The sequence below is a fragment of the Alkalibacterium olivapovliticus genome (genome assembly GCF_003003275.1).
In the GTDB taxonomy this organism is placed as follows: domain Bacteria; phylum Bacillota; class Bacilli; order Lactobacillales; family Carnobacteriaceae_A; genus Alkalibacterium; species Alkalibacterium olivapovliticum.
This window is the reverse complement of sequence record NZ_PVTO01000023.1, coordinates 1-40,594: the sequence shown is the minus strand read 5'-3', so window position 1 is coordinate 40,594 and position 40,594 is coordinate 1. Positions and strand designations below refer to the sequence as shown.

Sequence of the window (40,594 nt, the reverse complement as noted above, 5' to 3'; positions counted from 1 at the left end):
TAGGGAAGTCCTCTTTTCTGTGAATTTAGTGTGGTAACTCTATTCTACAGAAGGGACTTCCTTTTTTCTATTTACACAAAATATTTTACACTCTCCTCGAAATTAAAATTAGAGACCTGTCTAAAATAATAGGTATTTCTCCTTATAAAAATAACATGAGGGATTTCATGAAATACAATGATCCTAGTACTTTGTTGAAGAAAATGATTGAAAATATTTATAGATCATCCAATTCATTTGAAAACATTCCTGATTTACTTTTTGTCTATAATACGATGTATAATAGCAACTCTTTGAACATAAGAAATGAAGCAATTCATGGTAGAGAATATTTATTAAATAGTCAGTTAAGGTTTGCTACAGTAAGTACATTAATATCAATCTTAGCAATCGATTATAGAATTAAGTTAATTAGAAATACGCAAGCACAAAATAATGAATGATTAATTTTGAATAAATAGAAAAGGTAATAGTTTAATAAGAGACTTCTGTTGAAGAATATTTAACTTGGGTAGTAATTCTTATAAGAGGGTGAGTGTAATGACTAAAACTTTAGTAAGCGGTGACGAGGTTAAGAGTGCATTAGGAATAAAAGACTTTAGAAATCTTTCTAAAGATAAGATTATGGAATTTGTTTCATTAATACCTAACATGGATAAAGAAGTTGCAATTGAGATTATTAGACAATTTCCCTCGTTTGTAGATTTTGGAAATACTGTTGTTGGGCAATTAAAGCTTCTTGTTGATGAAACTGTAAAGTCAAATGATGATAGTAACAATGCTTCTTTAGATGCATATCGAAAAGTGTTGAATGAATTAAGCTTTCTACTTCAGAAGGAACACATAAATGAAGAAGAAAGAAAATGGATTGTTAAAGAAATGATTTTAGTAGCAGACAGGATGGCTACTAAAGACACAGAAAACAAAAGATTACTAGATAGCTTGGTTAAATATGGTGGGTCAATTGCGACCGGTGCATTAGTATTAGGAGCTGCAATTCTAGGTGTTAAATCTGGAAATATTAAAATACCAAAAATTAAAGGTTAAAGATCATGATGTCTATATTATTTACAGATATTCATTTAAAATAATTACTGAAGTAACATCACAAAGCATAGGCGTATGCGTGAAAATTTAGTCTAAACCATTACCAAAACAATTACTATATAACTATAAACGTTGATGCGAGGGGGATTAGATGAGCCCCCTCAACTCCATAATTGAAAAAGATGCTGTATTCATTAAGTTGAATACAGCATCTTTTTTATTTCTGAACAACCTTAAAAAAATACCAAACTAATCCTTCATCAGTCGAATTTCACCTATTTTTAGCAAGCGTGAATACTTATATCCGGTCACATACATTTTAATTAGTCACTATTATCTTTTTTCAATATGGTATACTTTAGCAAATATATAGATAAGCCACATGAGGAGTGGATCAGATGGAAAGCATCAAACACATGCTGGTATCAGTCATACGATTTGTAGTGATGACTGGAATCATTTTATTTACATACATATTTGTTGGACCTACAGTGGGCACGATTATTTTTATTGTAGGATTTATCCTTTTGTTGGCAATTTTTATTGATGCGCTAATAGGATTGATTAAAGGGAAAACTCGATGGTTAAAGACATCAGGACGATTCAACCTTATTATGGTACTTACCGATTGTGTAGTCATTAGTTTAATTCTGCTTATTACATGGTCTGGCAATATCGTCATTCAGGAAGAGTTTGGCCCCCTGTCGGCAATGGAAAAGATGAGTTTTGTACATAACGCTTTATCCTCAAATGAAAAAGAAATCAGTTCGTTTACTCAGGATTATCCTGTTTTAGAAACGAATCATATCACATTTCGGTACCACCCTGACACTGAGGTGTCGGTTGAGAGAATGGTGACTGCATTAGCTGCCATAGAAGAATTGGAAAAAGAAATTTACGGACATGAGATTCAAAAAGTTAAGCCACTGGAAGTTCTTGTCTTGAGAAATGCCGATGATTATTATCAGTTAAATCCTACCATTAAAACAGAGGATGCAGGATTATATGACCCTAATCGAAAGCGAACGATCATGTATTATGATGGAGTCAATGCTATGGAAGAAGACTTTTACGTTGTTGAGACGTTCATCCATGAATACAGTCATTATCTTTTAGACCTGTTTATAGAGCAGGAAGATTTGAAATATCATGAGGTTCCTGTCTGGATTAATGAAGGAATAGCCGAGCTAATGAGGAATCGTATCATCAGTAGTATGAGACTTCCGGAAGAAAGAGATTCAAATATCAGTTTTCTCGATTTACAAACATCCTTCGAATGGAATCAAGCTCGGGAGACTAACGATGTTTACTATCAGGCTTATCTAGCAGTTGAGTATATCATTGGAAGGCACGGTAATCCCTCTGTACTGCCGGAGATTTTGCTGCATCAAAAAGAAACGGGGGACTTCGCTCAAAGCTTTGACAAGACGACGGGGCTAAAATTAACTGAGCTGCATCAGACGGTTTCTTCAGTTGACCAAAAACTGAATTTAGCCTGGAATACTTGGTCGATTGACGGAGACTATCAGGAAGCGGAAAGCCTTTATGAAGAAGTGCTCGAGGACATTCCCTACCATAATTTTGCTTGGCAGCAGTCTGCATTAATGCATGAAGTAAATAACAATTGGGACGAAGCGATCACAGCTAGACGAGAGCATATTCAAGTAAATCCGACCACAGATAGCTTACTGAACCTGTCTTATATGCTCGTACTCACTGACTCAAAAGAGGCAGCAACTATGGCATTAGAAGCACTAGAAGCCTCAGAAAATGGACCATATGATCAAATCTTCTTTTACGAGCAATGGGTGGAAGATGTGAGTCACTATCATCAGCTTATGGCAGAAAACAAGACTATAGAAGCCTATGAGTCAATTATGAAAAGCGAGCACTTGTCTTATCAGCCAACAATACTGGAAGAGCTTATCAATATGAGAAATGCTGTGGGTTATTAAGCTACAGTAAATTCTGGAGTTAGTTTTTTTACTGCTAATACAAAGTGAAAATTCTACTAGTAGAACTATGAACGCAGATACATGAGTATCAAGGTGGCTGGACAATGAGCCGAGTCCTCAACTCTATAAGTAAGTAATACGCGGATAGAAAACTACCTGAAAACCAGTATATATAAATAGTTTACAGGTAGTTTTTTCAGTATCTGAATACTGTGGTGTAAAAAAGAGTAACGGCTTGTTATTATTAAAGAAAGAAGAGGAGGGGAATAGATGGTTAAAGTCAAAAATAAGAATGGAAGAGTGATTAAACCCAAAGGTGTCACACTTTCAGAAGTTGATAAAGCTAACAAGCTAGTCGGGCTTAACCTATATGATACCGCGACTCGAAAACGACCTCGTAATCCGGATGAGGAACGTGTTCTAAAGAAATGGGAAGAAGAGCGCGGCGGTAAGAAAATAGGAACAATCTAATCATGCAATAAACGTAACGCTTGGTCACTAAGACTGAGCGTTTTTTGATGAATAAAAGGGATAGTCAGAGAACCCCCAAGGTACACCTGACAGTCAGTCAGACGCTCAATGTTACAGCTGTTTTGGCCACTTCAATACCGTTTACTAAAAGGACGATGTGATGATGACCTGCATAGTGACGGCGCGTCGTGAGGTCATTCCATTTGTACCGCTTGACTCCTGTAAGGGTCGTTTTACCAGTCACGGTTTTATCTGAAATATGAAATGCTTTTCGACTACCCTGTCCATTTGATTTGACGAAATCAATGGCGTATTCGATGCGAAGATTCGTTTCCTCCTTTAACTCCAGTGTAATGGTGTAGGTAAATTCACTTTGCTCGCCGAGAGATACTGATTCAGGTGAAGATGAAATTTTAGCATTACTGATAACTTTTGGGTCGAGTACATAACCGAACAATGTCATGATGTCAGGGTTTGTATTTTTTATTAAAGTCCTGCAGCCCCGTCTGACTATCCAATCTGTATCAGAGCTTATCCCGAGCCAGGTCCGTGCGGTCTTTAGGATAAGGTCCGGATGATCTTTTGAAATATCATTGAGATTATTGGCCACGCTTTTTCGTACATATAATGAACGATCTTCCTTAAGCAGATTTAAAATAGATAAAACAGGTTCCGGATTTGCTTTGAATAGAGGCAGGGCTTCTGCCCAAGGGAGTCGCGGGCGGCATCCTTCACTGGCCAATCTTCTGACATGTTCATTGGAATGGAGTGCCCATTGCGTCATCTGTTTCATTGTGCGCTCGGGATCGTTTAGCAGGAACGGTCTTATGGCAAATTCAGAAGAAGAGCATCGCGTGAACGTTTCAAGTGCCAGCATGGATAAATCCCAATACCTGTTTTCATGTCCAAATACTGTGACAAAATCAGGAAAGAAGAGATAAGGGAACCCGCTGCAGTCTTCTGCGACCTTAAACAAAACCTCTAGAGCGTCTTCGTAATTTGGTGGTAAGAAATATCCCAGCTTTTCAGCGATAGCTTTTGAACGTCCTCTGACAGATAACGCGCTCCAGTTGTCGTCCAAAACCGCCGCCACGAAATCAGTTGTCTGAAATCCGCTGTAGACTGTTTCTACTTTACTAGCCAATTCCAGGAGAAAGTCTCTTGAATAGATATCTTTTAAATTGTCTGCCATGGTTAATCCTCCTAAGTGGTTAGTAGATGTTCAGATCAAATCCCTTGCATTAGCTAGTCGCTGATTTGATTCTCAGGGTGCTCATTTTACACGTTTTAACCTGACACCATTATGGCATATTAAGAAGTAAAGAACGACCTGTAATCTCACCACGAATGCTTATATTTTGGGAGGCACTCTGATAGTGTGTTACATTTTAAGGTAATGATAAATAATAAAGACGACGTATACTCAGCAAATAGTGGAGGAATCAAATGACCAAGTTCTTTAAAAGTTTATGTGTTCTAAACAGCGTATCTCTCGTACTAACGGTCATCTACTGATTATTTCCAGGAGACAGTGTCTGGTGGAATGGGTATGGTGGGTTACTTTTGGTTTCGCTGATTGGGACAAGTGTGGCTAGTGTATATGGTAGCAGGTATAGCAAACTGGATATCTCCTATCTCCTGCTGTCCACTGTTGGGCTGTTTGCCGTTATGCTGATCAATACGATAGTATCCTTGAATCCGACGAATCAGTCATCCAGAAGTGTGCTGTCTGCTGTCATCATGATGGTGATTTTAGCAGTTGGAGTAGGAATCACAGGTACACCTGTACCAAAAAAGAGGCGCTACAGTAGACATAAAAGGACATTCACCTACAGCAGGGAAAGCAAACTAAAGAAGGTAAGCCAAGTGGTTATGCAGGTCCTGTTAAGTGTTGTTCTGTTGACCGGGTGCTATTTAGCTTATGTGCTGGTGACTCGAACCAGTTCAGGATTAGCGGAAGTTGCTGTTTCTCAGTATAGTTTGTTTTACAGCCTTATTTTCCTCAACTCTGCTGGGCTGCTCTTGAAAGTCATGTCATCTAAAGACAAACCTGTTCTGTCTTATAGTGTGTCAGCTGTTGGAGTCGTATTGTTTGTGGTATTTGCTTTGCCCTTCTTGTCGATTCCCTCACAACTGAACGATGCAGAGGACAACTTCACCGAAGCATTTGGTAATGAGTGGGAAACGTTTGAAAATAATCTGTCTACTTTCAGAGAGGGACCCCTTTCGATTCCCGCTTATTTTTTTGGACTTCCTTCAGAAAACTATGCTCTCACAGAGGATATTCTCTATTATGAAGGGACAGAATGAGTGGATGAGGGACTGGAACTGCGCTTTGATGTCTATACCCCTTTAGAAGATGCAGCTGATTTGCCGGGTGAAGGGGCTACTCTGATCCGGATTCACGGCGGTGGATGGGATACCGGTGGCAAAGGCGAAGGGAATTTCCCCCAGATGAATAAATACTTTGCGGCTCAAGGCTATGTGGTTTTCGATGTGCAGTATGGCTTGAATGATCAGGATCAGTTTGTTGAGTTTGCGGAAGTTGCTGACGAAGTGGCAGGTGCTTTTTCAATAGATGATATGGTTCGTCATTTAGGGTTGTTTACGACGTATCTTGCTGATCATCATGAAGAGTATGGAGCTGACATTGACTCGGTATTCATATCAGGTGGGTCTGCCGGTGGACATTTAGGAAATGCTCTTGGCTTATCAGGGAATCAATATGATGACACAATCGATTCAAGACTGACAGTGAGCGGGCTGATCCCTTTTTATCCTGCAAACGGCTTAGCTCAGTACCGTGACTTGACTGGAGAAGAGGGGTTAGTCGACCCGGCTTTAATGGTTGAAGAAGACAGTCCTCCGGCTCTGATTTATCAAGGGGATAAAGATGCCATTGTCGATCCACAGGTAGCCAAACTATTTCGAGAGGCTTATCTAGAACAAGGTAATACAGAAAGTGCCATTATCTGGATGCCTTACGGTGCACATGGCAGTGATTTGTATTTCTCCGGTTTTTATAATCAGACATTTATCTACTATATGGAACGTTTTATGTATCAATACAGGTGAGTAATAGTTAGTTTTGAGGTTCATCTGGCTTGTTTCAGGAAAATAGATACACCGTTAAAGGCAATAATATGATAAACTCCCAATAAAGCAGATGCAGAGTCCTCACCCGTCTGTATTCCTTTATTGGGTTTTTGTTTTTCATTTTTAAGAATTAGGATTGAGTACTTCTAAATAATAGATAATGAGATTTTAAACAGATTATACGATAGAAAAAGTAAAAAGAGTCTGGGAAAGGATGATTGGATGTCTAAGGTAAGTATGTTTCCAGCTGGCGATCAGTCACTCAGGATAGTGTTTGAGAACAAAATCGATCAGACCATACATAAACAGGTGAGTCAGCTTGATGATGCGATTTCACAGAAGGATATCCCAGGCATTAGGGAAACCATTCCTGCTTTTCGGACGCTGACGGTTCTGTATGATGCCTTACAAACTGACTATGAAACGCTATCTGAAACCATATGGTCCTTGCTGTCGGTTAGTCAAAAGATACCTAGAATGAAAAAGAGAATCATTGAGATACCCGTCTGCTACGATGAGCAGTTCGGAATCGATCTGAAAGACGTGGCTAATCATGCAGGATTGTCTGCAGAAGACGTCATCCAGCTGCATAGTGAACGGGACTATCTAATCTATATGCTGGGTTTCCTGCCTGGCTTTGCCTACTTAGGCGGGCTGAATCCAGTCCTAAGCATGCCCAGGTTAAGGACACCGCGGCATAAAATTCAGGCAGGGGCAGTAGGGATCGCTGGGAGCCAGACAGGCATATACCCGGTGGCATCTCCGGGTGGATGGCGACTGATCGGGTCCACACCTGTTCAGCTGTTTGATGCCGATCGGGAGTCGCCTTTTTTATATGAAGCTGGCGATTACATCCGCTTCAGGCCAGTTTCTATAAAAGAGTATGACATGATCCGGCAACAGGTTTATACTAATACCTATCAGTGTAAGGTCAAGATCGAGGAGGATGGCTATGGGGATCCAGGTAACGCGTAGCGGCATGCAGACGACTATTCAAGACCAGGGAAGAAGCGGGTATCAGCGTTACGGTTTTTCCGTTTCAGGCGCAATGGATCAGTTTTCTTACAGATTGGCTAATCTACTGGTTGGCAATACCCATAATGAAGCAGTAATAGAGATGGCAGTCCAAGGAGGGAGCTTCTCTTTTTCAGAGCCAACTACCTTAGCCATTACTGGAGCGGACTGCAGTCCCAGGTTAAACGGTGTGCCGATCACAATGTATCAAGCCGTTCACGTAGAAGCGGGAGATGAGCTCACGACTGACCTCTTGAAAAGCGGCATGTTCTCCTATGTTGGCTTTTTCGGCGGACTGAAAATACCTGAAGTAATGGGCAGTCAGTCTACAAGTACACGCTATGGCATTGGAGGTCTGGAAGGAAGGGCCTTAAAGTCGGGTGATACGATTCAATTTAAAACGATTAGCAATACTTTAATCGAAAGTCAGTCATTAATCATGTCCCTAGAAATACTTAGCGATCTATTTGATTCAGAGATCATCCGGTACGTGCCAACTGAAGACGATACGCACTTTGAAGAAGGAACGCAGGAGCTGTTTTGTCAAAACGACTATTCAGTTTCTGTAAAAGCGGACCGGATGGGGTACAGGCTGGAAGGGCAGGCTGTCGAACCGGATCATCAGCAGGAAAGTCTATCTGAAGCAACGGTATTAGGTGATATTCAAATCCCGCCTGATGGAAAGCCGATCGTTCTCTTAGCTGATCGGCAGACAACAGGCGGCTATCCCGTTATCGGAACCATCTGCAGTGTTGATATACCCAAGATGGTTCAGTGCAGGCCTGGAAAAAAGATCACATTTGTTAGCATTCCTTTAAAAGAGGCGCAAGATTTACTGGCTGAGCAGGAAGAGCTCTTCAGTCAATGGGCAGCACAGCTGACTGATCCAGAGAGAAAAGAAGTGAGTGAGAAAGTGTCTAATGATAAACTAAAACAGGATAATCACATAGAGTGGAATCCTGACCAAATTAAAGATGTTATTCGTAGAGTCGACAAATCAAAGCTGACGTACTTCTCCTACGAAAGTAATCTTGTTAAAGTGAAGCTGGATAAACGGCAACCTCAGTTAGAGATGCCTGAAACCGACCGCTTAGGTGAAAACACACCAGTTGAAAAGCCGGATACTGAACTGATGCAGTCAACACTTGTCGGGGTATATTTCACCCATTCTGAGCGAGGAAATCAATTATATATAAAAGAAGGGGATCATGTCGTCGTGGGACAGGTAGTTGGTAGAATAGAAGCATTGAAGATATCCAATGATGTGATTGCCTTTACAAATGGCATTGTGCGGTCTATTTATGTAGAGAATGATCAGATGGTCGAATATGGCATGCCGCTCATGGAAGTGGAACTGGATAGCGAGAGCTGAGGTAACGAGAAGCTGAATTAATAGGAGTGAGAAAATTAAATGATAAAAGTAGATGTCAACTGTGATTTGGGGGAAAGCTTCGGTCCATACGTTATGGGAATGGATGCAAAAATCATGCCGTACATATCATCCGCCAACATTGCCTGTGGCTTTCATGCATCAGATCCGATGGTAATGGCTGAAACAGTCAAGTCTGCCGAACAGCATGGGGTTGCTTTGGGCGCCCATCCTGGATTGCCTGACTTGATTGGGTTCGGTCGGCGTGATATGGTAATTTCACCTGAAGAAGCTAAAAATGACGTGAAGTACCAGGTTGGAGCATTGGCTGCCTTCAGTAAAACAGGTAAGCTGCATCACGTCAAACCCCATGGTGCACTCTACAATATGGCAGCAAGAGACTATCATTTAGCTTTAGCTATCTGTGAAGCAATCAAAGAGGTGGATCCCGATCTGATACTTTATGGACTGGCAGGCAGTGAACTGATCAGAGCAGCACGCGATATTAATTTGCCTTATGCACAGGAAGTGTTTGCTGACCGTCATTATCAAGATGATGGCACTCTAGTTCCCAGAAGTCAGCCGAATGCGCTCATAGAAGATGAAGCATTAGCTGTGGAACGTATGGTCAAACTGGTCGAAGAAGGAAATATACAAACCCTATCAGGAAAATGGATCGAGCTTCAGCCTGACTCCATTTGTGTTCATGGGGACAATCCTAAAGCGGTCCAGTTTACGAATCGTCTATACACCACCCTGAATAAAAGAGGAATCACAGTCTCTTCAGCAATCTGAGTGAAGAGTTCAAACTATACAATACGAGGAGAAATTGAATGAAACCCACTGCATTAGTGTTTTTTGATTTAGATGGAACGTTGTTAAATGAAGAATCCCAAGTTGATGAGAATGTAAAGGAAGCGCTTGTCGAGTTGAAGAGAAAAGGCGCTGTCCCTTTTATAGCGACTGGTAGAAGCCCGATGGAAATCGAATATGTATTGAAAGATACGATTATCGACTCTTTTATTACCCTTAATGGTCAATATATTCAATTTGAAGGGGAAGAAGTGTACCGGAATGTCATGCCAAAAGAGTTAGTGAATCGTCTGAAACAAATGACAGATAAACACTCTATGCCGCTGTCTATGTATAACTCTGAAAAAATCAGAGCTACTCGCTACAGTGAAACCTTAAAAAAAGCCTACAACTTTATTCATGAGGATCCACCTGAAATAGACAAAACACTGGATGAAAAAGAGGAAATTCTGATGATGCTGATATTGAGCGAAGATCATTCCGTAGACCAGACATTTATTGATGCATTCCCAGAACTATCATTTTACCGTAATACACCTTACAGTATTGATACTATTATCAAAGGCAATTCCAAAGCTACAGGGATAGATGCTCTGCTTGAAGTCATAAAGATGAAAGATGTTCCACTTTACGCTTTTGGAGACGGATCAAATGATAAAGAAATGCTGGAACGTGTCGACCACAGTGTGGCAATGGCTAATGGTCTTGAAGAAGTGAAAGAGGTTGCTGACTATGTGACATCCGCCAATACGAAGGGCGGATTAATTGAAGGGATGAAACACTTCAAACTGATCGACTGATTCTGAAAAAAACTGACTAATTATAAATAGAGCTGCTGTACTCATTTAGTTGAGTACAGCAGTTTTACTATTCACATCATATCAAATCAACCAGGACAATGACTCAGCTATTTATCAAAATAGGCATAACGCCTTCTACAGTTAGTTTTGATATGGTATTATTGATAAATCGTCTATTAAATAATCAAATGAAATAGACAGTTCAGGCACAACCAGTTTAGTCTAGGAGTGCAACGCAAGCGCAATCTACATATAGGCTCGAGGCAGCTCCCGTTAAGCTTCAAATCAGGAAGAAAAGATAAAGCCTGCTTTAACTGATGAGTGTTTAAGAAAACGTTAATAATATTTTAAAGAAGGAGTACCCCCCATGCGTTATCACACACACCTGATGGTCACTTACGCCGCAGCGATGCCTGTACTGGTGTCGACAGGACAACTGACTGTTGGAACGGCTGTAGCCTTAGGAATAGGGGCCGTTTTTCCAGATATCGATCACCCTAAATCGTTTATTGGGAACCGGACGGGCGGCATCAGTCATGGCATCGGAATGGTCTTTGGCCACAGAGGATTAGCCCATTCGCTTGCAGGCGCTGCTGTTGTTCTCTTCCTGACGGGATTACTGGTTTCAGCTCTAAACCTCCCGACTATATGGGGAGACTACTTTATAATCGGCTACATCGCTCACTTAATAGAAGATTCTTTTTCAAAAACAGGCGTAGCCTGGTTTCAGCCGATTTACTCTAAACGTATTCAGTTCGGTTTCAGGAAAGTCTATTATACGACCGGGAAATTCTCAGAAACGATTATTTTTCTGATCGCCTTTTGCGGATTGATGTATCAGATCTCCTTACTATTTTGATTTAGATTACCTTAGACACTATAAAAACGGCCAGATACCTGGATGCAGGTATCTGGCTGTTTTTATGTGTCACCCTACCAACTTACCGTGATGACAGATTATTTAGTTTATCGTTAATTCCCTCTGGATAGTGATGAAAGAGTTGGGCAAGCACTTTTGGATCCGCGCTTGTCGACGTAAGTATATGAACGACCTTCTTAATCAAAAGCTGATCATCAACAGATTGCTTCTTGGCGTTGACTGTTTTATAAGCAACCATGTCATCTAGAACAGAATGGAATTCTTCTACAAACTGTTTGTATTCATGTCCATTTACTAGTAATACGGATTTAACTTTCTGGTTCTTTTTATGAAGACTAAGGGCGTATTCTTCTGGTGTCATGTCTAGTGACTTTGCATATGCTTCTAATTCTTCATATTCCGAATCTATATATTCTTCCAAATATAGTCACCTCTGTTCGTTTAATTCACCTTTAGTATTACGGGATGAATATTTTATAATCATTATAATAGATGTTTTTAGGGGACAAGTAAACAAAAAGTAACAAGCTGTCATTATGTTCTTATCTTTTGTTCACTACTTTGTCACTTATTTTATGTAAGTGAATAATTAGTTTTATATGCTAAAAATATGCACTATATGAATAATACTGGTTATATGTCACAAAAACGACACAAATAATATGAAAACGCTTCTATTATTTAAATAAAAGTAATAAATGAGAAACTCTCTCATTAAATTATAGAAAAATGATAGATATTATCGTAAAAAGAATTGACAATTATAGCGGTAGTGTTTAAACTTTAAAAAACAGTAAGAAAAATGATAATTTTCTCATTTAGACTTATTGAACTCTTAAGGAGTGGTTTAGTTATGACAATTGAAAACCTGGAAGAAGACTTAAATCACTTATTTCCTGAAACGGTTAAGTGGAGAAGGCATCTGCATGAAAATCCGGAACCTTCATTTGAAGAGTGGAACACTAGACAGTTTATAGCAGCGAAACTTAGAGAATTCGGTTATGAAGAAATAGAAGAAGAAGTAGGGGGCGGAGGAATTGTAGCCTACTTAAGAGGTGAACACTATGGTCCTACTATCGCTTTTCGGGCTGATTTCGACGCATTGCGTATTGAAGAGGAAACAGGGCTGGACTTCTCTTCAAAAAATCCGGGCGTTATGCATGCCTGTGGACATGATGGTCACACTGCAACATTACTTAGTGTAGCTAAAGTATTGAAGGCTCACGAGAATGATTTAGCGGGGACAGTGAAATTTATTTTCCAGCATGCGGAAGAAGTATTACCTGGTGGTGGAAAATCGATGGTGGATGCTGGTGTGCTGGACGACGTGGATGCAGTATATGGATTGCATTTGAGGTCGCCGCTTGAATATGGAACAGTTTCTTATTGTTCCGGTTATGCCATGGCAGCAGCTGATTTCTTCAGCATTACGATTCAGGGGAAAGGCGGACATGCAGCTCATCCCAGTTCAACAGTGGATGCAGTTGTGGTCGCATCTTACGTCGTCAATCAGCTTCAAAGTATCATCAGTCGTCAGAAAGATCCAAACCAATCAGGCGTGCTGACCTTCTCTACATTTAAAGCAGGAGATGGTGCACATAACGTCATAGCGGATAAGGCTTCGCTAAAAGGAACGGTACGGACTTTTGATCCTGACTTGAGAGACTTGGTAGAAGAAAAATTAAAAACCATGACGGAAAGCATCTGCCAGGCTCACGGCGCCACATGTGAAGTCAATTACACTAGAGGTTATCCAGCTTTATACAATCATATAGAAGAAACAGAACTAATCAAGACATTATTTACTGAAAACCGTAAAGAGGTTAAAGTCGAATCCATCCCGTTACGTATGGGCGGCGAAGACTTCTCTTACTTCTTACAGAAAAAACCAGGCTCTTTCTTTTTTGTTCATTCAGGTAATGAAGAAAAGGGAATCGTCTACCCTCATCATCATCCGAAGTTTGATTTTGATGAACGCGCCATGCTCGTGGGCGGGAAATGCTTTGTGGATATTGTCGAACATTATCTAATGGCACCCACTAAAACAGTTGAAGAATCACAGCACGTAGCAGGAGAATAAACGGGAAAGAGGGATGTTTCATGGCATATGAAGAATGGACTAAAGAATTAAAAGACAATTACCTGGAAACAGTTGCCTGGAGGAGACACCTGCATGCTCACCCGGAACCTTCTTTTGAAGAAGTTGAAACAGCTCGTTTCGTCAGGGAAAAGCTCGAGTCATTCGGACTGGATGATATACGGACAGATGTAGGAAATGGATACGGAATCGTCGGAAAGATCAACGGGAAGTATCCTGGGCCGACTATCGCACTAAGAGCTGATTTCGATGCTTTAAGAGTGACGGAAGAAGTCAACCTCTCTTTTAAATCAAAAAACGAAGGGATCATGCATGCCTGTGGACATGATGGACATACCGCAGCACTTTTAAGTGTAGCTAAAGTCATGGCCAGGCATAAAGATGAACTACACGGTAATATCGTTCTCCTGCATCAGCACGCAGAAGAAGTGCTGCCAGGTGGAGCAAAATCGATGGTCGAAGATGGGGCACTGGAAGGCGTTGACTATGTCTTTGGCATCCACCTTGGAGCGACACAGCCATTAAATAAAGTGTTTTACAACGTCAAATTCGGTTCAGCCAATTCTGATTCGTTTTTGATGAAGATTCAGGGGAAAGGTGGTCACGGTGCGGCACCGCATGATACACATGATGCGCTGACAGTCGGCACACAGATCGTCACAAACCTACAACAGATCGTGAGTCGCATGACTGACCCGGTCAAACCCGCTGTTCTGACGTTTGCAGGTTTCCAGTCAGGTGGAGAAGCATACAACATTATCGCTGATTCAACCGAAATCAAAGGAACCGTCCGGACCTTGCATGAAGAAGTTCAACACAAAGTTGAACGCAAACTCAGAGAAATGAGTGAGCATATTGCAGCGGCATATGACTCAACAATCGAATTGAACTACACGAAAGGGTATCCGGCAATCGAAAATACTCCGGAGGTTGTTGAAAAAGTCAAACAGTCATTTTTAAGTGTTTTTCCTGAAAATGAAGTTGGAGAAGTCAAAGAATCAATGGGTGGAGAAGATTTTGCTTATTTCTTAAAAGAAAAACCGGGTGCTTTTTTAAGAGTAGGCGCTCAGCCACCAGAAAAGGAAGATGCTTATCCGCATCACCATCCTAAATTTGAAATCGACGAACGCGCACTGCTCAGATCAGGCGAAGTGTTCTTAGCTATTATCAGCACATATCTAAAAGGGTGACCGGTTAGACCGTATGAACAGAAAGAAGGGAAGAAGATGAAAAAATACATTATAAAACGACTGCTCACCGCCATTCCAGTTTTACTGATGATTTCTATTGGCGCTTTTATCATGATGAATCTCGCACCTGGAGATCCGACAGATCTTTACGTCTCACCGGATGCAACACCGATTCAAATCGAAGCAACCAGAAGAGCACTAGGTCTTGACCAGCCGTATCCGGTTCAGTATGTCAGATGGCTGGGGCGCGCATTGCAAGGAGATTTGGGCATCAATTACTCGACCCGATATCCTGTACTGCCGATCCTGATTTCCAGGGTAGGACCAACAATCGTTCTGATGGGGGCAACATTGCTGGTTTCTTATATTGTTGCTATTCCGTTAGGCATATTGAGTGCCAGGAAACACGGAACATGGGTGGATAATCTGCTCACAGGCGGATCATTTGTCGGTGTATCCATACCGAACTTCTTCCTGGGATTAGGACTGATTTATATTTTCTCCGTTCAGCTGGGGTGGTTCCCGACTGGGGGAATGTCTCAGTTAGGAGGAGAGAGTGGCTTCTTCAGTGTTATCCACCACCTTATTTTACCGGTCATCGTCTTATCGGCATTTTATATCGCCAATATGACACGGTATATGAGGGCAACGATGATTCAAGTCTATGGTGAAAATTATATACGAACTGCAACGGCCAAGGGATTGGCATCAGAAGTGATCCTGACCCGACACGGGATACGGAATGCTTTAATACCGGTGATCACAATCATTGGAACAGACTTGCCCCGACTAGTTGGTGGCGCTATCGTTACTGAACAGATCTTCCAGTGGCCAGGTTTGGGCCGACTGACCATTATGGCGATACAGCAAAGGGAATACCCGATGCTAATGGCGATCACGATGTTATCGGCAGTCGTTGTCTTATTTGCAAACTTATTCGTAGACATCATGTATGCAGTAGTCGATCCACGTATTAAATACAATTAGAAAGGGGGAGAAATGAATGGCGCAAAATGTCGGCAACAAAAATGCAGAAGCCATGTTTCATCTTGTCGATGCAGTTGAAAGAGTGAATTATCCGGGCAATGCAGCTGAACAAGTAGCAACTGATGGAGACAGTTATATAAAAACGATTGCTAAACGATTTTTCAAAAATAAAGTGGCAGTCGTCAGTCTGGTTATCTTTCTGATAATGGTATTGATCGCTGTGTTTGCCAATCAGATCGCACCGCACGCGAGGGATGCCTCAGCTGGGCGATTCAGAGCTGCCCCCTATGATAACTTCTATCTGGGAACAGATGACATTGGACGAGATGTGCTGTCACGACTGATTCATGGAACGCAGGTATCTATGATAGTAGGGTTAGGTTCTGTTTCCATTTATGTCATGATCGGAACCACACTCGGACTCGTATCCGGCTACTTCGGCGGATTCATTGATGGCGTGATCATGCGTATTACAGAAGCCTTCATGTCCTTTCCGTTTTTCATGGTCATCCTGACGCTGGTGTCATTACTGGGCTCCGGGATATGGGTGGTAACACTCGTACTGGGGGTACTGAGCTGGCCGCCACTTTGTCGATTAGTCAGGGGACAAGTCATGCAGCTGAAAGAGCAGGATTTCGTTTTAGCAGCTGTTGCGACAGGGTATTCAACACCTGGACTCCTGTTCATCCATATACTGCCAAATGTATTATCTCCAATATTGGTTAATGCCACTTTTGGTATTGCAACAGCCATTTTAACAGAAGCATCATTAAGCTTCCTTGGAGTTGGCGTTCAAAGACCACGTCCAAGCTGGGGGAATATTCTATCAGAAGCACAGTCCCTTCGCGTACTGGCTGGTGAACCATGGAGATGGGTTCCGGCAGGGATCCTGATTTTTATTGCAGTACTGGCTATCAACTTTATTGGTGACGGCTTAAGAGAAGCTATTGAAGGGGAAACGAAAGGCTGAGGCACTTTGGGGAAAGGCAGTCAGCCTGAATCCTGTTTAAGGATTCATTAAAAGTAAACGTCTATCACAACTAACTATTTTTTATTAGGGGATCGCCAAATGGTGATAACTCACAAAGGGGAGAAAAACATGTCTAAGATGAAGAAAATGTTAAAATACGGAACGGTTATGTTTGCATCAACGCTCGTATTATCAGCTTGTGGAAACGGGGATGTTCCTGATTTGGATGATGATACTGGAGCTGCAGATGATCCCGATACGGAAGAAACAGCCGAAGGGGACCTTCCGGAAGTTGAAGAAGGCGATACCTCTACATTAATGATTGGGTTAACAAATGCACCAGACAGTTTCAATCCATTTTACCGTCCTGGTGTCGCAGGAACATGGATCCAGCGCTTCTTCTACGACAGTTTACTCGTTATGCCGACTGCCGAAGACTTTGAGCCCGGATTAGCAACATTTGAAACAGATGACAATCAGGTCTTCACAGTCACGATCGATCCGGATGCCAACTGGACTGACGGTGAACCGGTAACAGCTAATGATGTAGCCTTTACACTGAATACAATTGCTGATCCTGAAGTGGAAACAACTTTAGGAACAAGTACAGCCATGATTCAAGGAACAGATTCTTCAGGTGTTCGTGTTGAAGGCTCAGATGAATTGTCAGGGGTTGAGATAGTAGATGAAAAGACTTTAACAATCACAACTGAAGAGCCTGTCGATTTAGCATTAATTTCTGAATTTTTAGGATTCAATGTTCTGATTGCACCTGAACATATCTTTGGAGATATTGAAGTAGCAGATATTCCTAACTCAGAAGCGGCAACTATGCCAACTGTATTCAGTGGAGCGTATCAGTTCGTCGAGTATGACACAGATAATTATGTTCACTTGGAAGCAAATCCTGATTACCACCGTGGAGCGCCTGCAATTGAAACAGTGTATGCCCGTGTCATGAATGGAACAGCCTTGATTACTGAGTTTCAGGCAGGCAATCTTCATATGGCTGCTGGAGGCGGAATCGGAATGGTTCCCGTACAGGATGTAGCATTGCTAGAAGACATTGATGGATTAGTTGTGGAAGAAAATCCTAGTTTCAACGGTCAGTATATGATCATTAACAACGAGCGTTTTCCTGATCCTCGAGTACGTCAGGCCTTTGCCTACGCATTTAACAGAGAGTTAACAGTAGACAACTTGCTTGAAGGACGCGGAGAAGTGTTATCATCCACTTATTCGACAGCAAGCCCGTATAAAGATGAAGCTCTTGAACCACTACCGTACGATCCGGAAATGGCTACTCAGTTACTTGAAGAAGCCGGATTCGACTTTAACCAGACACTGGACTTTGTTGTACCGACAGGAAATGCTGTCCGTGAACAAAATGGTGACTTGATCGAGCAGTGGTTAACTGAAATCGGAGTAGACGTCAATCTGCAGACATATGATTTCCCTACTTGGTTGGCAATGGCTAATGACCTTGATTATGATATTGGTCTGATGGGTTGGGGACATACAGTAGACCCTAACATTGCGTCTTATGTTCAAACAGGTGGCGCATCCAATAACATGGGTATTGAAGATTCAACAATCGATGGTCTGCTTGAACAGGGAATGGCTGGAACAGATTATGACGAACGTTTCCCAATCTATGCTGAACTGCAGCAGTACCTTCAAGATGAAATGCCAATCGTACCGCTTTACTCAGACTCACAGTTCGCTGTAAGATCTGAAGCATTAAATGGTGGAATCAAAGAGTACTGGGCAGGCTCTCTACACGACCTGCACGAATGGACATTGGATTCACAGGACTAAAGTAACCCTATCAAATACAGGCGAAAGCTGATGGAAAGAGACACTCATATATATAACGTTTAATGGGTGTCTCTTTTTCAATTAGTGAGACTGACATAAGCTTAGAAAGAACGAGGTGAAAGAAATGGAAGATAGAACAATTTTGGAAGTTAATGATTTGGCAATTTCTTTCCAGACCTTTGAAGGAGTTGTACAGGCTGTTCGAGGCGTTAATTTTTCTCTGAAAAAAGGAGAAACGCTGGCAATCGTAGGAGAATCCGGAAGCGGGAAATCTGTTTCCACTAAAGCAATCAATCGACTGCTACCTAAAAAGAACACCATTATCGAAAGTGGTGAGATTCTTTTTGAAGGTCGGGACCTGTTAACTGTTTCAGAAAAGGAAATGCAGAAGGTCCGCGGAAATGATATTGCTATGATTTTCCAGGATCCCATGACCTCACTCAATCCGACTATGCAGGTAGGCAAACAGATTGCTGAACCGGTTATGAAACACAAAGGGGTCAGTAAAGAAAAAGCAAAACAGCGTGCGCTTGAACTGATGGATCTGGTTGGCATTAAAGAACCGACTAAAAAATATAAACATTACCCACACCAGTTTTCAGGCGGAATGAGACAAAGGGTTATGATCGCTATCGCATTGGCCTGTGAGCCTAAAATCCTTATAGCTGATGAGCCGACGACTGCCCTGGATGTAACCATTCAGGCTCAGATCCTTGATTTGATGAACAAACTGAAAAAAGAGCTGGATACCTCTATCATTTTCATTACACACGACCTAGGTGTCGTTGCACAGATGGCTGACCGTGTGGCTGTTATGTATGCAGGGCAAATCGTGGAAATAGGAACAGCGGATGAAATTTTCTATAACCCTATGCATCCTTACACCTGGGGGCTTTTGGCTTCCATGCCGACACTCGATGTTGGACAGACGGATTTGTATACCATCCCAGGATCACCTCCTAACTTATTGAATCCACCAGAGGGAGATGCCTTCGCAGCACGTAATGAATACGCCTTGGAAATCGATTTTCACAAAGAACCAGACTTATTTAAAATTACAGATACGCACTTTGCAAAAACATGGCTGCTTCACCCAAGTGCCCCGTCAGTTACTCCGCCTAACGAGGTGGTCAGACGCAAGGAAAAATATGAGTCGTTACAGTCGGGAAAGAGTCAGGCGATTAGAGTAGGAGGCGAAGCCATTGGCAGCAGAACCTAAAAAAAGAAAGCCGATCGTTGAAATAAAAGAGTTCAAACAGTATTTTAATGCAGGCAAGAAAAGTGAAGTTCGTGCTGTCAAAGATGTCAGCTTCTCTATTTATGAAGGCGAGACCTTTGGATTAGTGGGCGAATCCGGAAGCGGAAAGTCGACGACGGGTCGTGCACTCATTAAACTGGGGGACTTGACTGGTGGTCAGATCACCTATAAAGGACAAGATATTTCAGGGATCAAGAGACGAAAAGATCTGCTGAAATTCCGTAAATCCATGCAGATGATTTTTCAGGATCCCTATGCCTCTTTGAATCCGAGATTAACCGTTAAAGAAATTATAGGTGGCGCTTTGAAAGTGCATGGAATGAGTGAAAACAGCAAGGAACGAACAGAAAGAGTCTATGAGCTTTTGGAATCTGTCGGGCTGAACAGGCAGTTTGCCAATCGTTACCCTAAAGAGTTTTCAGGAGGACAATGCCAGCGTGTCGGTATTGCTAGAGCATTAGCTGTTGAACCAGACTTTATCATCTGTGACGAAGCTATTTCTGCTCTGGATGTATCCATTCAAGCGCAGGTTATCAATCTTCTGATCGAACTGAAAGAAAGCAATAACCTGACGTATCTGTTTATTGCTCATGACCTCTCTATGGTGAAATATATCAGTGACCGTATTGGCGTCATGAATAATGGCCGAATTCTTGAAGTGTGTGAAGCAGATGAATTATACATCGCGCCGCTTCATCCCTATACAGAGTCACTGTTATCAGCTATTCCGACACCGGATCCGGAAACAGAAAGAAGCCGTGTGCGAACGGAATATGATCCTGCTTACCATCATTACGATGATCTTGATAATGTCAGACTGCACGAAATCGCTCCTGAACATTATATCTATTGCCACAAAGACGAAGTGGCACTGTATAGAAAAAAACGAGAAAAACTGTTAAAAAAAGCAAAACAATATGCCTGAGGTAAAAAGACATCGATGAGAAGTCCGTTAACGACTGTCTTATCTTTGTCTTTTTGCACTAAATTGGAGGAAAAAGAATGCAGACGAGCAGCAATAGTGTGAAAACTATTATCGACAAGCGTAAAAAGGAATTTTTCGATTATCTGAGATTGGATTCCGTTTCAACTCAAAATCGGTCGATTGAGCCGACCGTTAAGTACGTCACGGAATTGATCAGCTCAACGGGCGGCGATTTTCAAGTGCTCGATGACCTGGGCGGGAATCCGGTCGTCTACGGCTTTTTCAAGGCAGGGCCTAAAGGGAATGCTGATAAGACTGTTTTATTTTACAATCACTACGATGTTCAGCCTGAGGACCCATTGGACGAGTGGGAAACGGATCCGTTTGACCCCACTGTCATTGACGGCAAACTATTTTGTCGTGGAGTGACAGACAATAAAGCAAATTTCATTCTGCGTTTATATGCTATCGAGTACTTAATGCAAAGTGAGGAAGGTTTGCCCTGCAATGTGAAGTTTCTTGTTGAAGGGGAAGAAGAAAACGGTAGTCCCAATCTGGATGCCTACCTTAAAAAATACGCAGATTTATTCAAAAGTGATGGCTGCATCTGGGAGTTCGGCGGGAAAAATGAGAAAGAACAATTTGTCATTGAAACTGGCGTTAAAGGAATGGCTTACTTTGATGTGTTTGTAGAAAGTGCAGACGTCGATATTCATTCGTCCCTTGGAGCAGTAGTGGACAATGCAGCCTGGCGTCTGACTCATGCATTGGCTTCATTGAGAGATAAACATAATCATGTTTTGGTAGATGGTTTTTATGATGATATTGAACAGCCCTCAGCTTCTGCACAGCAGGCAGTAAAAGAGAAAAAAGTCAGTCAGGACAAGATTGCCGCCATATATGGGTTAAAACACCCGTTTATTACTGAACAGCTGGACTGGACTGCTGAAGAAGCGTTGGCATTTTACCCAACCATGACGATTTGTGGTCTGCTTTCAGGCTATACTGATGAGGGAACTAAGACCGTTCTGCCTAGAAAGGCTTCTGCTAAACTGGACTGCCGTTTAGTTCCAGGTCAGGATCCTTTAAAAATTGAACAGTTACTTAGACAGCACTTGGATAAAAACGGATTTGCGGATGTCAAACTTGATTTACTGAAAGGGTCAAAAGCATTCCGTTCAGATATCGATCATCCATTCGTTCAGACAGTGAAAGAATCTGCTGAAGAAGTCTATGGCACAAGCAGCGAAGTTGTACTGTCGCCGACAAATCCTGGTACTGGTCCAATGTTCAGCTTCGGAGAGCACCTCGGGATTCCAGTAGCCAGCAGTGGCTGCGGTCATGCCGAAGGAAAAGCCCATGCACCTAATGAGTCTATCCGCTTGACTGATTTTGAACAGGGAACGCATCATATGGTAGAGTTCCTGAAAAAATTTAAAGACGCTTAAAACAGAGATTTTTCTCTGTTTTTTTGCGTCTCTTCTTTTTTTAAAAAATGAGAAATCCTCTTTTGTTACTAAAATGTGAACTTTAGATGAAAATGGTGTCAAGACAGGATACGGTGAGATAAGAAAACGAGAGAGAATGTAAACGCATTAGTATTATTTTCAGAATCACAAAACCGAATAATTGATTTTATAAATACCTATTCATACGGAAATAAGGATACAGGAGCGCTAATAAAAATGATAGCGATTACTTAGCGGAAAACTGATCAGTTAAAATTAGTCTATTTATATTAAATTTTTCTAATAAAGCAGATTAATGTATTTTTTCAGTAAATTTAGTTTTAAGATAAGAGATAGAATGACCAAAATGGCAATAAGGAAGAACTGTTTCATTCAGACAGTCTTTTTGGAGTTCTAAAACTAGATAACTATTAAGATGGAGGGTTTTGTTTGGACACACAACAGATAGCATTCATGTTTTTCGGAGGACTGGGGATTTTCCTGTTCGGACTGAAATATATGGGAGATGGATTACAGAAAAGTGCAGGGGATAGTTTACGAGAAATTCTCAATAAATTTACATCCACACCACTTCGAGCTATTTTAGCCGGTATATTTGTAACCATTCTGTTTCAAACGAGTACAGGGACGACCGTCCTGACGGTTGGATTAGTCAGTGCCGGATTTATGAAGCTGAAACAAGCGATTGGTGTCATTATGGGAGCCAATATTGGAACAACAGCTACTGCTTTTATCATCGGGTTTAACATTGGAGCTTATGCGCTGCCGATCATTGCAATCGGATCAGCCATGCTGTTCTTCTTTAAACGTCCGATCATCAATAATATCGGACAAGTCTTCTTCGGTATCGGAACTATTTTCTACGGGCTGACGCTCATGGGGGATGCGATGAGGCCGCTGAGGGATTTGGAAATGTTCAGGGAACTGATGGTTACCTTATCTGATAATCCATTCCTGGGCGTTGTTGGCGGAACACTGTTGACCTTTGTCTTACAAAGCTCAACTGCAACAATCGGAATTATTCAAGAGTTGTATGGTCAAGGCAGCATGGAACTGACTGCGGCTTTACCTATTTTATTCGGTAGTAATATCGGAACGACCTTTACAGCCATTATTGCCGCTGTAGGAGCTAGTGTAGCAGCTAAACGCTCATCTGCTTCTCATGTTATATTCAACCTTGTCGGAACAGCACTGGTCCTAATCGTGCTGACACCTTTTACTAATTTACTGATCGCCATTTCAGGTGCGTTGAACCTTAACCCCGCTATGCAGATTGCATTCGGTCATGGTATGTTCAACGTCGTCAACGTACTGATCCAAATGTGGTTCATCAGTCAACTGGCAGCCATAGTGTCCAAAATAGTACCGGGTGATGATGCCCTCATTGAATACGATGCATCACATCTTGATTATTCATTGATCACCACTGCGCCATCAGTCGCCTTGAACCAGGCAAAACGTGAAATACATCAGATGGGTGAATTCGTCCTTGAAGAGTATCGCGAAATGTTCAAGTACTATAAAAATCAGGATGAAGTCAGCCTGGCAAACACTCTGCAGATGGAAGATGTCGTAAACAAGATCGACACGCATTTAACAGAGTACCTCATGCTGATATCGGTAGAGGATCTGCCGCTCAAGAGCTCAACGGAGCACGCACAGATGATGGATATCACGAAGTACCTCGAACGTATTGGGGATCACAGTGAAAACATCTTAAATAATATCAAAGAAGCGGTCAGAGCAAATAAGAAACATGCTAAAAATAAGAATGGCAAGCAACCGGAGAAAATCTTCTATGATGAAGATTTGATTGCCTTGTTCCATTTAGTAGAACAAAATATTCAGGACGCGGTCAAGTCCTTCACAGAAGACAGTTACTCATTAGCCGGTGGCGTCATCAAGCGTGAAAAAGAAGTAAACCGCCTGGAAAATGAAATCAGAATCAAATACATTGAACGACTAAACTCAGGAGTCGGCCTGCCATCTGACGGAATTTTGTTTGTAGATATCGTTTCTAACCTGGAACGTATGTCTGATCACTCAGCAAAAATTGCGAAACATTCACTTGGTATCCGCTATCCATTCCAGCATCAGTCTCGTACACCGAGACACGGGCAGCCAAAAGAGGTTACCGAAGGCGTGGAAATCAGCAATACCTGATAGATTACTAATCAAAGACCCCAGAGATCAGCATTAAAATCTGATCCCTGGGGTCTTTCCTTAATTAATGGCTCAACACATTATACAAGATGATTTGTTAAGGTGCCGATTTTATCAATCGTAATGTCCAGTCTGTCCTTGGCTTTAAGCCAGTCTGGATTGGATTGTTCAAGTATTACACCGCTTGGGGTCCCTGTAAATATCATGTCTCCAGGGTTTAATGTCATATACTGACTGGCCTGGCTTACGATTTTTGACACTGAGAAAATCATTTCTGAAGTGGAACTGTCCTGAACGATCTTACCATTTAATTTTGTCTGAATGGCCAAGTTCTCTACATTAGGTAGCTCATCTTTTGTCACAATGGAAGGGCCAACTGGTGCAAAGTAATCAAGTGTTTTACCGATCATCCACTGAGATGACTGAAACTGTAATGCACGGTCACTTAAATCGTTTCCGATAGTGTAACCGAAAATAGCATCTTTGGCTGCTTTCTCGCACACGCTGTTAACGCGTTTTCCAATGATAATCACAAGTTCGGCTTCATAATCAACCTTCTGAGTAATAGAAGGCAGAGGTATCGTCTGCTTATGTGCTGCCAGTGCATTTGGAAATTTATTAAAGAAGACAGGACTAACAGGCACTTCTCCGCCGGTGGCTTTGACATGGTCCACATAATTCATTCCCACACAAAGAATTTTCTCCGGCTGATTGATGACTGGCAGATAATGAATGTCTGACTCAGCCAATAAGTAATTATCCAGTGAAAAATGCAGATCGCCTGCCTGATCGATAACCTGTCTGATTAGATCGAGTCCATCATCTACGCTCTTCAGTAAATCAGTCATACTTAAGGGAATCGTTGCATTGAGATGGTCTGCTAATCTCTGTATAGCCAGGATTCCGTCTTCTGTCTGTACACCTAAAAATTCACCTGGAACCTTATTATGGCTATAGCGTACAAGTTTCATGTTCATTTCTCCTTTTTTTATGCTATCTAGATTATATGAGAAATAGAAAGAGATAACAAAAATAACGATTGTACTTGATTAAGCAGAATCAGTTTATATACTTGCTCTTATGCGGCTTTTTTAGTAAACTGAAAAGACGGTAGTTAGAGATCGAACTGGAGGAAAATAACATATGAGTAAACGGAATAAAAACATTGAAGTTGAAATAAACGAAACGGAGAACAGTAAAGGCAACTATACTGAACTGGAATTAGTCGTCCGCAAAAAAGTTATCGGTAAAATCATGCAGAAAGAAGATGGCCCGGTGTCAGTGGAATTTAAAACAGGTAAAAAAAGAACGGCCCGTTCAGTTGATGAAGGCGTTCAGCTGGTAATCGAAGAATATAACTTACATGATGAATAAAGAAATAATGAAGCAAAGCAGCTGAGACTGCTTTGCTTATTTTTTTTACGAAAGCTTATGAATAGTGGTTGTAAAGCTTCTTATGGTAAGATTAAAAAAAGTAAATGTTGAAGAAAGGAAGTGAAATTGTGCAGAAAGTAGAAAAATTAGAAGAAAAAATACCGCGCAAAGATAAACTGCTGAGGTTGATTCAAATTTTCCAATCCAATTGGGAACGAGCAACTGTAAATCAGAGTGGGGCTGAAATGGCCTATTTTGTCCTACTCTCTCTTTTCCCGCTCTTATTGCTTATAGCCAACGTTATTCCGCTGCTGCCAATCGAAACAAATGAAATGCTAGCTATTGTAGCCGATTTTGTGCCTCAGGATATTTTTAATATTATTGAACCGATTCTTGAAGGGTACCTTGAAAGCGCCAGTGGAGGATTCATTTCATTCGGGTTATTGACGGCAATATGGTCAGCCAGTAAAGTTATTACGATTTTAAGACGAGTGCTGGATGATGTGTATGGCTCAGTGCAGAAGAAGAATTTTGTCATCGGGCGTATTTTATCTCTATTTGTCATGATTGGCATACTGTTCGTTATTGGTGCCGCTCTTTTCATATTTGTATTTGGAGAACAAATATTAGAATTTGTGCAGAACACCATTGGTTTTGATATACCGTTTGTTCAGGAGTTCCTGTTACTCAGATGGGTTATCCTTATAGTCATTCTCTTTGCCGTATTGTTGATCGTTTACAGGTTTGTTCCAAATCATCATCTTTCATTCAAGTACTCTTACCAGGGAGCGATATTTGCAACAATTGCCTGGATGCTGCTGACTCAAGGGTTTTCCATTTATTTAGCGGTAGCGAGTGACGATGCTCTAACTAACGCGACTTTCGGTGGGTTCCTGGCATTAATGCTGTTCCTTTATTTCACGAGTATTGTCATACTACTGGGAGCACTCCTGAATGCTATCATATTCGAATGGAAAAATCATATGTCCGTTCCGGAATATGAAGCTGTTAAACGTAATGAGAAAAAAATGGAAGATTCCAACTGGACAGGGTATCCAGACGAATCTGAGACTGTCATAATGAAGAGACGATTATTTAAAGTCAACAAGCTGAAAGAAGAAGAAATAGAAGAACGTGAAGACACAGAAAAAAATATGAAAGATATCTAACTCGCTAAAGTGAAAAAGAGTGAAAGGGGAGAATCATTTCGATGATTCTTCCTTTTTTCTTTCGATCAGTTTTACCTGTCAGCTCATCAGGCGATATTAGTCGAGTTGGTAAGTTAACGGGTTTACCTTCCCACTGGCAGCGAGAGTTGATTTGGGAGGGTAAGTTAACGGGTTTACGCTCCCAGTCGCAGCGAGAATGGATTTGGGTGGGTAAGTTAGCGGGTTTACCTTCCCACTAAAATCGGAAGTAAATTTGAGTGGGCAAGCTAGGGGATATGTTGGGTTCAGACTTCCCACTGTTCCTTCACTTCAAAGCATAAAACACGGTAACTGCACATCTTTCAATAAAAATGGTAGCGACTTATCATTTTTCAACCTGTAAACTCTCTTAAAGACAAATGCTTTTCATAACTCTTCCTTTTATTTTTTGTGTGAAGTGGTCTATAATAGATAAGAGATATTAGGAGGGGTTTAATGAAATTTTATTGTCACCCACGCTGCTCAACGTGTAAGAAAGCTGTGAAATGGCTGGATGAGCACGCGGTAGAATACGAGACGATCAGTCTGTTAGAGGAATCTCCGTCTAAAGAAGAGTGGGAGTCGTTTTTAACAAATGCAGACCGCTCAATCAAATCGTTTTTCAATACAAGTGGAAATGCCTATAGAGAGCAGAATTTAAAAGAGACCCTACCTGACATGTCTGTAGCAGAAGCGGCTCGCCGGCTTTCTGAAAATGGAATGCTGGTCAAACGACCTTTTGCTGTAGAAGGATCCACCTGCACGTCAGGATTTAAAGTAGAAGAGTATGAAAACGTGTGGAAAAAAGGAGAATAAGATTATGACAATCAAATACCATCCGAACGGATTATGGGTTGAAAAAGTAGATGAAACGGATTATCGTGTGGGCTTGTCTGAAAAAGGGCAGGACGACGTTGGAGAAGTCATGTTTGCTGAATTGAGCACAAAAGAAGGGGCCATGAAAAAAGGGGACCCCATTCTGAACGTTGAGGGCGCTAAGGCTGTTACAGAGTTCACTATTCCTTTTGATGTGACAGTGAAATCAGTCCATCAGGAATTAGAAGATGAACCGGAACTGCTGAATGCTTCTGAAAAAGAAGAAAACTGGATTCTGGTCGTGACAGACTTAGCTGAGACTGATTTTAATCAATTAAATACGGAAGCATTTTTAAAATAAAATATTGAGAGCGAGAGGAGAAATAGTATGCCAATAGTACACGTAGAAATGATAGAAGGGCGTTCGAAAGACCAGAAAGAAGGGTTGATCAAGGATGTCGTTAAAGCAGTGGAAACTCACACTGGTGCGTCTAAAGAAGCGGTGACTGTAATTATAAACGAAATCAGTAAAGAAAATATTGCGACTAAAGGCGAATACCACGGGTAATAACAGACTGAATGCAGGGCTTAAACGCTCTGCATTTTTCTGTGTCGTGAGACTAGTACACGCATATAAACTGTGATAAACTGAAAGGAAATATATGCGACGTCATCAGGGGAGCTAAGCAGCTGAGAAAGGTAAGACCTGACCCTTGACCCAATCTAGATAATGCTAGCGAAGGGAAGATGAATAGGACAAGACGATCAGTCGGTGTGCTTATTTTTACATTCATCTCTTCCACTTTTCTAGTGGAAGTTTTTTTTGTTTAATCAGCACAAACTGAGGAGGATAAAAGTGGATTTAAATCATCCCATTCAAAACATACGTAAAATGAACCCGTTAATCCATAACATTACCAATCTGGTCGTAGCCAATGATGTAGCGAATACCCTGCTGGCTATCGGTGCATCACCTATTATGGCACTTGCTGTCGAAGAAGTTGAAGAGGTCGTGACATTGGCAGATGCAGTAGTATTGAACCTGGGGACACCGACACCTCAGAGAATAGACAGTCTGCTTGCTGCTGGAAAAAAAGCCAATGATCTCAACGTACCTGTTATCTTTGATCCTGTTGGAGTAGGTGCTACTCACTTCAGACAGACAGCTGCTCAACAGCTCCTTGAATCAGTTGATTTCTCAGTTATACGCGGAAACACAGCTGAAATTGCGTCGCTAATCGGAGTGCATCGCCAATCAAAAGGGGTAGATGCTTTAGACAGTGAAGAGTTGCCGGTTGATATAGCAGAACGATGTGCCCGAGATTTAAACTGCATAGTTGCTATTTCAGGAGTGGTCGATATCGTCAGCGATGGTCACGCAACCTATTCCATTCATAATGGGGACTCGTTATTAGGACGGATTACAGGCAGCGGCTGTATGCTGAGTGGTATTATTGGGGCCTTTTTATCGAATATGGCGTCAACAGACTGGCTGACTGCTACAGTCAAAGCGCACTGTGCCTTTGGCATTGCAGCTGAAAAGGCAGTCGCGAGTGGTGTGTCTGGTCCAGGAACCTTTCGAGCTGGCCTGATCGATGCATTAGCAGATTTGACTGATGACGAGTTGACTCACAATCATAGAATGGAGAAGATAAACGTATGATTAAAGTACCTCAAGTATTGACTATAGCAGGAAGTGACAGTGGCGGTGGCGCAGGGATTCAGGCGGATCTGAAAACGTTCCAGGAACGCGATGTATTCGGCATGTCTGTTATTACAGCAATCACAGCACAAAATACAATGGGCGTTCAAAGTGTTCACCCTGTTCCAGTTGAAATGGTAAAAGCACAGTGGGAGTCGATTTTTTCTGACTTCACCGTTTCTGCAATGAAGACAGGTATGCTGGTCAACGGAGATTATATGACCGTTATTGCAGACGCATACCGTGACTACAGGACAGTCCCATTAGTCATCGATCCGGTCATGATTGCTAAAGGCGGCCATTCGTTAATGGAAAAAGAAGCAATTACAGTTATGAGAGATGTACTGGCGCCTCTAGCGACAGTCATTACCCCTAATATCCCTGAGGCAGAAGCGTTGACGGATGTCGAAATCGTGTCCAAAGATGACATGCTTAAAGCAGCATATATCCTGAGAGAAAAGGGAAGCAGGAATGTGGTGATTAAAGGCGGTCATGCCCTGGATGAAGAGCATGCAGATGATTTGGTCGTACTGGAAGATGGCAGGCAAATCTGGTTGAACGCGCCAAGGGTCAATACTAAAGAAACGCATGGAACAGGTTGTACCTTTGCAGCGTGTATTGCCGCGGAACTGGGTAAAGGAAATACCGTTGAAGGAGCGGTCAGAACGGCTAAGGCTTTTATACTGGCTGCTATTCGAAATGAACTGCACATTGGTCATGGTCACGGACCCACAAATCATTGGGCTTATAGAAAGGATCACTCATGAAAAGAGATATAAACGCTATACTGGAAGTTTATTATATTGCGGGCTCTCAGGATTGTGGAACAAGGTCACTGACAGAGGTGCTGGAAGAGGCACTGAAAGCCGGTATCACGTGTTTTCAGTTTAGAGAAAAGGGACCTGGTAGTTTGGAAGAGGATTCCGTTGCTGCGCTGGCATTAGCTCAAGAATGTCAGGTTTTATGCAGACAGTATGGTGTGCCCTTCATCGTCAACGACAATGTTGAGATGGCAGACGTGCTGAATGCAGACGGTGTGCATATAGGACAGGGTGACGATCCTGTTCAGTCTGTCATAGATCGCCTGGGGACTGATCCCATTATTGGGCTCTCTACCAACAATGTAACTCAGTTCAAACAGGCGGCGACTATAGAAGGGGTAGATTACGCTGGCATTGGACCGGCATTCAAGCCGAGGTCCAAATCAGACCATGAAGAGATCATCGGGCTTGACGGAATAACTGAAGCAATGACTGTAATGAATCGACTACCTGCCGTAGCAATTGGCGGCATAGATGAAACAAATGCGGGTAAAGTTTGGAGAACAGGCGTAGAAGGAGTGGCAGTTGTCTCGGCTATTTCTCGATCAGAACAAATAAGTCAGACTGTTAGCCAGCTAAAAAAGCCCAAAAGCTGAATAAATCAGAAAAAAGTGTGACTTTGTCGTGAAAAGTGAACAAGTCATACTTTTTCTATGTATATAATGTATAATGAAAGCGAATACATAAACAGGAGGGATAGCTATGAAGGTAAAAGGTAAAACGATTGTCGTGACAGGAGCAGGATCCGGAATGGGAAGAGAGCTTGCATTAGAGCTGCTTACCAGGGGGGCACGAGTGGCAGCGTTGGATATGAATGAAGACGCGGTCCTCGAAACAACGCGTCTGGCACCGGATGCAAAGGACAAAATATCAACACACGTGGCCAACATTACAGATAGAGCTATGGTCGAACGCTTAGTTGACGAAGTAATTGAGCACCATGGGACAGTCGACGGTATTATAAATAATGCAGGTATCATCCAACCCTTCATAGACGTCAATGATTTAAGTTACGAAAAAATAGAGCAGGTTATGAACGTCAACTTTTACGGCACTCTCTATATGGTAAAAAGCTTTTTGCCGGAACTGCTTAAACGACCTGAAGGGCATATCTTGAACATTTCCAGTATGGGCGGATTTTTACCGGTACCGGGCCAATCAATCTACGGGGCGTCTAAAGCAGCCGTCAAACTGATGACTGAAGGCTTACGATCTGAACTTCTGGATACGAAAGTAGGGGTAACTGTCGCATTTCCTGGTGCCATCAAAACCAATATAATGAAAAACTCTCAAGTTGAACGTAAAACGACTACTGATACAAGTGGAAGAGAGCATAAGTTGACCTTGGCCGATGATGCAGCTAAGATGATGATCGATGCGATTGAAGACAATGCGTATCGTGTTATGGTCGGTAACGATGCAAAAATGATGGACCGTATGTACAGAGTGATGCCCAAAAAAGCAGCAGCTGTCATAGCGGAAAAACTTAAAAATTAATAGGCATTTATCATGCATTGAAATAGCGCAGAGGAATCGTTCTCTGTGCTGTTTTTATATGCAGGTTGAAGAGAAAGAAATGTCTGATCAAACACCCTCGTTAGAGATGAAACGATCAGTATAAGGTGTTATTTTAATAAAAATACTGTAATATAGTGGTATTGTTAGTTTTAGATTGTGGGGAAAAGGGATGAATAAAAGAAAAGCTAAGACAGTTGGGAAGATAATTGGAGGAATTATCGGCCTGTACGTTATTTATTTTATATTCACAGCGCTCATTTTAGTGGCTTTGAGAACACCGCCTGGGGTTGTGGAGAGAGTAATCGAGTTCAAAGAAACGGACGAAACAGTCACGTTGCTGGAGTACGGTTTAGATGCTTTTGGTGCCCGAATGGACATTATCGACCAGGCTGAAGAATCGATCGACGTGTCTTACTTCTACATGGAAGACGGCGAAAGTGTCCAGCTATTTTATGCCTACATATTGGCAGCTGCGGACAGAGGAGTCGAAGTCCGGTACATACTGGATGGGATTTTTCACGGGGTACGTGGAGATGACCGGGATGTGTTGAGAGCATTCAATGCGCACCCGAATATTGAGCTCAAACTGTACGAACCGATCGTTTCAATCGTGCTGGCTCCCTGGCGTTTGAATAATCGTCTGCATGATAAGCTGCTGCTTGTTGATAATCAGTACGCTATTATCGGTGGACGAAATGTGGGTGATTTGTATTACGAAAGAAGCGCTGAAGATGTGGGGTATTCCTATGACCGTGATGTCCTGATCATCAATGCTGATCAGGCTGAAGAAAGTCTGGTTTCAGATATGCGAGCTTACTATACTGATTTATTTGAAAGTGAGTATGCAAAAACAGAGGATAATCGGAATTTATTCCAATGGGAACAGAATCTGGCCGATGAAAAAATAGCAGCCTTAACTGAAACATATGAAGAACATAAAATTGAACTAGAAGAACGTGACAATGTCAGCGAAATAGATAACTGGGTGGAACGGTCTGTTGAAATCAACAGTGGGTTCTTCACTCATAACAGTATAGAACGTAACTTTAAACAGCCCTATATTTGGAGTGATATGCTGACACTGGCCAGTCAGGCGGAAGAATCGATTTTCATTCAGTCATCCTGGACAATTCCAGACCGTCACATGCGCAGACACATTGAAGAAGCCGATATTACAATTGATGAAGGTATTTTGTTAACCAATGGGATGTCAACCAATTCAAATATGGTCGCTCAAAGCGGCACAGAAAATCGCAGACAGTACTTTGTCGACTCATTTCTGGACTATTATGAGTACCAGCCGAAAGAAGCGTCTCTTCATATGAAGTCAATGGTCGTAGATGACCGAATCAGTGTAGTAGGGGCATTCAATTTTGATGCCAGAAGTACCTACTTGAGCACAGAGTCCATGATTGTGCTGGACAGTGAAGAACTGGCTGAACAAATTATGACGGAAGCTGAGGAGAGCTATCTGAAAAAAAGTGTGTTGTTCGAACAAGACGGCACGGTTATCCCAGGAGAAAAAACAGACGAAAATGACGTTATCTGGTGGCAGAGATTGCTGATTCCAGCTATGCGTCCAATCGCATGGGCACTGGAAAGTCTCCTTTAATTGAATACAGTCAAAAGTCATCAGCGCTTATCAGTGTCTGATGACTTTTTAAATACTCTCAGATGATAACTTTTACAATCTGGAAAGCCTGTTATATCAACTTAGAATGAGATGTCACACGTTTTTAACGAAAGAAACCTTGATTCTGATTCTCAATTAGACTAAAATTAGGGATTGTAAGCAGGAAACTAAATCACTGAAGATTTAGCTATTTTTGCTCAAAAAAATACAAGTAGAAAAGGAAGGTACATAATGGCCGTATTAGAAATCAAGAACCTACATGTATCCATTGAGGACAAAGAAATTCTTAAAGGCGTGAACCTGAAGATGCAGACAGGGGAAATCCACGCAATCATGGGACCAAACGGAACAGGGAAATCAACACTTTCTGCTGCAATAATGGGACACCCAAGCTACGAAGTGACTGAAGGAGAAGTTCTTTTAGACGGAGAAAACGTTCTGGAAATGGAAGTTGACGAACGTGCCCGTGCTGGACTATTTTTAGCTGTTCAATACCCAAGTGAAATTGCTGGAATCACTAACGCTGAATTCATGCGTGCAGCAATCAACTCACGACGTGAAGACGACGATAAAATGGGCGTTATGGACTTCATTACGAAACTGGATGAAAAAATGGCTGTTCTGGATATGCCGGAAGAAATGGCTGAACGTTACTTGAATGAAGGATTTTCAGGTGGAGAGAAAAAACGTAACGAAATATTGCAGCTAATGATGATCGAACCGACTTTCGCTATTTTAGACGAAATCGATTCAGGACTCGATATTGATGCCCTGCAAGTTGTATCAAAAGGGGTGAATGCGATGCGTGGTGAAGGATTCGGATCATTGATCATTACCCACTATCAGCGTTTACTGAACTACATTACACCAGACGTTGTTCACATCATGATGGACGGACGCGTTGTTAAAACAGGTGGAGCAGATCTATCTAAACAACTTGAAGCAGAAGGATACAAAGGTCTAATGGAAGAATTAGGATTAGACATCGAACTTATAGAAGACTAATTTTAAAGGAGGCCCTGACTTATGGAACTAAAAACGAAAGAGTATGTGAGTTATTCAGACGCATTACAAGCCTTCTCCAGAGGACTACAAGAACCTGAGTGGATGCTTCAGATGCGCCTTGACGCACTTGAAAACATTGAAGACTTGAACTTACCCGTCATCGAACGGTTAAGATACAACCGCTGGCCCCTGTTTCAGGTTCCTGACCTGACAGGCGCACCTGCATCAAAAACAGTTGATCCGTTTGAATTTATCGAAGACAAAGCGGACGCTGCACGCGTAATCCAAACAGGAAACGACACAGTCATTGAAACACTGCCGGAGTCATTAAAGGATAAAGGCGTTATCTTTACTGATATGCACACTGCTTTAAGAGAGCACCCTGAATTAGTTAAAGAAGCGTATATGTCTAAAGCTGTTAAGCCTGATACGAATAAAATAACGGCTTTCCATGCAGCCTTCATGAATTCTGGACTTTTCTTATATGTACCGAAAAATGTGGTGATCGAAGAGCCTCTAGAAGCTATCTTCATTCAAAACAGCTTAGTAGAAGATGCTTACATTAAACACGTATTGATTTATGCAGATACAAACTCAAGCTTTAACTACGTTGAAAAGTTCCTGACTAAAGGAAACAAAAAAAATGCTGGGAATATCGTCGTCGAAGTGGTGACTAAAGCCGGCGCACAAGTTAAGTTCAGTGCCGTCGATCAGCTGGGTGAAAACTCGACTATTTACTTTAACCGTAAAGGGCACACATCTAGAGATTCATCTATTGACTGGGCAATCGGGGCTATGAATACCGGGAATGTCATCTGTGATTTCGACACCGACCTCGTTGGAGAAGGATCATCAACAGACTTGAAAGCCGTCGGAGTCAGCAGTGGCCGTCAGACGCAAGTCATTGATTCAAATGTCGTGAACATCGGTAGAAACACAACTGGGAATATTTTCCAGCATGGCGTTATTTTAGACCGTGCAACATTGACGTTTAACGGAATCGGACATATCTTAAACGGAGCAAAAGGCTCAGATGCGCAGCAAGAATCCCGCGTACTGATGCTGTCTGATAAAGCCCGTGGCGATGCCAATCCGATTTTACTGATTGAAGAAAATGATGTTACTGCCGGTCACGCAGCCAGTGTTGGACGCGTGGACCCGGAAGAAATGTATTACCTGATGAGTAGAGGAATCGAAAAAACAGAAGCCGAACGTTTAGTTATCCGCGGATTCTTAGGAAAAGTGATTCAAGCTATTCCACTGAGAAGCATGCGAGATGATCTGGTTCAAACAATCGAAAGGAAGTTGACTTCTAGATGACCGTGCCATACGAAGAGCTGCGAAAGGATTTTAAAATTCTGGATCAGCATGTCAACGATGAGCCGCTTGTTTATTTAGATAACGCCGCAACCTCACAAAAACCTGAAGCCGTACTCAAGACCGTTGAAGACTATTACCATACCTCGAATGCCAATGTGCACAGAGGCGTGCATACACTGGCTGAACGTGCAACAGTACAATACGAAGGGTCACGTGAAAAGGTCCGCCGCTTCATCAATGCACCTGATACATCTGAAGTCTTGTTCACTAGAGGAACAACGACCAGCTTGAACTGGGTGGCTAGAAGTTTAGGTGATGAAATTGTTGAACGGGGCGATGATATCGTGATTTCCTATATGGAACATCACTCCAATATCATCCCCTGGCAGCAGCTTGCGAAGCGTAAAGGGGCGAATCTGAAGTATATCGAACTGACAGATGAAGGCATGCTGGACATGGCTGATTTGAAAAAGAAGATAACCGAAAATACAAAGATCGTCTCTTTGACGCATGTCTCTAATGTACTCGGTGTTGTGAACCCGATCAGGGAGATCACAGACTATGTACATGAAAAAGGCGGCATCATGGTAGTGGACGGTGCACAAGCTGTGCCGCACATGCCAGTTGATGTTCAAGCGTTGGATGCTGATTTTTATGCTTTTAGTGGACATAAAATGATGGCACCGACGGGTATCGGCGTTCTGCACGGTAAACGCAAATGGCTCGAGCAAATGGAGCCTTTGGAGTTTGGCGGAGAGATGATCGACTTTGTAGAACTGCAGGACAGTACATGGAAAGAACTTCCATGGAAATTCGAAGCAGGAACGCCTAATATTGCCGGAGCGATCGGTTTAGGTGCTGCAATTGACTACTTGGAAAATGTCGGCATGAGTGGGATAATGGACCATGAACAAAATCTGGTGGCCTACTTGATGCCGAAGCTGGAAGAAATTGATGGACTGACTCTTTTCGGACCGAAAAAAGCCTCAGACCGCACAGGCGTGATCGCATTTAATATCGATGGTGTTCACCCTCATGACGTTGCAACTGCAATGGATATGGAAGGGGTCGCTGTCAGAGCGGGTCACCACTGTGCACAACCGTTAATGACTTATCTCAACCAGCCTGCTACAGCACGTGCAAGCTTTTACCTGTACAACACCATTGCTGATGCAGACAAATTCGTAGAGGCACTGAAAGCCACGAAGGAGTTTTTCTTAGATGGCCTTGACTAAATTAGACCAATTATACCGAGCAGTGATACTGGATCATTCAAAGAACCCGAGAAGACGAGGGGTGCTGGATAAAGCGACGACCCAGATCGAGTTGAAAAACCCGACCTGTGGGGACGTAATCCAGGTTCAGATGGCAATTGAAGAGAATATTATAACAGATGTCCGTTTCGAAGGCAGTGGCTGCACGATATCGATGTCCAGTGCCAGTATGATGACAGACGCAATATTAGGGAAGTCGATAGAAGACGCCTTGATGCTTGCAGATGAATTTTCTGGTGTCGTTCAGGGAGAAGAAGCTGAACACAAACACGAACTAGGGGACGCCATGATGTTATCAGGTGTATCCAAGTTTCCGGCTCGTATCAAATGTGCGACACTGTCGTGGAAAGCACTTGAAAAAGCCCTCGAAGCAGACGGCACAGGCGTAGACGGACAGTTAAAACACGATTAGATGTATACTGAATGAAGAAACATGACCATTGTCTAGCAGTTAAAGCCTGACACCGCATGAAAAAAGATGAAATTACCGAGCTAGCGCATACCATTCGACTAATTCGCTGAAGCGAAAAGTCTCTTGGCAATTGCGCAGTATGCTCATTCGGGGTAGTTTCCCTATTTTTCAAGGGTGTCAGAGCGGCTTTATCTGCTTTTCTTGAAGTGAGGGAAGGGGAAATTTACATGGTTCAAGTACCAGAAAAGAACGAATACAAATACGGATTCCACGATGATGTCGAATCGATTTATGATACGGGTAAAGGGTTAAATGAAAGTATTATCCGTGACATTTCCGCTCGTAAGAACGAACCGGAGTGGATGCTTGACTACCGTCTGAAATCATATGAGCACTACAGATCTCGTCCAATGCCTCAGTGGGGAGCAGACTTATCAGATGTTGATTTTGATAACTACACTTACTACCGTAAAGCAAGCGAGAAATCTGAAAGAAGCTGGGATGATGTGCCGGACAAAATCAAAGAAACCTTTGACCGTCTAGGTGTACCAGAAGCAGAACGTCAATTCCTGGCAGGTTCTGGAGCTCAGTATGAATCAGAAGTGGTTTACCACAATATGAAAGAAGAATTTGAAAAACTAGGCATCGTCTTTACAGATACAGATACAGCTTTAAAAGAGTATCCTGAAATCTTTAAAGAACACTTTGGTACAGTTGTCCCACCAACAGACAACAAACTGGCGGCATTGAATGCCTCTGTATGGTCTGGTGGAACATTCATTTACGTCCCTAAAGGCGTTAGATGTGACGTTCCTCTACAAATGTACTTCCGTATTAACAACGAAATGATGGGTCAATTTGAACGTACATTAATCGTTGTAGACGAAGGCGCAAGTGTCCATTATGTTGAAGGCTGTACAGCACCAACTTTCTCAACCAGCTCATTACATGCTGCCGTTGTAGAAATCATCGTTAAAAAAGATGCTTACTGCCGTTACACGACTATACAAAACTGGTCAGATAACGTGTATAACCTGGTAACAAAACGTGCCACAGCTGCAGAAGGTGCGACTGTTGAATGGATCGATGGGAACTTAGGCGCTAAAACGACTATGAAATACCCAAGTATCCACTTAAACGGACGCGGCGCACGGGGTACGACCATGTCTATCGCAATGGCTGGAGCCGGACAAGTACAAGATACAGGTGCTAAAATGATCCACAACGCACCGAATACGTCCAGCTCAATTGTCTCTAAATCAATCGCAAAAGACGGCGGAGAAGTCAACTACCGTGGTCAAGTCACCTTTGGTAAAGACTCAGCTGGTTCTATTTCTCACATCGAGTGTGATACGATTTTGATGGATGACCTGTCTAAATCAGACACGATTCCATTCAATGAAATCCATAACTCAAACGTGGCTCTGGAACACGAAGCAAAAGTATCTAAAATTTCTGAAGAACAACTGTACTACTTGATGAGTAGAGGACTAAGCGAAGAAACCGCGACAGAAATGATTGTCATGGGATTCGTAGAACCCTTCACTAAAGAGTTACCAATGGAATACGCCGTTGAACTGAACCGTCTCATTAGTTTCGAGATGGAAGGATCAGTGGGATAAAACTAAAAATCTGTAGAGAAAAACCTTGTCAAGTAGTATATGCTATTTGACAAGGTTTTTCTCTATGAAAATTACAAGGGTTCGAGTTTATTAAGTATTTTAGCCTATGTTTAAACATTTACATTAACTTTCAATCTGTATGAGAGATATCTAGTTTTTTTGTTTCTCTGTATTCTTCAGCGTCTGGAAGTTCTGTAAAATCAATAGTTAAATCTTTGTATTCTTCTAAAGTATCTTTAATTTCATCAATAGTTACTTTAAAAAACTCTTTACGAGAATTAATCTTATTTATTCGTTGACTATCAAATCTCTTATGAAGAGTATTCTCTAACTGGTAGGCCTCGTAACTAAATATTATAGCATGAATATCAAACGGAAATGGGACTGAAGCACTACTTAATTCTGCTATTCTTTCATATGGATTTAATCTTCTAGTAACTCCAATTTTCACTGTATCTTCTCCGAAAGCACCAATATTACTTATTATATAAACATATCCAGCAGAAGAATGGGCTTCTCTATAATCGAGTTCTGTTTTTTCAGCTTCTTTTTCTTTGATTTTTTTCTGCAAATCCATAATTTCTTTATTTAAAGAATCTCTTTGGTCTTCATTTTCTCCTGAATTAATTTTCCTTAAAAGTTCTTCAACCATTTGACTATAGTGGCTAATATCTTTATTAAGGAATTTTTTCTTAGATTCAATCTCTTGTTGAAGTTTCTTTTCTTCTCTATCACGTTCGCGTTGTTCTCTTAATTCTTCCTTCTCTTCCTGTTTCTTTCTTTCATATTCAAAAGCTAGATACAATTCGTCTTTCTTTAACTGTAAAAAACTTTTCGATAAACTTACTTTGCTCGAAGAATTCAACTTATTTAATTGCTCGTAAGAATTGATGATTCTCTTTTCAATGGACTCAATATTACTAAATTTCACTTTGTTAATTGCAGCTTCGCATTCGTTGTTAAATGATCTTATTATCAGTCTAATATTATCATTAGTCATTTTCTTTCCTTTTGATTTTGAACCATCTACTGTCCAATTATCAAAATAATTAACAGCAGTTTTTGATTTTATCATTTGTTTTTGATTATTTCTTATATCTATTAACCTATCTTTATATCCAATTGCAGTTGAAAAAGTATATTTTGGCCTGTATAAACTAAATTGTTCCATCTCTAGCTCATCTGATATTGACACTAGCTTGGAATCGAGCTCCCGTATATTTTTTTTCTTATCATTAATTGATTGGTCTAATTCGTTTTCTCTTGTTCTGAGTTCAGTAAGCTTTTCTTTTCCTGTTGCTATTTTTACTTGTATTTCTAATAAAGTCAACTTATTTATATCTGTAAGATCATTTTTCAGACTGTTTAGTTCATTTTCTAAACGTATTATTGTTTCTTTCTTATTATTTTTGAAAAGATTTGGTAATTTCATACTAATCACCTCTTTGTTTTTATTAATACAATTGTATCATTTTTTCAACGACTTTTATTAGCTGGATTTTATAATGAAGTTAGCCACCTAGGCTAACATAAAAAAACGCCATGTGAATTTCATGTTATATTGAAGTTACCACTAACTCTCAATAG

Annotated in this window: 39 protein-coding genes and 1 riboswitch; of the genes, 35 read left to right on the top strand and 4 right to left on the bottom strand. The window is 41.6% G+C overall.

The window, feature by feature from the left end:
- Positions 1-167 precede the first annotated feature (167 nt).
- The 4 genes from CLV38_RS10390 to CLV38_RS10375 all read left to right on the top strand — a co-directional run bounded on the left by CLV38_RS10390 (position 168) and on the right by CLV38_RS10375 (position 3,473).
- On the top strand, positions 168-443 hold the full coding sequence (locus tag CLV38_RS10390) for a hypothetical protein (RefSeq protein WP_106195228.1): 276 nt from the start codon (positions 168-170) through the stop codon (positions 441-443).
- A 97-nt stretch (positions 444-540) separates the two neighbouring features.
- Positions 541-1,047 carry a hypothetical protein gene (locus tag CLV38_RS10385; protein WP_106195225.1) on the top strand — a complete coding sequence of 169 codons (507 nt, stop codon included), beginning with the start codon at positions 541-543 and terminating at the stop codon, positions 1,045-1,047.
- Positions 1,048-1,445: 398 nt separating this feature from the next.
- The gene (locus CLV38_RS10380) at positions 1,446-3,002 is read left to right on the top strand and encodes a collagenase (protein ID WP_106195222.1); all 1,557 of its coding nucleotides are present in this window, start codon (positions 1,446-1,448) and stop codon (positions 3,000-3,002) included.
- A gap of 270 nt (positions 3,003-3,272) precedes the next feature.
- A complete protein-coding gene (locus tag CLV38_RS10375) occupies positions 3,273-3,473 on the top strand; it encodes a hypothetical protein (RefSeq protein ID WP_106195219.1) in 201 nt (66 codons plus the stop codon).
- Positions 3,474-3,570: 97 nt separating this feature from the next.
- Here the strand turns inward: CLV38_RS10375 and CLV38_RS10370 are convergent, their stop codons facing one another.
- Complete coding sequence (locus tag CLV38_RS10370; RefSeq protein WP_106195215.1) at positions 3,571-4,665, bottom strand: DNA alkylation repair protein; 1,095 nt, start codon at positions 4,663-4,665, stop codon at positions 3,571-3,573.
- Between the two features lie 371 nt (positions 4,666-5,036).
- Between CLV38_RS10370 and CLV38_RS10365 the strand changes: the two genes are divergently transcribed.
- From CLV38_RS10365 to CLV38_RS10335, 7 genes are all read left to right on the top strand, one after another.
- Entirely contained in the window at positions 5,037-5,783 is a 747-nt protein-coding gene (locus CLV38_RS10365) for a hypothetical protein (protein WP_106195212.1), read from the top strand.
- Complete coding sequence (locus tag CLV38_RS10360) at positions 5,784-6,548, top strand: alpha/beta hydrolase (protein ID WP_106195209.1); 765 nt, start codon at positions 5,784-5,786, stop codon at positions 6,546-6,548.
- A gap of 243 nt (positions 6,549-6,791) precedes the next feature.
- A complete protein-coding gene (gene pxpB, locus CLV38_RS10355) occupies positions 6,792-7,544 on the top strand; it encodes a 5-oxoprolinase subunit PxpB (RefSeq protein ID WP_106195206.1) in 753 nt (250 codons plus the stop codon).
- Positions 7,522-8,955 (top strand): 5-oxoprolinase/urea amidolyase family protein, encoded by a 1,434-nt coding sequence (locus tag CLV38_RS10350; protein ID WP_170068883.1) that lies wholly within the window; start codon positions 7,522-7,524, stop codon positions 8,953-8,955. Before pxpB ends, CLV38_RS10350 begins: the two co-directional genes overlap by 23 nt.
- A gap of 39 nt (positions 8,956-8,994) precedes the next feature.
- Complete coding sequence (locus CLV38_RS10345) at positions 8,995-9,747, top strand: LamB/YcsF family protein (protein WP_106195200.1); 753 nt, start codon at positions 8,995-8,997, stop codon at positions 9,745-9,747.
- A 38-nt stretch (positions 9,748-9,785) separates the two neighbouring features.
- Positions 9,786-10,565: a Cof-type HAD-IIB family hydrolase gene (locus CLV38_RS10340; RefSeq protein WP_106195197.1), complete on the top strand. Its 780-nt coding sequence runs from the start codon at positions 9,786-9,788 to the stop codon at positions 10,563-10,565.
- Between the two features lie 367 nt (positions 10,566-10,932).
- A complete protein-coding gene (locus CLV38_RS10335; RefSeq protein ID WP_106195194.1) occupies positions 10,933-11,424 on the top strand; it encodes a metal-dependent hydrolase in 492 nt (163 codons plus the stop codon).
- 82 nt (positions 11,425-11,506) lie between these two features.
- On the opposite strand, the gene CLV38_RS10330 is transcribed toward CLV38_RS10335, so the two are convergent.
- On the bottom strand, positions 11,507-11,866 hold the full coding sequence (locus CLV38_RS10330; protein ID WP_106195191.1) for a hypothetical protein: 360 nt from the start codon (positions 11,864-11,866) through the stop codon (positions 11,507-11,509).
- 432 nt (positions 11,867-12,298) lie between these two features.
- Between CLV38_RS10330 and CLV38_RS10325 the strand changes: the two genes are divergently transcribed.
- The 9 genes from CLV38_RS10325 (at position 12,299) to CLV38_RS10285 (ending at position 24,323) form a co-directional block, all read left to right on the top strand.
- A complete protein-coding gene (locus tag CLV38_RS10325) occupies positions 12,299-13,525 on the top strand; it encodes an amidohydrolase (protein ID WP_106195188.1) in 1,227 nt (408 codons plus the stop codon).
- A 20-nt stretch (positions 13,526-13,545) separates the two neighbouring features.
- Positions 13,546-14,733: an amidohydrolase gene (locus tag CLV38_RS10320; protein WP_106195185.1), complete on the top strand. Its 1,188-nt coding sequence runs from the start codon at positions 13,546-13,548 to the stop codon at positions 14,731-14,733.
- A gap of 36 nt (positions 14,734-14,769) precedes the next feature.
- Positions 14,770-15,720, top strand: coding sequence for an ABC transporter permease (locus tag CLV38_RS10315; protein WP_106195182.1), 951 nt, complete (start codon positions 14,770-14,772; stop codon positions 15,718-15,720).
- A 16-nt stretch (positions 15,721-15,736) separates the two neighbouring features.
- Positions 15,737-16,690 carry an ABC transporter permease gene (locus tag CLV38_RS10310; RefSeq protein WP_245920582.1) on the top strand — a complete coding sequence of 318 codons (954 nt, stop codon included), beginning with the start codon at positions 15,737-15,739 and terminating at the stop codon, positions 16,688-16,690.
- 129 nt (positions 16,691-16,819) lie between these two features.
- Complete coding sequence (locus CLV38_RS10305) at positions 16,820-18,508, top strand: ABC transporter substrate-binding protein (protein WP_170068882.1); 1,689 nt, start codon at positions 16,820-16,822, stop codon at positions 18,506-18,508.
- Between the two features lie 124 nt (positions 18,509-18,632).
- Positions 18,633-19,727 carry an ABC transporter ATP-binding protein gene (locus CLV38_RS10300; protein WP_106195173.1) on the top strand — a complete coding sequence of 365 codons (1,095 nt, stop codon included), beginning with the start codon at positions 18,633-18,635 and terminating at the stop codon, positions 19,725-19,727.
- The gene (locus tag CLV38_RS10295) at positions 19,711-20,691 is read left to right on the top strand and encodes an ABC transporter ATP-binding protein (protein WP_106195168.1); all 981 of its coding nucleotides are present in this window, start codon (positions 19,711-19,713) and stop codon (positions 20,689-20,691) included. Before CLV38_RS10300 ends, CLV38_RS10295 begins: the two co-directional genes overlap by 17 nt.
- 77 nt (positions 20,692-20,768) lie before the next feature.
- Positions 20,769-22,139, top strand: coding sequence for a M20/M25/M40 family metallo-hydrolase (locus CLV38_RS10290; RefSeq protein WP_106195165.1), 1,371 nt, complete (start codon positions 20,769-20,771; stop codon positions 22,137-22,139).
- Between the two features lie 450 nt (positions 22,140-22,589).
- Positions 22,590-24,323, top strand: a complete 1,734-nt coding sequence (locus tag CLV38_RS10285; RefSeq protein ID WP_245920581.1) for a Na/Pi cotransporter family protein — start codon at positions 22,590-22,592, stop codon at positions 24,321-24,323.
- An 80-nt stretch (positions 24,324-24,403) separates the two neighbouring features.
- On the opposite strand, the gene CLV38_RS10280 is transcribed toward CLV38_RS10285, so the two are convergent.
- On the bottom strand, positions 24,404-25,294 hold the full coding sequence (locus CLV38_RS10280) for a fumarylacetoacetate hydrolase family protein (protein ID WP_170068881.1): 891 nt from the start codon (positions 25,292-25,294) through the stop codon (positions 24,404-24,406).
- Positions 25,295-25,466: 172 nt separating this feature from the next.
- On the opposite strand from CLV38_RS10280, the gene CLV38_RS10275 reads away from it, so the two are divergent.
- The 15 genes from CLV38_RS10275 (at position 25,467) to sufB (ending at position 39,007) form a co-directional block, all read left to right on the top strand.
- Positions 25,467-25,697, top strand: coding sequence for a DUF2969 family protein (locus CLV38_RS10275; protein ID WP_106195157.1), 231 nt, complete (start codon positions 25,467-25,469; stop codon positions 25,695-25,697).
- Between the two features lie 128 nt (positions 25,698-25,825).
- Positions 25,826-26,866 (top strand): YihY/virulence factor BrkB family protein, encoded by a 1,041-nt coding sequence (locus CLV38_RS10270; RefSeq protein ID WP_170068880.1) that lies wholly within the window; start codon positions 25,826-25,828, stop codon positions 26,864-26,866.
- A gap of 474 nt (positions 26,867-27,340) precedes the next feature.
- A complete protein-coding gene (locus CLV38_RS10265; RefSeq protein WP_106195152.1) occupies positions 27,341-27,700 on the top strand; it encodes an arsenate reductase family protein in 360 nt (119 codons plus the stop codon).
- Between the two features lie 4 nt (positions 27,701-27,704).
- Positions 27,705-28,061 (top strand): glycine cleavage system H family protein, encoded by a 357-nt coding sequence (locus CLV38_RS10260; RefSeq protein WP_106195149.1) that lies wholly within the window; start codon positions 27,705-27,707, stop codon positions 28,059-28,061.
- A 3-nt stretch (positions 28,062-28,064) separates the two neighbouring features.
- The gene (locus CLV38_RS10255) at positions 28,065-28,268 is read left to right on the top strand and encodes a 2-hydroxymuconate tautomerase (RefSeq protein WP_281260052.1); all 204 of its coding nucleotides are present in this window, start codon (positions 28,065-28,067) and stop codon (positions 28,266-28,268) included.
- A gap of 97 nt (positions 28,269-28,365) precedes the next feature.
- A riboswitch (TPP riboswitch) is annotated at positions 28,366-28,463 on the top strand.
- 93 nt (positions 28,464-28,556) lie between these two features.
- Positions 28,557-29,363, top strand: coding sequence for a hydroxyethylthiazole kinase (gene thiM / locus CLV38_RS10250; RefSeq protein WP_106195143.1), 807 nt, complete (start codon positions 28,557-28,559; stop codon positions 29,361-29,363).
- Positions 29,360-30,169: a bifunctional hydroxymethylpyrimidine kinase/phosphomethylpyrimidine kinase gene (gene thiD, locus CLV38_RS10245; protein ID WP_106195140.1), complete on the top strand. Its 810-nt coding sequence runs from the start codon at positions 29,360-29,362 to the stop codon at positions 30,167-30,169. The genes thiM and thiD overlap by 4 nt, the downstream gene beginning before the upstream one ends.
- Complete coding sequence (gene thiE / locus CLV38_RS10240) at positions 30,166-30,819, top strand: thiamine phosphate synthase (RefSeq protein WP_106195137.1); 654 nt, start codon at positions 30,166-30,168, stop codon at positions 30,817-30,819. The genes thiD and thiE overlap by 4 nt, the downstream gene beginning before the upstream one ends.
- A gap of 106 nt (positions 30,820-30,925) precedes the next feature.
- Positions 30,926-31,720: an SDR family NAD(P)-dependent oxidoreductase gene (locus CLV38_RS10235; protein WP_106195134.1), complete on the top strand. Its 795-nt coding sequence runs from the start codon at positions 30,926-30,928 to the stop codon at positions 31,718-31,720.
- 190 nt (positions 31,721-31,910) lie between these two features.
- Entirely contained in the window at positions 31,911-33,353 is a 1,443-nt protein-coding gene (locus CLV38_RS10230; RefSeq protein ID WP_106195132.1) for a phospholipase D-like domain-containing protein, read from the top strand.
- Positions 33,354-33,605: 252 nt separating this feature from the next.
- Positions 33,606-34,379 (top strand): Fe-S cluster assembly ATPase SufC, encoded by a 774-nt coding sequence (gene sufC / locus CLV38_RS10225; RefSeq protein WP_106195129.1) that lies wholly within the window; start codon positions 33,606-33,608, stop codon positions 34,377-34,379.
- Between the two features lie 21 nt (positions 34,380-34,400).
- On the top strand, positions 34,401-35,699 hold the full coding sequence (sufD, locus tag CLV38_RS10220) for a Fe-S cluster assembly protein SufD (protein WP_106195126.1): 1,299 nt from the start codon (positions 34,401-34,403) through the stop codon (positions 35,697-35,699).
- Positions 35,696-36,934 (top strand): cysteine desulfurase, encoded by a 1,239-nt coding sequence (locus tag CLV38_RS10215; RefSeq protein ID WP_106195123.1) that lies wholly within the window; start codon positions 35,696-35,698, stop codon positions 36,932-36,934. Before sufD ends, CLV38_RS10215 begins: the two co-directional genes overlap by 4 nt.
- A complete protein-coding gene (gene sufU, locus CLV38_RS10210; RefSeq protein ID WP_106195120.1) occupies positions 36,921-37,385 on the top strand; it encodes a Fe-S cluster assembly sulfur transfer protein SufU in 465 nt (154 codons plus the stop codon). The genes CLV38_RS10215 and sufU overlap by 14 nt, the downstream gene beginning before the upstream one ends.
- A 227-nt stretch (positions 37,386-37,612) precedes the next feature.
- The gene (sufB, locus tag CLV38_RS10205; RefSeq protein ID WP_106195116.1) at positions 37,613-39,007 is read left to right on the top strand and encodes a Fe-S cluster assembly protein SufB; all 1,395 of its coding nucleotides are present in this window, start codon (positions 37,613-37,615) and stop codon (positions 39,005-39,007) included.
- A 130-nt stretch (positions 39,008-39,137) separates the two neighbouring features.
- On the opposite strand, the gene CLV38_RS10200 is transcribed toward sufB, so the two are convergent.
- A complete protein-coding gene (locus CLV38_RS10200) occupies positions 39,138-40,439 on the bottom strand; it encodes an SNIPE associated domain-containing protein (protein WP_106195113.1) in 1,302 nt (433 codons plus the stop codon).
- Between the last annotated feature and the right edge of the window lie 155 nt (positions 40,440-40,594).

Excerpts from the sequence above, each read along its gene's own strand:
- CLV38_RS10350 (WP_170068883.1), top strand. The coding sequence starts at position 7,522 with ATGGGGATCCAGGTAACGCGTAGCGGCATGCAGACGACTATTCAAGAC.
- CLV38_RS10215 (WP_106195123.1), top strand. The coding sequence starts at position 35,696 with ATGACCGTGCCATACGAAGAGCTGCGAAAGGATTTTAAAATTCTGGAT.
- CLV38_RS10370 (WP_106195215.1), bottom strand. The coding sequence starts at position 4,665 with ATGGCAGACAATTTAAAAGATATCTATTCAAGAGACTTTCTCCTGGAA.
- CLV38_RS10380 (WP_106195222.1), top strand. The coding sequence starts at position 1,446 with ATGGAAAGCATCAAACACATGCTGGTATCAGTCATACGATTTGTAGTG.
- CLV38_RS10235 (WP_106195134.1), top strand. The coding sequence starts at position 30,926 with ATGAAGGTAAAAGGTAAAACGATTGTCGTGACAGGAGCAGGATCCGGA.
- sufC (WP_106195129.1), top strand. The coding sequence starts at position 33,606 with ATGGCCGTATTAGAAATCAAGAACCTACATGTATCCATTGAGGACAAA.
- CLV38_RS10280 (WP_170068881.1), bottom strand. The coding sequence starts at position 25,294 with ATGAAACTTGTACGCTATAGCCATAATAAGGTTCCAGGTGAATTTTTA.
- CLV38_RS10340 (WP_106195197.1), top strand. The coding sequence starts at position 9,786 with ATGAAACCCACTGCATTAGTGTTTTTTGATTTAGATGGAACGTTGTTA.
- sufU (WP_106195120.1), top strand. The coding sequence starts at position 36,921 with ATGGCCTTGACTAAATTAGACCAATTATACCGAGCAGTGATACTGGAT.
- CLV38_RS10335 (WP_106195194.1), top strand. The coding sequence starts at position 10,933 with ATGCGTTATCACACACACCTGATGGTCACTTACGCCGCAGCGATGCCT.
- CLV38_RS10300 (WP_106195173.1), top strand. The coding sequence starts at position 18,633 with ATGGAAGATAGAACAATTTTGGAAGTTAATGATTTGGCAATTTCTTTC.
- thiE (WP_106195137.1), top strand. The coding sequence starts at position 30,166 with ATGAAAAGAGATATAAACGCTATACTGGAAGTTTATTATATTGCGGGC.
- CLV38_RS10325 (WP_106195188.1), top strand. The coding sequence starts at position 12,299 with ATGACAATTGAAAACCTGGAAGAAGACTTAAATCACTTATTTCCTGAA.
- CLV38_RS10385 (WP_106195225.1), top strand. The coding sequence starts at position 541 with ATGACTAAAACTTTAGTAAGCGGTGACGAGGTTAAGAGTGCATTAGGA.
- CLV38_RS10375 (WP_106195219.1), top strand. The coding sequence starts at position 3,273 with ATGGTTAAAGTCAAAAATAAGAATGGAAGAGTGATTAAACCCAAAGGT.
- CLV38_RS10200 (WP_106195113.1), bottom strand. The coding sequence starts at position 40,439 with ATGAAATTACCAAATCTTTTCAAAAATAATAAGAAAGAAACAATAATA.
- CLV38_RS10275 (WP_106195157.1), top strand. The coding sequence starts at position 25,467 with ATGAGTAAACGGAATAAAAACATTGAAGTTGAAATAAACGAAACGGAG.
- CLV38_RS10230 (WP_106195132.1), top strand. The coding sequence starts at position 31,911 with ATGAATAAAAGAAAAGCTAAGACAGTTGGGAAGATAATTGGAGGAATT.
- pxpB (WP_106195206.1), top strand. The coding sequence starts at position 6,792 with ATGTCTAAGGTAAGTATGTTTCCAGCTGGCGATCAGTCACTCAGGATA.
- CLV38_RS10320 (WP_106195185.1), top strand. The coding sequence starts at position 13,546 with ATGGCATATGAAGAATGGACTAAAGAATTAAAAGACAATTACCTGGAA.
- CLV38_RS10290 (WP_106195165.1), top strand. The coding sequence starts at position 20,769 with ATGCAGACGAGCAGCAATAGTGTGAAAACTATTATCGACAAGCGTAAA.
- sufB (WP_106195116.1), top strand. The coding sequence starts at position 37,613 with ATGGTTCAAGTACCAGAAAAGAACGAATACAAATACGGATTCCACGAT.
- thiD (WP_106195140.1), top strand. The coding sequence starts at position 29,360 with ATGATTAAAGTACCTCAAGTATTGACTATAGCAGGAAGTGACAGTGGC.
- CLV38_RS10265 (WP_106195152.1), top strand. The coding sequence starts at position 27,341 with ATGAAATTTTATTGTCACCCACGCTGCTCAACGTGTAAGAAAGCTGTG.
- CLV38_RS10390 (WP_106195228.1), top strand. The coding sequence starts at position 168 with ATGAAATACAATGATCCTAGTACTTTGTTGAAGAAAATGATTGAAAAT.
- CLV38_RS10305 (WP_170068882.1), top strand. The coding sequence starts at position 16,820 with ATGTCTAAGATGAAGAAAATGTTAAAATACGGAACGGTTATGTTTGCA.
- CLV38_RS10260 (WP_106195149.1), top strand. The coding sequence starts at position 27,705 with ATGACAATCAAATACCATCCGAACGGATTATGGGTTGAAAAAGTAGAT.
- CLV38_RS10315 (WP_106195182.1), top strand. The coding sequence starts at position 14,770 with ATGAAAAAATACATTATAAAACGACTGCTCACCGCCATTCCAGTTTTA.
- sufD (WP_106195126.1), top strand. The coding sequence starts at position 34,401 with ATGGAACTAAAAACGAAAGAGTATGTGAGTTATTCAGACGCATTACAA.
- CLV38_RS10310 (WP_245920582.1), top strand. The coding sequence starts at position 15,737 with ATGGCGCAAAATGTCGGCAACAAAAATGCAGAAGCCATGTTTCATCTT.
- CLV38_RS10345 (WP_106195200.1), top strand. The coding sequence starts at position 8,995 with ATGATAAAAGTAGATGTCAACTGTGATTTGGGGGAAAGCTTCGGTCCA.